Genomic DNA, 56,860 nt, shown 5'->3' on the forward strand with positions numbered 1-56,860 from the left:
TTATGGCCGCTTCGACCTCGACCTGAACGACCGGATTGATTTTGGACGGCTTGCAGCGTGAGGCGGCTGATCGGCCTATAACATTTGGGTACACCCCAGAGTGATAGGGCCGAGTGACACCATTCGTCTGTCACAAAAGGGTGGGTTTGCGCTCAATGTGACGATACACTGCAAGAGCCACCCTAATGTGACGGATTTTGCACTTGGCTCGTTGCGTGGCGACAACTACGATGGCCGGTTGAGCGGCAACTATGATGGCCGGTAGGATCGGTTGTCTGGGCTGATCGTAGGGAGGGGCGTAGCCCCGACCGGAGAGCGGACCAGACAACCGGTGGCGATCTTTTTCCCCTTCTTTCGGGGGGGCTGATCGGGGCTGTGGCGGGCGGTGGTATCGGAACACTCATCGAACAACGAGCGATGGGTTTGCGATGCCGGGCCACCACATTTCCGATCAGCAGGTATTTCTCTTCATGACCCATCGTCGCCAACACACCCAGGCCGTCGCGGCTGCCAAGGCCGGTATCAGCGAGCGCAGCGCACGCCGGATCGAGAACGATCCGCAGCTTCCGTCCCAGAAGAAGAAGGAGCGCCACTGGCGCACCCGCGCCGATCCGCTCGAGCCATTCTGGCCACGCGTCGAGGAGTTGCTCCAGATCGACGGTATCATTGCCGTCACGGTCTTCGAGACGCTCCAGGACGAGTTCGGCGAGGATGCTGTTCCCGATGCGATACGACGAACACTTGAACGCCGGATCGCCCGCTGGCGGGCACTGCACGGCGGCGAGAAGGAGATCTTCTTCCCGCAGCATCATGAGCCCGGTCGGCAGGGCCTGTCGGATTTCACGGTATGCGACAGTCTCAAGGTCACCGTTGCCGGCGAGACCCTGGCCTATCGCCTTTACCACTTCCGCTTGGCGGCGAGTGGCTGGGAGCATGCGGCTGTCGTGCTGGGCGGGGAGAGCTTTGCCGCCCTTTCGGAGCACCTGCAGGATGCCTTGTGGAAGCTGGGCGGCGCGCCGGCCGAACACCGCAGCGATTCCCTGTCAGCCGCCTACAAAAACCTCGACGCCGATGCGCAGCGGGATTTTACCCGAAGCTATGACGAGCTGTGCCGTCATTACGGCATGCTCGCTACCCGCAACAACCGCGGCGAGGCGCACGAGAACGGATCGATCGAAGGTCCCCATGCCCATCTCAAGCGACGGCTCGATCAGGCCTTACGCCGGCGGGGAAGCCGCGATTTCGTCAGCATCGAGGCCTGGCGCGAGTTCGTTGAGGCGCAGGTCGCCAGACAGAACCGGCGGCATGCTGCGCACATCGATGCAGAACGCAGGGTACTCAAGGCGCTGCCCGCAAGGCGAACCACCGATTTCGCCATGGTCACCGTCGATGTCACCCGCAACGGCACCGTCGCCATCGATCGGGTTACCTATTCGGTGCCTTCCCGCCTCGTCGGACGGCGCCTCAACGCGCATCTCTTTGACGATCGCATTGAGCTCTTCCTCGGTCCGGACAGGGTAATGTCCACGCCGCGTGTGCGGATCAGCCATCCCCACCGGGGGCACAGCATCGATTTCCGGCACATGATCGGTAACCTGCGCCGCAAGCCTGGTGCGCTGCGCAACCTCGTCTACCGCGAAGCCCTGTTCCCCGATCACGCCTACCGGCGGGCCTGGCAAGCCTTCGATGCCCAACTCGATGGACGGCAGGCCTGCCGCGATGCCGTCGCGCTGCTCGATATCGCCGCCAGGGGCGACTGTGTCGACGTGCTGGCCCGGCGGATCGATGAGGCACTCGACAGAGGGCGCTTGCCCGATGTCGATGCGCTCAGGGACGAGTTCCTGCCAACCGCAAGATCGCAGCGCGATGTCACTATCCCGCCTCCCGATCTGCACAGCTACAACAGCTTGATCGCCAGCGGGGAGGTGTACTGATGACCCGCACCAAGGACCAGGCCGCCGCCGTGCTGCCTACCCTGCTCAAGGCCTTGCGCCTGCCGAGTATCAACCGCAACTGGAAGCGCCTCACCGACACCGCCGATCGCGATGGCTGGCCGGCCGCCAACCTGCTGGCCTCGCTTCTCGAGATCGAGATGGCCGATCGCTCCTCCCGGCGCATCCAGCGCCATCGCGACCAGTCCGGCTTGCCCGCAGGCAAGACCTTCGCCACCTTCGATTTCGACGCAGCCCCCGGCATCCGCAAACCGCACCTCTTGTCCCTCGCCGCCGGTGACGACTGGATCGAGAGCGGCGGCAACCTGCTGCTGTTCGGCCAGAGCGGGACCGGCAAGACGCACGCAGTTGCTGCCATTGGTCATGCCCTCATCGACACGGGGCGGCGCGTCCTGTTCTGCTCCACCACCGACATGGTCCAGAAGCTCCAGTCCGCGCGCCGCGACCTCAGCCTACCCGCCATGCTCGACAAGCTCGACAAGTTCGATCTCATCGTGCTCGACGATCTGTCCTACGTCCGCAAGGACCAGGTCGAGACCAGCGCCTTGTTCGAGCTCATCGCCCACCGCTACGAACGCCACTCGCTCGCCATTACCGCCAACCAGCCATTTTCGGCATGGGACAACGTCTTCCCTGATCCCGCTATGACTGTCGCCGCGATCGACCGCCTCGTGCACCACTCGATCATCATCGAGATGAACGGCGAAAGCTACCGCAAACGTTCCGCCGTCGCCCGTATCAACGCCGGCGATTACGACCCGCCGAATGGCGCCCCGGACCGGCCATCATAATTGTCGCTGGCTTCGCGCTCGGGAGCACCCTTGCTGAGGCAACGGGTAATTGTCGCCAGCGGCAATTACATGCCAACCATCCCATGCGCTTCAGACCCTCGCTTCCGGCCAGCGTCAGCGACAATTACCCAGCGTCGTAATTGTCGCTCGACGGTTGCTCCCCGCAACAGCAAATGGTAGCCAGAATTCACCAACCGGCGCGGCCACCTATCGGCCATCATAATTGACGCCGACCGGACTCCGTAATCGTCGCGCTACAGCTCGTATCGGATATGCCCGCGTCAGCACCACGGACCAGGATCTGGATATCCAGATTGGCCGCCTCAAGAATGCAGGTTGCGAAATTATCCGTTCCGAGACCGGATCGGGGGCCTCGCGGAGCGGGCGCACGGAACTGGAAACGATCATGCAGTTTATGCACACCGGCGACGAGCTGGTCGTGCTGCGGCTCGACCGGCTCGGCCGCTCCACGCGCGATGTCCTGAACCTGGTGCATGAGCTTGATGAAAAGGGAGCTTCGCTGCGCATCCTTGAGCCAGAGGTGACGACGGCGGGCGACATGGGGCGAATGGTCATCACCATACTCGGCATGGTCGCCGATATGGAGCTGAAGTTCATCAAGGATCGTCAGCGCGCCGGGATCGAAGCGGCGCGCGCCGAAGGCGTTTACAAAGGCCGGAAGAAGAACGTCGATGACGATGAAATCCGCCGTCGCCTTGCCGCCGGCGCCAGCAAGGCCCGCGTTGCCCGCGACCTGAAGGTCTCACGAATGACCGTCTATCGGGCGCTCGACATTATTCCGTCACAGACCAAACTGCCGGAAAAGCCGCCCACTGCCAGCATCGCCCTGCATCTGATTATCGAGAACTTCAACAAGCGTGGAAGAGGTAGAAAACCCGCTCGGGAGCGGATTGAGGCGATGCTGGAACGCGACTACGCCATGGTAAAAAACGGCAATTGTGATTACAAACTGACCGTCGCCTATGACCCCGATCCGGATGGCATTTCCCTTGATGAGGAAATCCAAAGCCTCCTCTCCGAGATGTTCAACATCGCAGAGAGCTACAATTGCTCCATGGAAGCCGATATCTACGAGGTCGGTGGTCAGCAACGGTCCTGGTAGAATCAATCAAGCGTTCAGTGTTCGTTCTTCAACCTGGCCAAAATCGCAGCTTCGGGCCGACTGGGCCAACAAGCGTGGAAGAGGTAGAAAACCCGCTCGGGAGCGGATTGAGGCGATGCTGGAACGCGACTACGCCATGGTAAAAAACGGCAATTGTGATTACAAACTGACCGTCGCCTATGACCCCGATCCGGATGGCATTTCCCTTGATGAGGAAATCCAAAGCCTCCTCTCCGAGATGTTCAACATCGCAGAGAGCTACAATTGCTCCATGGAAGCCGATATCTACGAGGTCGGTGGTCAGCAACGGTCCTGGTAGAATCAATCAAGCGTTCAGTGTTCGTTCTTCAACCTGGCCAAAATCGCAGCTTCGGGCCGACTGGGCCAAGATCGCGCTATGATCGCATCTTGCCCTGTCGGATGAATGGAGGGGCGTCTGGGTGGCTCCAGTCCTGCACGTTGCGAAACATCTTTCCTGATGCAATGCACACACCGAAAGAGTAAAAGATGTCTACAACCGGCGCGACAGCCGGATCGGAGAGGATCGATGGCACGGCACGAATATGTGTGTCGGCGGTTTGCCATTGCGGCGTTTCTACTTGCGCCGCTGTGGTATGTCTATGACGCGCTGACTTTTGTCATTCGCTGACAGGTTCCAGAGCTAGGACGGGTCGAGGGCAGGCATGGCCGATCCTGCCCGATCACGATTTGCATTGCCGGGGCTCCTTGCCGACCTGCTCGATGCTGATGTCGTCCCCCTTCACCACAACCGTCGTACCGCCGGTGCCATTGGGTCCGCTGTTATAGGGACCGCCTGGCTTTGCCGCCCGAAATTGACTGATGCCGCCATTGTCCCGCAGATTGATGGTGCGATCGTCGTCGAGAAAATCGATCGATACGATGCTCTTGTCCTTGCAACGGTAGCTGGTCGTCTTCCTGATCGATGGCGGCAGCACGACAGCGGTCGACGTATTGCCGCTTTCATTGGCCGCAGGATCTGGCCCTTTCGTCCTACCGTCACATGCGCAAAGTCCCGCCAACGGCAACAGCAACGCTGCTCTCTGGCACACCAATCTCCTGAACATCCTTGCTCCGATCATGCCATCAGCTTCTTCCGACGGTGAGGCCGCTGCACGGCTTCGCGAGAGTTCGTCCCATGAGGATCGCCAGCCAGCACTCCGTCATCTTCCTCACGGACGACGGGCGTATCGGCCTTGCTCCGACGCAGATGCAGCACCGGGCGTTGCCGCGCATAGCTTGAATCCGTCACGTCAGGCTTCCACGGCTGCGCGTTGTGGTCCACGAGCGCGGCTCCGGCGATGGGATGACCGGTGCTGCCGACCGACATGGGAGGCGACCCGAAAGGCTCTCGGAGGGAGGCGCCGGAGCAGCGGGACATGTCGGTCGGCAGGTGACAGATCGTGGCGGGAAGTAAAGGGCGGTATTCGCGCCACGATCTGTCAAGCGATTGCACCGGGCGCTGGAGAACGAGGCAGCGAACGGGACAAGGTCGTTCCTGCTTATGCTTTCGGCAGTGGCCCGGTGTCCAAAATCGGAACTGGATCGCATGATATGCATCCCTTTGTACAATGGGAGTGAGCGCTCGCTCCGAGTCTTGGATAGGCAAGTCGCTCCTATGGGTCAAGGAGACTCCAACGCACGCCCGTTGTTGGACAGTCAGCGAATTCCGCTTTATGCGGGAGCTCTCACACAGCATCGAGAGAAATGCCCCTGCCGAAGGAAGGTGGATGAAACAGGCTTCAAAAGCAAAAACGCCTGGAGAGGCACCGCGCGAAAGGATCATCACCGCCGCCCGCCGGTTGTTCGGATCGAAGGGCTTCCACGCTACCACGACCGCCGAGCTCGCGGCGGCGGCGTCCGTCAGCATAGGCCAGATCTATCGGCTTTTTTCGTCCAAGAGCGATATCGTCCTCTCCATCGTCGAGGAGAAGGCCTGCGTCCGCGTCGCGGAAATGCACGGAATCTTTGACACCGTCGAGCGCGGCGAGTGCTCGATGTTCGATGCCGTAAAAGCAATCGCTGCGGTCTCGCTGCAGAACAGCGATGGCGACCTGTTCTATGAGATCCTTGCCGAAGCCTGCCGCAATGCCTCGGTCGCCGATCGCATCGAAACCCTGTTCGCCTTCTATCGCGCAGGCGTGCGGCGATTGGCCGGACTCGCGCGACCGGACGTATCGCCCGCCGAGCTCGATGCCTATGTCGACGTCATGATGGCCTGCTTCATCGGTCTCGGTCACCGAACCGCGGCGTCGCATTCGGTGGACATCGAGCAGACCAGCCGGAACACCGCTTGCCTGATGATGCGCGCACTGGGCCTGAGCGAGCAGATTCCAGCCGCCGATCACCAATCCGCAACCTGATCCGATACAGCCGACGACATCAATCATCCGCAGAACGGCGCTCCGCTCAGACCGTGATCAATCCCGCCGGCCAGCCACTGACAGCAGCGCATGCCGTCTGCAACACGACCGCGATGACTGCCTGCGGTCTGCGTCCGACGCGAAGCGCGCGCCGGGCGCGCATGCCAGCCACGGCATGGACAACAGCGACGAAGCCAACCCAGGGAAAGCGCGGGATCGTGGCTTGCGTCGACGACAGCAAGATTCCGCCAGCGCCCGCGAGGCCCATAGATCCAAGAGCGCAGAAATAGAGCAGACGGCCGAGGCTGCCCAAGCCGATCGGCCTGCGCGGAGCCGCGACAACCACGAACGCCCACGCAAGGGTGAACAACAGAGCGACGACCGGCAGGTTGCGATAAGCTTCAAGAACACCGTGCATCGCAGCTATCGATTGCCTCTTCGGGAGCGCGGCTTCGCTCGTCGGCCCACTCCAACACGGCGCCGCGCCGGGCGTATCGATGGCGGACCGAACGACAAGCACGCGCTATTTTTTCGCTTGGCCGTCACAACAGCGCGCCCCGACCCCGGCAGCAGTTTCCGCCGCCCCATGTTCTGTGGCTGCCGCATCGCATGCGCCGAAAATACCGGCGAGCGCGATGTCCCGGATTCCGCGGAGAGCAGGACGCGCCGCGCCCGATTTCGCCTGGAGCGCGATGCCATCACACAAGGCGGTGACATATCGCGCGACCGCCCGACAATCGGTTTCCCTGGCGAACTCGCCTTCATCTCGCGCGCGAGCCAACCTTTGCGCCAGCAATTGCTCGAATTTCCGCCGCCAGCACAGAACATGGACGCGCATTTCCTCATTCTCCCTGGCGCAAGCCATCGCACCTTGCGCGAGAAGAGATCCAGGCGGCGTATCGCCGGCGGTAACCGACCGGATCATGCCATCGATCAAGTCCCGCACGACTTCGGCGACGGTGATTTCGTCCAAGGCCTTGAAGAAAAACCCCGCATACCGTTCGACGAAATGGTCGACCGCCAGACGGAAGAGTTGTTCCTTGCTGCCAAAGACCCTGTAGATACTTGGCTTGGATATGCCCATCGCTGCTTCCAGATCCGCGATGCTGGTCCCCTCATATCCTGTCAGCCAGAATGCCCGCGTGGCGATATCGAGAGCGTCATCCGGATCGAATTGCCGTTGTCGTGCCATTTTTAGTGCTTCTTGTCGGTCGGGGATCAGCCCAGATGGCCACTTGCAGCACAATCATGGACGATCTGGTTGCCCTGCGTTGTCACTCGGCAAGCGGTCGGTCGACTTGGCAGGCCCTTGGGAGTGAGCGCTCGCTCTATTCTTTCTGGATCAGCTTCACGGCGGTGTCAAGCTCCGGCTGACCGTATCGCAAAATGAGATTATCCGCGATCTTCAGCTACCGCAGTGCGGCATTATCTTATAGTATTTTCAGTAATTTATGCAGCCATGCGATGAACCGCGCAAAATCGGTTGCCGTACCGCGCACCTTGACCTATTTGCACCGCAGCATCTGGGAGTGAGCGCTCATTCCTAAATTTCGTCACGGGATTCTCTATGTTGGTTTGCAGATCGGCCAAGGCTTTGATGCCATTCTTGCTTGTCCTGCTGGCCGGTTGCGGCGGCGAAGAGCAACCAAAGGCACCGCCACCAGAAGTGGGCGTCGTCACGCTCAAGAGCGAACCGGCCACATTGACCAGCGAGTTGCCCGGCAGGATCGCAGCCGTCGAAACTGCCGAAGTTCGTCCCCAGATCAGCGGCGTCATTCGCCGGCGCCTTTTCGAGGAGGGCTCGCTCGTTCGCGCGGGTCAGATTCTCTACGAGATCGAAGATGCTCCCTATCGGGCCGCGCTGGGCAGCGCGCGGGGCGGCTTGGCCCGCGCCGAGGCGGCGATCGATGCCACTCGCCTGCAGGCCGAACGCTATCGGGAACTGGTCGGCATCAACGCGGTGAGCCGTCAGGACGCCGACAATGCCGTGGCCTCCGCAAAGCAGGCACGCGCCGACGTCACAGCGCAACGCGCAGCCGTGCAGGCGGCCGAGGTCAATCTCGGCTTCACTCGGATCAGGGCACCGATTTCGGGCCGGATCGGGCGCTCGCTGTTCACACCCGGCGCGCTGGTGCAGGCAGGTCAGGCCGATCCGCTTGCGACGATCCAGCGCACCGGCACGGTCTATGTCGACGTCACGCAATCGGCCTCCGAAATCCTTAATCTACGCGAGGCCATGCGCGCGGGCGGACTGACGCGTGACAATGACAGCGCACGCGTCGAATTGCTCCTTCCCAATGGGAAGACCTATCCGATCGAGGGGCGTTTGCAATTTTCTGAAGTCACGGTCGACCCCTCGACGGGAGCCGTCACGCTGCGGGCCACCTTCCCCAATCCGGACGGAGTGCTGCTGCCCGGCATGTATGTCCGGGCGCGGCTGGTGGACGGCGTCCGCCAAGCAGCGATCCTCGCGCCCCAGCAGGGAATCGCGCGCGATCCGCGCGGCCGGGCCACTGCCCTCGTCGTCAACGCGGGCAACAAGGTCGAGCAGCGGTTCGTCAAGACCGACCGGGCAATCGGCGATCGCTGGGTCATCACGAGCGGCCTCAAGCCGGGCGACCGGCTGATCGTCGACGGCCTGCTGCAGGCCAGGCCGGGGGTCACCGTCACCCCCAAGGCGCCGCAGCCGCGTCGAACCGCGTTAGCTCGTCCGGGCGCCGCATCGAACGACAAGGCGGGGAACTGAGCTATGTCCCGCTATTTCATCGACCGTCCCATCTTCGCATGGGTGATCGCCATCGTGATGATGCTAGCCGGCGTGCTCGCCATTCGCGCTCTGCCCATCGCCCAGTTCCCCGAGATCGCTCCGCCTGCGGTCGAGATTCAGACCCTGTATCCGGGTGCGGATGCCTCGACGCTCGAGAAGACCACGACCACGGTCATCGAGCAGCAGATGAAGGGCATCGACAATCTGCGCTATTTTGCGTCGACCAGCGACTCGGCCGGCAATCTCTCGATCATTCTGACCTTCGAACAGGGCACGAATTCCGACATCGCCCAGGTCCAGGTGCAGAACAAGCTTCAGCAGGCCATGCCGCTCCTGCCACAGGAAGTGCAGCAACAGGGCGTGCGGGTCCAGAAGTCGTCTGCTTCCTTCCTGATGATCGTCGGACTCTATTCACAGGACGGCAGCCATGACCAGGCAGACATCGCCGACTATGTCGCCTCCGAACTGCAGGATCCGATCAGCCGTATCACCGGTGTTGGCGACACGCTCCTTCTGGGCGCGCAATATGCGATGCGGGTCTGGGTCGATCCGGTCAAGCTCGCCAACCTCAACCTCACCTTCAGCGACATCAAGAGCGCGATCCTCAAGCAGAATGCGCAGATTTCGGCCGGTCAGATCGGCAATCTTCCGGCCAAGCCCGGACAGGCGCTCAACGTCACCGTTTCGGCGCAATCGCGGCTCGAGACGCCCGAGCAATTCCGCGATATCCTGCTCAGGACAAATCCGGACGGCTCGACCATCACTCTGAAGGACGTCGCCCGCGTCGAGATCGGAGCCGAGAACTACAGCTTCGACGCGCGCTTCAACGGCAAGCCGGCCTCGGGTCTTGGCATCCGCCTCGCGCCCGGCGCCAATGCGCTCAATACGGTCGAGGCGGTCAAGGCAGAGGTCGCCGAACTGTCGAAGCAATTCCCCGCAGACCTCAAGATCGTCTATCCCTATGACACAACCCCGTTCGTCAGGCTGTCGATCGAGCAGGTCGTCCATACGCTGATCGAAGCCGTCGTCCTCGTCTTCTTCGTCATGTTCCTCTTCCTGCAGAACTGGCGGGCAACGCTCATCCCGACCATCGCCGTGCCCGTGGTGCTGCTCGGCGTCTTTGCCGTCCTCCTGGCGGCGGGCTTCTCGATCAACACGCTCACGCTGTTCGGCATGGTGCTGGCGATCGGCCTGCTCGTCGACGACGCAATCGTCGTCGTCGAGAATGTCGAACGGCTGATCCAGGAGGAAGGGCTGTCGCCCAGGGAAGCCGCGCGCAAATCGATGGACGAGCTCAGTGGCGCGCTCATCGGCATCGGCGTCGTGTTGTCGGCCGTGTTCCTGCCGATGGCTTTCTTCGGCGGATCGACCGGCGTCATCTACCGCCAGTTTTCGATCACCATCGTGACCTCCATGGCGCTCTCGGTGCTGGTCGCACTGATCCTGACGCCGGCCCTGTGTGCGACGATCCTGAAGCCTTCCGCCAGCACCCATCATCATGAGCGCAAGGGCTTCTTCGGTTGGTTCAACCGCACCTTCGACCGCAATGTCGTGCGCTACGGCGAGGGCGTTGCGCGGGTGAACCGCAACTGGAAGCGGTCCATGCTCCTTTATGTGCTTATCGTTGTCGGCATGGGAGCGCTCTTCGCACGGCTGCCCAGCGGTTTCCTTCCCGATGAGGACCAGGGCATTCTCTTTGCCCAGGCCTCGCTTCCGACCGGAGCCACCATGGAGCAGACACTCGGCGCCATGAAGCAGATCGAAGATCATTTTCTCGTCGGCGAGAAGGCCAATGTCTCGACCGTCTTCGCGATCGGCGGCTACGGTTTCAGCGGCCAGGGCCAGAATGTCGGGCTCGCCTTCATTCGCCTGAAGGACTGGGAGGAGCGCCACGGCGCGGACAGCCGTGCCCAAGCCATCGCTGAACGCGCCAACAAGGCGTTTTCGACCATGCGCGCGGGACAGGCGCTCACCTTCGCCCCACCGGCCGTGATCGAGCTCGGCAATGCGACCGGCTTCGATCTGCAGCTTGTCGACGTCGGCCGCATCGGCCACGAGCGGCTTATCGCGGCACGCGACAAGCTGCTCGGACTGGCGGGCCAGGACAAAATGCTGACCCAGGTCCGCCCAAATGGCCTCGAAGATGTACCGCAGCTCAAGGTCAAGGTCGACCAGCCCCGTGCCGGCGCCCTGGGTCTCGATCAGGGGGAGATCAACGACACGCTTTCGACGGCCCTGGGCGGTTCCTATGTGAACGATTTCGTCGACCGAGGCCGCGTGAAGAAGGTGTTCGTCCAGTCCGATGCGGCGTTCCGTGGCAGCCTACAGGACATCGACCGGCTCTATGTACGCGGTGCCTCCGGCACGATGGCGCCCTTCTCCGCCTTCGCCGACAGCAGCTGGTCGTTTGGTCCGGCCCGTCTCGAACGCTATAATGGACGTTCTTCGGTCCAGATCCTCGGTGTGCCGGCACCCGGCTACAGTTCCGGCACCGCCATGGCGCGGATGGAGGAGCTGGGCGAGCAACTGCCCGAAGGGACAGCCTTGCAATGGAACGGCATCTCCTATGAGGAGCGGCTCTCCGGTGGCCAGGCCCCCGCGCTCTACGTGCTCTCGATCCTGATCGTCTTCCTGTCGCTCGCTGCGCTTTATGAAAGCTGGTCGGTGCCGATCGCCGTTATCCTGGTGATTCCACTTGGCGTGATCGGGGCGCTGCTGGCCGCGCTGCTGACTGGGCTCAACAATGACATCTATCTCCAGGTCGGGCTCATCACGACCGTGGGCGTCGCGGCCAAGAACGCGATCCTGATCGTCGAGTTCGCCGAAGAGAAGATGGGCGAGGGAATGGATGCGGGCAAGGCCGCGCTGGAGGCGGCGAAGCTGCGCCTCCGGCCGATCCTGATGACATCGTTCGCATTCATCTTCGGCGTGCTCCCGCTCGCCATCTCGGACGGCGCGGGTGCGGGCGGACAGCATGCGATCGGACGGAGCGTGGTGGGAGGCATGCTGACTGCAACCGTGCTCGCGATCTTCTTCGTGCCGATGTTCTTCCTCGTCGTGAAGAAGCTCTTCCGTCAGGATGCGGCACGCGCGCCGGCACCATCCGGCGGCGGAGATGCCCGCCCCTCCGACCTCGAGCCGCAGGAGGCCTGAGATGCGCGGACGTCGCTTTTTCGCCCTCGCTGCCGCGAGCTGTCTTTCGGCCTGCGACATGGCGCCCAAATATGTTCAGCCCGCTCTGCCTGTGCCGCCCTCCCTACCCGCCGCGGCCGGGACAGAAGCGCAAGGAGCACAAAATCCAGCCGACATGGCGTGGCGAGACTTCTTCACCAGCCCACGGCTGCAACGCCTGGTCCAGCTCGCTCTCGACAATAACCGCGACCTCCGGGTTGCGCTTGCCAATGTCGAGCAGGCCCGCGCGCTCTATCGGGTGCAGCGCGCCGACCTGCTCCCGACCCTCGGCGTGAATGCCAGTGCCACCTATCAGGATCTCCCGGGCGGCGTTCCTGCCACTGGAGGTGCGAGCGGGGGCGCCGCCGCCAGTGGTCGCTCCGACATCTACACGGCCAATGCCGGAGTCTCCGCCTGGGAAATCGATCTGTTCGGCCGCATCCGCAATCTCAACAAGGCCGCGCTCGAGCAATATTTTGCTTCGGTCGAGAACCGCAGCGCCGCGCAGACCGCGTTGGTCGCCGAGGTAGCGACGGCATGGCTGACCTTGGCCACCGACCAGGAGCGACTGCGTATCGCAGAAGGAATGGAAAAGGCTTTCGGACAGACCCTCGATCTGACGAAGGCCCGCTTCGCCAAGGGCATCGCGTCGGAACTGGAAGTGCGCCAGGCCCAGACGAGCTTCGATCAGGCACGGTCGGACATTGCCGAAACCAGGACGCTCATCGCGCAGGATCGCAACGCACTCGACCTTCTCGCCGGCACGACAGTCCGCGAGGAGCTGCTTCCTGAAGGTCTGGGGGCCGTAGAAGCGACGGTCGCGCAGCTTCCCGCCGATCTCCCATCGGAGGTGTTGCTCCGGCGGCCCGACATCGCCGCTGCCGAGCACCAGCTGCGCGCCGCCAATGCCGACATCGGCGCGGCCCGTGCCGCCTTATTCCCGCGTCTGTCGCTGACCGCCGCATTCGGAACGATCAGTTCGGGCCTGTCGAACCTGTTCGGCAAGGGCAGTGATTATTGGTCGGTCGCGCCCTCGGCCTCGCTTCCGATCTTCGATTTCGGGAGGAACGCCGGCAATCTGCGCTATGCCAAGGCAACCCGCGACGCCATGCTTGCCCAATATGAGCGTTCGATACAGCGCGGTTTTCGTGAGGTGGCCGATGCGCTCGCCAGGCGCGGAACGATCGATGCCCAGATGGAGGCGCAATCCTCCTTGCGAACGGCCGCCGCGGGCGCGTATCGGTTGTCTGAAGCACGTTTCCGCTCAGGTGTGGACCCCTTCCTAACGACGCTCGATTCTCAGCGCGCGCTCTATGCGGCCGAGCAAAGCCTGCTTGCCACCCGCCTTGTTCGGGAAACCAATGCCGTGGAGCTCTATCGCGCCCTGGGCGGTGGGTTGAAATAGCCGTGCCCGCCGCCGATGATCGTCGGAGGCGCCGCAGCGAGGCGTTCATTGAAGTGGCCGGAATTGCTTGCGGATCGCACGTTCGAACATGTCAGCCTGATCGCAGCTAATGTCGAGGCAGCGGTTCGCCATCGTCAAAGGTAAGCACGCCGGATTCACGCCCCAATCTATATATGATAATGTCCTTTATCACACACTATCGGGAGCAGATCTTGCGCGCCGTGCATGAGAATATCGAAGGCCCTTTTGCGATCGGAGAGGACTTGGCCGTCTATGGTCTGGTCACGGCCGGCGCAACGCTGCGCAGCGGCGTCAAGCTGATCCTGCACGGCACGATCGCCGGCGACCTCGTGATTGAACCGGGATCACGCGCGATCATCCACGGCACCGTCGCGGGGCGCATCCGCAACGAGGGTGGCCGGGTGGAAGTTTTCGGCATGGTCGACGCCGTCGAGAATCTGTCGCCGGATGCCGCCTCGATCATCGACCCCGCCGCCCATGTCCGCCGTGGGCGAGCAACCGCAAACGGGAGCACCCGCGCATGACCGGGACGGCCGCCGTGACACCCCCACAACGCCGCCCCGTCATCCGGGCCGTCAGCTTCGATGAAGTCGGCGAGGCGATCGGCCGCTTGCTCGCCATCGCCATGCCGTCTACGCGCGCGGCCGAAACCGGCGCGTCGGGCAAGGTCGCGGATTTTTTGCTGGCCTGGTGGAACGGCGACGAGTGCGGGCATTTCTCGATCCTGCACCTTTGCAACGTCGATGCCGTCATTGCCGAGGATATGCTGACGATCATGGCCTATCTGGCGCAGGAGTCGACGACCTACGCCGATGCCTGGGGCTACCGCGACGCGATGCACGACCTTTGGGTGCGCTATCGCGGCGACCCCGCCGAGTGCGTTTAAACGCCTCCGAAGATCCACCGCAAAAAGGGATGCCGGCATGATCGAAAATGAGGACGAGGCTTTTGCCGACAACTACGCCGAGCGCGACCAGGCCAAGGCGCTGCGTGAGCAGGCGCGTGCGGGCGGGCTGCGTTTCGAGGCGTATCTACCCGGCGACATGGCCGATTGGCTGTTGGCGCAGGTCGAGCGGGGCCATTTCGTTGATCCGTCCGAGGCGGTGTTCGCGATCGTCAAGAACTTCATCGACATGGAGCCGCACCGCGATTTGCGCGACGAGCTGCTGCGCCGGATATTGGACGAGTCGGTTGCGCGCGGGCTTGAGGACGTGAAGGCGGGCCGCGTTCGTCCCGCCGATGAGGTGTTTGACGAATTGCGCCGGGAGCTGGCGAAGCCCCGCCCCGAGCCGGCCCGCTGGCAGAAGATCGCACGATGAATCAGCTCGCCCCCCTGCCCTCGCCGGCGCTGGCGCTGCCGGCCTTGATCGCGGCGGCCGACGACGCCACGCGGCTGCGCTTCCTGGAGTTCTTCGCCGTCACCATCCGCAATCCGCATACGCGCCGCGCCTATGCGCGCGCGGCCGGCGACTTCCTGGCTTGGGTAGCGGCGCGCGGCGTTGCCTCTCTCGCCGGCGTGCAACCGCTCCACGTCGCGGCCTGGGTCGAGGCGCTGGGGCGCGAGCTGGCCGCGCCCAGCGTCAAGCAGCAGCTCGCCGGCGTGCGCCACCTGTTCGACTGGCTGGTGACGGGCCATATCGTGCCGGTGAACCCTGCCGGATCGGTGCGCGGGCCGGCGCATAGCCAGCGGCGCGGCAAGACGCCGGTGCTGGCCCCCGACGAGGCGCGGCGGTTGCTCGACAGCATCGACGTGACCACCCACGCGGGCCTGCGCGACCGCGCCCTGATCGGGTTGATGGTCTATAGCTTCGCGCGGATCGGCGCGGCGCTGGCGATGCGGGTCGAGGACGTGTTCATGCAGAATAGGCGGCTATGGGTCCGCCTGCATGAGAAAGGCGGCAAGCGCCATGAAATGCCCTGCCACCACAATCTTGAGGATTATCTGACCGCCTATATCGACGGCTGCGGCTTGCGCGAGGATCGCAAGGGGCCGTTGTTCCGCACGATCGCGCGCGGCACTAAGCGACTAAGCGATACCCCCCTGCCCCAAGCCAATGCGTTCGCGATGGTGCGCCGGCGCGCGGACGCGGCCGAGATCGGCACGGCGATCGGCAATCACTCTTTCCGCGCGACCGGGATCACCACCTATCTGAAAAACGGCGGCACGTTGGAGACGGCCGCGACGATGGCGAACCACAGCTCTACCCGCACGACCCAGCTCTATGACCGCCGGCCCGATGACGTTACGCTGGACGAGGTGGAGCGGGTGTTGATTTAGCCCGCCTTATTCACCAAAAGTGTCCTGAAGGGTTGGCGGGAGTGGCGTAAGCCTCTGATCTGAATTAGGAACTGGGTGTCTAAGCCGAACCTGCCGCAGGGCAGAAAATGCCACGGGCCACACCCGCCATGAACGATGATATCGCAAGCTCATTTGGATTCCCAGCAGTCGGCCGCAAGAAAATCACAGCTGCGTTCGACGGTGGCCGGCTTACCTCGGATGGCGGTGTTCTACTGCTTGCACAGGCCGAGCGCGCGATGGGGATTTGCCAGCGCCTGGCGGCTTGTATTGCCGATCCGCGCGATCCAGCGCGGGTGATCCATCGCCTGGATGACATTCTGCGTGCCCGTGTGTTCGCGATTGCGTGCGGCTATGAGGATGCCGATGATCTCGATGCTCTGCGCGACGATCCAGGCTTCCGCCTGGCGCTCGGCAAGCTGCCGGAATCGGGCGCGGGGCTGGCCAGCCAACCGACGATGAGCCGGTGGGAAAATGCACCGACTACGCGCGAACTGGCCAGCATGATGGCCGCGATGATCGACATCTACTGCGCCAGCTATCCCGCCCCTCCGACAGCGGTCACGCTGGATATCGACGACACGTGCGACGTCGTGCATGGCTATCAACAGCTCTCGTTCTGGAACGGGCATCATGGGGAGCGCTGCTTCCTACCGATCCATATCTACGACACCGCGACCGGCAGGCCGGTGGCCATGCTGCTGCGCACAGGCAAGACGCCTTCTGGAAAGGAGGCGGCGGGGCACATCCGACGCCTGGTGCGTCACCTGCGCCGTAATTGGCCCGATACCCACATCACTATCCGCGGCGACGGGCACTATGGTCGACCCGAGGTCATGGCCTACTGCGATGCGGCCCGCGTCGATTACGTGTTCGGCCTGCCCACCAATTCAGCGCTGCGCGCCGATCCCGCCATTGTTGCGGTCGCCGATGCCTGCGCGGTCAAGCGCGCCCAGCGTCAGTGTCCCGTCCTGCGCAACTATGCCGAGACCCGCTATGGGGCAAAGACCTGGAAGTGCCAGCGTCGCGTCGTTGCACGGATCGAGGCCAGCACGCTGGGCATGGACATCCGCTATGTCGTCACCTCGTTGGCAACAGGATCGGCCGAGCACATCTACGACACGCTCTACTGCGCGCGTGGTCAGGCCGAGAACCTGATCAAGCGCCACAAGTCCCAGCTCGCCAGCGACCGAACCTCGTGCCGCTCGGCCAATGCCAATCAGATGCGCCTGATACTGCACACTGCCGCATACTGGCTGCTATGGCGCATCCAGCAGGCGATGCCCAGGACCGCTGCTCTGGCAAGCGCGGAGTTTACCACCTTGCGCCTGCGGCTGCTCAAGGTCGCTGCGCGCGTCGTAGAAAGTGCTAGCCGCATCCGCATTGCCTTCGCTTCCGCCTGTCCGGATGCCGACCTGTTCCGCGCCCTCGTTCTCCGGCTGAAGCCTGCGCCGACGTAGCCCATGCGGCAGCGCCGCAGAACTCCGAGCCCAGCCCTTCAACCCGAAAAGCCCATCAATCCGAATGCGGTGAAACAAACGCCAGCGATGCCGGTCGTCCGCGCAATACAGCCAGCCGCAGCAAATGCCCAGAGCGGGCCCGAAACCGAGCGTCGTGAATAAGAGAGGTTAGGATGACGGAAATTCCCACAATCGGGGGTTGTCGTGCAGCTCGCCAATCCGGCAGGGTTTCCGTTCTGTCTTGTCTTATGAGTTTTGCGCCTGCTGGGGCATCATGAGATGCCCGATCCGGGGTGGCCACCCCGGATCGGGCGGAAGGGGATGGATCGAAGTCGTCTCGGTCGTGGAGGACCGCCGATTAGTGTGATCACCCCTTTCTTTTCCAACAGGCCTGGACGGAAACCAGGGCTTCGGGCCCGGATGACAAGAATAGGACAGCGGAAAAGATGGACAATTCTCTACCACAAACGGTCGGCATCGACATCTCGAAAGCAACCCTCGACGTGTTTGCCCATCCTGCCGGTGACGAGCGGCAGTTCGCGAATACGGTCAAGGGACACAAGGAACTGGTAGTCTGGCTTGGGCAATGGCAGATTGATCGGATCGCTTATGAGGCGACAGGCGCCTACCACCGTCGGCTTGAGCAGGCGTTGGCGGATCTGCCATGCGTTAAATTGAACCCGGCCCGTGCCCGCCGGTTTGCGCAAGCAGCGGGCACTCTTGCTAAGACGGACAAAATCGACGCGACGATCCTTGCCCGCATGGCAGCGACACTACAGCCTCCGGTCCGCCCAGCGATCACGCCGCGACAAGCGAAGCTGGCCGAACTGATCAGCGCCCGCGACAGCTTGGTCCGCGACAAGATTGCCGTACAGAACCAGGCGAAAAATCTCACAATCCCGCTTCTCAAGCGGCAGCATAAACATCGTCTGGACCAGATCGACCGGCATATCGCGCAAGTCGATGCAGAAATCGCGGTAAGTATCGCAGCCGATCCAGCGTTGACGCGCCGCCATCAAATTATCTCAGTGCCTGACTCAGAAGTTCCTCAAGCGTAGCAATACCTTGCAGTTCTGCGGGTGAGCATGCGGATGGAGGCTATCGTTGTCCATGCCGTGGAGGATGCGATGGTGGTTTCCCAATCTTTGGCGAGGCGGCGGCATCGGCCAAGCCATGCGAAGGTGCGTTCGACGACCCACCGCCGCGGGAGAACCTGGAAGCCCGTCGCCTTGTCCGAACGCTTTATGATCTCGATCGTCCAGGCCCCTGATCCGGCGAGGGCAGTACGGAGCTTGTTGCCGGCATAGCCCCCATCGGCAAAAACATGTCGCAGCCACGGGAAGCGTTTCCGCACGGCCTTGAGGACATCGACGGCACCGTCGCGGTCCTGGATCTCGGCGGTGTGGACGAGGACGAAGATGAGAAAGCCGCAGGTGTCGGTCAGGATATGCCGCTTGCGGCCCTTGATCTTCTTGCCCGCGTCATACCCGCAAGGGCCGCCGCTTTCGGTAGTTTTTACTGACTGGCTGTCGATCACACCGGCGCTCGGCGAGGCTTCGCGCCCTTCGATCTCGCGCAGGTTCATCACCAGCATCGTGTTCATGGCCTCGAGCAAACCGGTGTTGCGCCAAGCGTAGAAATAGCGCTGCACCGTCGAGACCGGCGGAAAGCATTTGGGCAGAAGCCTCCAGGCGCAGCCGCTGGCTGCTATGTAAAGCAAGGCATTCACCACCTCGCGCATGTCTGTCGTCCGACGACGACCTCCGCGCTTGGCCGGCGGGATGAACGGCTCCGCCAAAGACCACTCACGGTCCGTCATATCGCTGGAATAGCGCAATCCTTTCCGGCTATGCTCCTGCCGGGCAATACCAGTCCATGTCATTGATCACTCCATCTCTCGCAGGACGGACTGAATCACAACATACTGGTATTGCTCAACAACTTTCGGGGCGGGCTCTCAAGCATTGCCGGCGTCGGCATACGAACTGCTGACCAGCTCGTCGCCACCATGCCAGAGCTAGGAGCACTCGATCCCAAACAAGCAGCCTCCCTTGAAGGCCTTGCTCCGATAGCTCGTCAATCAGGACAATGGAAAGGGCGTAGCTTCATTCAGGGCGGAAGGGCCAATGTCCGACGTGCGCTTTACATGCCGGCCCTTGTCGCCGCCCGCTACAACCCAGACCTCAAAGCGAAATATCAAAGCCTAATCGAATCCGGAAAGCCCGCGAAGGTTGCCGTGGTCACCTTGATGCGTAAGCTCATAGTGATGGCAAATGCGCTCATCAAAGCCGACCGATTGTGGGTCGATAAACGGGCTTGATCACAACGGAAACTTATCGCGGCGGCGGTGGACCGTGATCGGCATGGAAGGTCAGCGCCGCCAATCGTGTTTCCCGGCAAATCGGTGGATCGACCTTCGCCGGCGCACGACCTCACTTAGCGGTTTCATTGTGCAGCGCGGCAATAAATAGTTCACGGCCATGTAACAATCCTTCCCCAAGGCGTGCAGCAGGAGCTGCCTGACTAGACAGCTCAATCCGAGGGGGCATTATGATTAATATGCGCAGCCGCATGGCAATTGCGGCTTCCAGCTTGGCTTTCGTCGCCTTGAGCACCACCGCTGCCTTCGCGGCCGAACAGGCGCCCAATGCCGCTGTTGCGGACACCGCATTGGACGGTAGCGGCCTCTCCGAAATCGTTGTTACGGCGCAGAAGCGCAAGGAGAACCTTCAGGAAACGCCGATTTCCATCTCGGTGATGCGCAGCGACGATCTGGTCAACCGTCATGTCACCTCTCTGCTTGACCTCGGCGACGGCTCCATCCCTTCGCTCAAAATCGCCCCCTTCTATTCGCGCAACTCGGCGTTGATCGTGAACATCCGCGGCATCGGCGTGCTGTCCGATGGCAACCAACCAGCCCGCGACCAGGGCGTCGGCGTCTATATCGACGGTGTTTATCTGGGCCGCGCTCAAGGTTTGGGCACGGCACTTTTCGACATCGAAAATATCGAGGTGCTGAAGGGGCCGCAGGGCACGTTGTTCGGCCGCAACACTGAAGGCGGCGCCGTAAATATCACGACGAAGAAGCCGACCGGCGAGTTCCATTTCAACGGGACCGGCGGCGCCGGCAACTTTGGCAGCTACAAGGGCGAAGTCCATATCGATCTGCCATCCTTCGCCAATATTGCGCTGAAGATCGACGGCGTTGTCGCCCATCGCGACCCGCTGGTGAAGAACCCGCTTTCCGGGTCGGAGGGCTTCAATCAGTATGACAAGCGCGGCTTTCATATCGAGGCCCTTTGGCGGCCTTCGCCCGACTTTAGCGCTGACTATTCCTTCGATATCTCCAGGGACGAGTCGACCTCGCAATATCTGAACCTGATCGAGGCGGGGACAAACATCCAGGCTGCGGCCGCCACAGTCCAGCCCGACCGCGTGCGCACTGCCAATGTCGGCGTGCCGCAGCAGCCCAGCGTCGGCAAGGTCCATGGCCATCGTCTGACGCTAGAATGGCAGGCGGTTCCGGAAATCACCCTGAAGTCGATCAGCTCGTACCGCAAGCTGAGCCAGAGCCAGTTCGACAACGGTTCGGCCGCGACATCCATGTCGACCACTCCCGCCGTGCTTGCCACCAAGGGCTTCACCGGCTTCCAGTTCGCCCGCAACAGTCTCGCCCTGTTCGACCAGGACCAGTGGAGCCAGGAAATCCAAGCGATCGGCGACATCGGCCGCGTGAAGTTCGTCGCCGGCGCGCTCTACTATCGCGAGCATGTTTCGGACAATGCGCAGGCATTCAACACCAATACCTTCACCGACGCGGCCGGGTCGACCTATACGGCCGCTTTCATCGATCCCGCGACTGCACAGATCGACCGCGCCAGCCATGTTACGACGAAGAGCATTGGCGCTTTCGGCCAGGCGACTTGGACGCCCGACATCTGGAACGATGCTATCCACATCACAGGCGGCCTGCGCTGGACCAAGGATAGCAAACATGGTCAGCTGACGATCGTGAACCCCAGCCCCAACGGGCTGAATGACGGTGTGCCTGTCGACCGCAACGGCGTGCGCGGGCCGATCGGACTGGACGCTAGTTGGTCGCGCGTCGACCCTATGGTCAACCTGGCGATCGACCTCAGCCGCGACGTTCACGTCTACGGCAAGTGGTCGACGGGCTACAAGTCGGGCGGCGCTAACTCGCGCTCGCAAGATTATGATCCGTTCAATCCGGAGTCGGTGTCGATCTTCGAAATCGGCGCGAAGACCGAATTCTTCGACAATCACGCCCGTTTCAACATCGCGGCCTATGCCGGCGACTACAAGAATATCCAGGTCGATTTCAGCCGTCCCTACGAAATCGGCGGCGTTCGCACCACACGCACGACGCTCTCGACGATCAATGCGCCGGGCAAGGGCGGCCTGCATGGCGTGGAGGCGGAACTGACGGTCAACCCGTTGCAGGGGCTGACGCTCTCGGCCTCTTATGCCTACCAATATGTCCGCATCCCGGCGGCGGTGAACCCCTATCCGAACGCCGCCGGCGAGATCAGCACTCTCGCGGGCTCTGTTGCAAAAATCGTGAAGCTTGAGCATGCTTGGCGGAGATTGGACGGACGGAACGATGACGGATTTCAAGTGGCGCCATTTCCAGGGTGATGTGATCCTGTGGGCGGTGCGCTGGTATTGTCGCTATCCGATCAGCTATCGCGACCTTGAGGAAATGCTGGCGGAACGCGGCATTTCGGTCGACCATACGACGATCTATCGCTGGGTCCAGTGCTACGCCCCGGAGATGGAGAAGCGGCTGCGCTGGTTCTGGCGGCGTGGCTTTGATCCGAGCTGGCGCCTGGATGAAACCTACGTCAAGGTGCGGGGCAAGTGGACCTACCTGTACCGGGCAGTCGACAAGCGGGGCGACACGATCGATTTCTACCTGTCGCCGACCCGCAGCGCCAAGGCAGCGAAGCGGTTCCTGGGCAAGGCCCTGCGAGGCCTGAAGCACTGGGAAAAGCCTGCCACGCTCAATACCGACAAAGCGCCGAGCTATGGTGCAGCGATCACCGAATTGAAGCGCGAAGGAAAGCTGGACCGGGAGACGGCCCACCGGCAGGTGAAGTATCTCAATAACGTGATCGAGGCCGATCACGGAAAGCTCAAGATACTGATCAAGCCGGTGCGCGGTTTCAAATCGATCCCCACGGCCTATGCCACGATCAAGGGATTCGAAGTCATGCGAGCCCTGCGCAAAGGACAGGCTCGCCCCTGGTGCCTGCAGCCCGGCATCAGGGGCGAGGTGCGCCTTGTGGAGAGAGCTTTTGGCATTGGGCCCTCGGCGCTGACGGAGGCCATGGGCATGCTCAACCACCATTTCGCAGCAGCCGCCTGATCGGCGCAGAGCGACAGCCTACCTCTGACTGCCGCCAATCTTTGCAACAGAGCCGAAAATCTGCCTGACCTGTCCTTACGCGTCAAGTCAGGGCAGGATAGACACCGGATTCGGCCCCCAAGAGGTCAGGATGGAACTTCGCTCCGAAGCAGCAAACCATGAGGAAGTGCGGCGAGTCGCGTTTCCAAGCGCCCGGACCCGCGCAAACGGCAGCGCGGACGCCGAAGAAAGTCCCTGACGAACGCTATGGCGAGCGAATCACTCCAGCAGGAAGCTGTCCCCCATACGGTCAGGAAGGCCCCAGCAGGTCAGGTTGCATCCCCCGATCGGTCAGGGAAGCGCCCCCGGAAGGGCAGGCAAAATCCCCCGTCCGGTCAGGATAAGCTTGCTCAAACCCGCAGAAATGCTGTGCTTTCGGCCTCCTGAATCTGAATCCTTTTGAATCGGAAAAGCTTCCGCTGCGAGCAGCGGCGTTTTGATTCTTTTTATTTTGAGAAAGAGATCGGCGTCGCGCCTGATGCAATCGTTCAATCCCCCCGCCTGGAGGGATACGCGAAGTTAGCCGCCTACGATAGGCTGCCGGCCAAATGACCTTGCGCATGGAGGGTGCATGATCAACTTCGCCAAGTTCGAGATCATCGGCCGGATCGGGGAAATCGACGCGCGGCCGAAAGTCACCCTGCTGTCGGTCTGCGCGAATTATCGCCGCAAGGGTGACGATAACGAATGGCAGGAAGACAGCCACTGGAACCGCGTGAGCGTCTTCAGCGAAGGCCAGCGAAAACATATCGCCGACCGGGCTCAAGTCGGGGATCTCGTGCGCATAGCCGGACGGCTCAAGGACAACTCCTATGAACGCGACGGCGCGACGCACTACACAACCGATCGCATCGTCGAGGAATTCGGGATCCTGGCACCCAAAGGCATGCCGGGGTGAAATATCGGGGAGGGGAGGGCGCAATCAGCAGCGGCGCTCCACCACTTCCGAGGATTAGTCGATGCCCATAGCTGCTCCCCATCGCGCCAAAGCCATTGTCGAAGCCCTGGGTGGGATCTGGCGCGGTACGCGCGGCGAATGCCGGTGCCCGGCACATAACGATCATGGTCCCAGCCTGTCGGTACGCCTGGGCGAGCGGGCGATCCTGTTCCACTGCTTTGCCGGCTGCGACACGCGCGATGTTCTGGCTGCTTTGCGCCGGCGCAAACTTCACGATGCGGAGCCGCTCACAATGCCGCGCCCGAAGGCGGCCGCGGACCATCGCGCTCTTGCACTTCGCCTATGGAAGGCGAGCCAGCCCATCGCCGGATCTCCAGCGGCCGATTATCTGGCGGCGCGCGGTCTGCCGCCTCCCTATCCGCGTTGCCTGCGCTACAACCCGCGCACCATCGTCGGGGCCGGTGAGCGCCGCCGGTTCTTTCCGGCGATGATCGCCGCGGTCGAGAATGATCTGGGGGTTGTCGCCGTCCAGCGGACCTGCCTCGATCTCGCCGACATCCTGCACAAACCCATGCCAAAGCCGAAGATTGCCCTTGGCCTTCTCGGCGACGCGGCCATTCGTCTGGCGCCGGCCGGCGAGGAGCTTGGCCTTGCCGAAGGCATCGAGGACGCCCTTTCAGCAATGGCCTGGTTCGGAACGCCCACCTGGGCGCTGGGCGGGGTCGAACGCCTTGGGCTTGTCGCCATCCCCGAACGGGTCAAGCGTATCATCGTCTATGGCGATCGCGGTGCCGCCGCTGCCGCCATGCTCAAAAAAGCCCGCCCCCATCTCACAGCCAATGGACGCGAACTGGTGCTCCGGCTGCCGGAACGGCACGCGGACTGGAATGATGCTTGGCGTGTCCGCCGGGCCGCCGAGGCGGCCTGAAAGGGGAGGGAGCCTTCCGGCTGATGACCTGGCGCTGATGCCAGGTGTCAGACCTGGAGATGCCCCATGGCCACACACCCCCTCGCGCTCACGCTGCCGCTCGATGATCCCGCCCGTACCGCTGCTCAAGGCATAGCCGACCGGCTGTCCGAAGGATGTCCGGTTGCACGTAACGACCTCCTTGCCGAAATGACCTCCGCTTTCGGTGGCTCGAGCGCCGATGGCCTGTGGTCATTGCGCGACGCCTACGATGTGCTCGAACTCGCGCAGGTCCTCCATCTGAAGAACGCGACGCTCCCGGCAGATGCGAATGCGCGGCTCGCCCAGCTGATCGCTATGACGGCGGCGCTTCCCACGCAAAGCGTGCGTAGCGAAACGCAGATCGCGTTCCAGCAATTCTCGACACCGGCGCCGATCGGCTTCCTTGCCGCCAAGGCAGCCGCGATCACGGCACACGATATCGTGCTCGAGCCCTCGGCCGGGACCGGCCTCCTGGCCGTACACGCCCATCTCGCCGGCGCGCGCCTCCTTCTCAATGATATCGATGCCTGGCGCACGCGTTTGCTGCGTCACGCCTTTCCCGAAGGCAGGCTGAGCACGCATGATGGCGAACTGATCGACGATATGCTCGATCCGCAACTGGTGCCGAGCGTCGTGCTCCTCAATCCGCCCTTCTCGCGAAGCCAGGGGCGCGCGCGCGATCGCCATGCCGCGCTTCGCCATTTGCGCTCCGCGCTGTTGCGGCTTGCTCCAGGCGGGCGCTGCGCCGTTATTCTCCCCGACCGCATCGAGACGGAGGACGCGGATTGGCTGCACGCCACTGCGGGCGCGCATGCCCGGCTGCATCTCGACCTGCCGCCCGATGCCTATGCCAAGCACGGCACCGGCCAGGCAGTCCAGCTCATACTCCTCGAAAAGGACGGGGCAGGGGGCTCGGTCCCGCGCCAGACCTGCACGACGCTCGGCGCTGCGCTTGCGGCCATCGATGCGATGGCGACCCCATGCGCGCCGCAGCCGCAGCCGATCTCCCGCCCCAGCGGATTGTTCCGGGGCCTCACGCGGCGGACCCGCCCCGTCTGCTCGCGTGCGGCGGTGACCCTGCCCACGACCCGCGCGGTCGCCTATCACCGTCTCGACGCGCCCGCACCCGCGGGCGAACCGCAAGGGATTTACCTGCCCTATCGGCCGAGCCGTCTGCTGATTGCCGATGCTCGTGAGCACCCAAGCGCGCTGGTCGAATCGCAGGCAATGGGATCGATTGCCGCACCCCCGGTCGCTTATGAACCCGTGCTGCCGGCCAGGATCCTGGACGACGGCCTGCTCTCGGACGCGCAGCTCGAAACGCTGATCTACGCTGGCGCGGCGTTCGAGCGCGATCTTCCCGGGCGGTTCATATCCAGCGAGGAGGGTCTTTCGCTGTCGCCGGCAGAGGCCGGTAACGCCTATCGGACCGGCTTTTTCCTTGGCGATGGCACGGGCGCCGGCAAGGGGCGGCAGGTGGCAGGCGTCATCCTCGACCAGTGGTTGCGTGGCAACCGCCGCCACCTCTGGATATCCAAGAGCGAGACGCTGGTCGAAGACGCTCGCCGGGACTGGTCGGCGCTTGGCGGCTTGCCGCTCGACATCCAGCATCTCAACCAGTGGAAGCTCGGCACCCCGATCGCGCTGGGCGATGGGATCCTCTTCCTGACCTATGCCACCCTGCGCTCCAACCGCGGCGACAGGGGCACGCGGCTGCGCCAGCTGATCGAATGGATGGGTGAGGATTTCAGCGGCGTCATCGTTTTCGACGAGGCGCATGAAATGGCCGGGGTGGCCGGCGGCGAGGGCCGGTTCGGCGCCACGAAAGGGTCCGAGCAGGGCATTGCCGGCGTCCGCCTGCAAAATCTCGCTCCGCGCGCCCGGATTCTCTACGCCTCGGCGACGGGCGCCTCGGATGTCAACAATCTTGCCTATGCGACACGCCTCGGATTGTGGGGACCGCAGACGGCCTTCGCCGACCGGCGGGCCTTCGTGGAATCCCTGCGCCGAGGCGGCATCGCGGCGATGGAGTTGATCGCCCGCGACCTCAAAGCGCAGGGCCTCTATGCCGCGCGGGCGCTCAGCTTCGCCGGCGTCGAATATGACATCCTCGAGCATCGGCTCAGCGAAGAACAGATCGCCGTCTACAATGCCTATGCCGATGCCTGGGCGATCATTCACAACAATCTGCAGGCCGCGCTCGCCGCCACGCGCGTCACCGACGGCTTCAGCGGTGCCACCTATAATAGCGGCGCGAAGGCCGCGGCATTGTCGATCTTCGAATCGACCAAGCAACGCTTCTTCGGCCAGATCCTGCTGTCGATGAAGCTGCCCTCGCTGATCCCGGCGATCGCCGCCGATCTCGCGCGCGGCGACTGCGCCGTCGTCCAGCTCGTGTCGACCTCGGAAGCGATGCTCGATCGTGCCCTTGCCGACCTGTCCCCCGAGGAGCGCGCCTGGCTCGATATCGAGCTGTCCCCGCGCGAATTCCTGGTCGATTATCTGACCGCGGCCTTTCCCGTGCGCCAGATGCGCACCTATACCGACGATAGCGGCACGGTGCGCTCGGAACCGATGATCGACGAGGCCGGGCAGCCCGTGCTGTGCCGGGAAGCGATGGCCATGCGCGACCAGCTCCTCGAGCAACTCTGTGCGCTGCCGGTCGTCGGCTCGGCGCTCGATCACATAATCGGGCATTTCGGGACGGAGGCTGTGGCCGAGGTGACGGGCCGCAGCCGGCGGATCGTCGTCGATGCCGACGGCCGTCAGCGGATCGAACGGCGCAGCGCGCGCACGAACCTCGCGGAGACCGACATCTTCATGCGCGGCGAAAAGCGCATCCTGATCTTCTCCGACGCCGGCGGCACGGGGCGGAGTTACCACGCCAGCCTCGACGCGCCCAATCAGAGCCGCCGCATTCACTATCTCCTCGAGCCCGGTTGGCGCGCGGACGCGGCGATCCAGGGGCTGGGCCGCACGCACCGCACCCACCAAGCCTGCCCGCCCTTGTTTCGGCCCGTTTCCACCGATTGCCGTGGCGAACGGCGGTTCATCTCGACCATCGCCCGGCGCCTCGACAGCCTGGGCGCGCTGACCCGTGGCCAACGCCAGACCGGCGGGCAGGGACTTTTCGACCCCCGCGACAATCTGGAGTCCGACTTCGCGCGGGAATCGCTCGACCAGTGGTTTCGCCTGCTGTTCCAGGCAAAACTCCAATCGGTCCACTTCGATCAGTTCCAGGCGCTCACCGGTTTGAACCTGGCCGGGGAGGGCGGGGGGCTCACCGAGACCTTGCCCACGATCCAGCGGTGGTTGAACCGCATCCTGGCGCTGCGCATCGACCTGCAGAACGCGATCTTCGACGAATATCTCGGCTTGATCGAAGCACGGGTGGAAAAGGCACGCGAGGCCGGCACCCTCGATCTTGGCGTCGAAACGATCGCGGCCGACCGTATTTCGATCCTCGACCGGACGGTGATCCGGCGCGATCCCGTGAGCGGCGCCGAAACCGAGATCCTGCGTATCGAAACCGAGGAGCGATATCGGCCGCTGACCCTGGAGCGAGCGCATTGGCTTCTGGCCGACCCGGAAGCGCGCGGGTTGATCAACCCGCGTTCCGGCAAGGCCGCCATTTGCCGGCCGACCTTCTCGCTGACGGACGAAGAGGGGCGGACCGTGCGCCGCTATGAGCTGGTGCGGCCGACGCGCACCGAACGGCACCGGCAGGACCTCTTCGCCGAAACCCATTGGACCGACGTGGACCGGGCGAGCTTCGACGAAGCCTGGCAGGCCGAATGCGACGCAATGGCGGCGCAGACGCGCACGCAGATCATCTATCTGGTCACTGGCCTGCTGCTTCCGGTGTGGGGCAAGCTGCCCGACGATCATGTCCAGGTCTGGCGGCTGACGAGCGATGACGGCCAGTCGCTTCTCGGGCGTCTTATTCCGGCGCCGCTGGTTGAGCGGATTGCCAGCGCATTCGGCATCGCGGCCCATGTCGAGATCGACCTCGGCGCGCGGGTCGAGCACGTCCGCACCTCGGGCGAGATCATGCCGATCGGAGCGCTGCGGCTGAAGCGCGCCTTGGTCGCCGGCGATCAACGCCTCGAATTGCTGGACTGGAAGCCCGAGGCGCTGCCGCATCTCAAGGCGGCGGGCTGCTTCACCGAGATCATCCAGCACCGCACGCGGCTGTTCGTTCCCCCGAGCCGCGCCCTCGAGATCCTCGCCAGGATCACGGACTGACCCGCGGCCGCGCCAAGCGACCGAAGAGAGGGGAGGGGGCCTTCGGCCGGGTGGGCCTGAGTGGCTCAAGCCGGCCGACGAGGTCGGCGCAACCCTCGAAGGAGACAACCGATGATCCAGTCCGTGAAGGTCAAGAACCTCTCGCTCTCGAAGGACAATGTCCGCAAATCCAATCGCGATGCCGACCTCGACAGCCTCGCCGACAATATCGCCGCGCATGGCCTGTTGCAGAATCTCGTGGTCACGCCGCTCAAGAAGGCAGGACATTTCACCGTCAAGGCGGGTGGCCGCCGCTTGCGGGCGCTCCAGCGGCTGATCGATTCAGGTCGGCTTGCCGGGGACCATGAGGTTCAGGTGCTGGTGCTCGAGGATGATGCTGGATCGGCCGAAGCGAGCCTTGCCGAGAATTTCCACCGCGTCGCGATGAACCCGGCGGATGAGTGCTCGGCTTTCAAGCACTTCCTCGACAAGGGCGCGAGTGCCGAGGATGTGGCGAAACGTTTCGGCGTCACGACCCGCTTCGTTGAGCAGCGGGTACGGCTTGCCGAACTGGCTCCTCTCGTATTCGCGGCGCTGGCGGCGGGCGAGATCACGCTGGGGGTCGCCCAGGCTTATGCCGTCACGCCCGACGTCGATCGCCAGGCGCGCGTGTTCGAGAGCATGAGCCGGTCCTATTATGGCGACAATCCCGACAATATCCGCCGTGCGCTCCTCAACGGAACGGTCAAGGCGACCGACGCCAAGGCACGGTTCGTCGGCCGCGAGGCCTATGTCGGCGCGGGCGGCCGGATCGAGCGCGACCTGTTCGGTGAAGATGTGGACGAGAGCTGGATCGACGTGGAGCTCATCGAGCAGCTGGCCGCCCAGAAGCTTGAAGCGGCCGCGGAAGCGCTCGCTGCCGAACAGAAGCTGGCGTTCGTGACGCCGGTTCTCGCGACGCATGTGCCCTATGATACGGAGTGCCAGCTCCACGAATATCATCCGCCGCTGCGCGAATTGAGCGGGGACGAGCAGGAGCGCGTCGATAGTCTCTCGGATGAGGGCGACGCGCTCATCCGCGAACTTGAGACCGAACTCGAGGACGGCACGCCCGAGGCCGAGGCGGCTTCGGCGCGTCTCGCCGACATCGAGCGGGAACTCGATACGATCGAGGCGTCGCGCACGATGGTCGATGATGCGATCAAGGACCAGCTGGGCACCTTCATCTATCTGGCGCCCGATGGCAGTCCGCGGGTGCACAGCCGCATGTTCAGCGAGCGCGCCATCCGGCAGGCGGGCGAGGATGCAGAACCCGAAGCACCGTCCGGCAAGGTCGCGGCCTCCCGGCTCAGCGCGACGCTGGTTGACGAACTCGCGACCCAGCGCCGGCAGATCCTGGCAGCCCATGTCGCCTCGGATGCCGGGTTCGCGCTCGATCTCACGATATTCCTGATGGCGCACCGGACGGTGTTCGCCAGCAGCTATGTCCGGGACCACGCGACGTTGCAGGCCGCCGCCGCGAGCTTCCCGATCGTCAGCTTCCGCGATGAAGGTAGCGCGGCGAGCAATGTCCTGACCGAACAGCGCCAGGCGCTCGATGTGAGCTGGGCAGGCGGGAACACGCTGTCGTCCCGCTTCGATGCCTTCCGGCAACTGGATGAACAGGCGCGCGCCGATTGGCTCGCCCATGTCATGGCGCAGACGCTGGAGCCGACACTCAACGTCGACGATGGCGGGCGCCGCAACGGCTTCCACGATCATCTCGGACGGCTGCTCGACATTGATGTCGCGCAATGGTGGCGGCCCGATGCCCAGAACTTTTTCGGGCGGGTGAAGAAGGACGTCATGCTCGAAGCGCTCGACGAGATCGGCGGGCCGGTGCTGCGCGGCCGATACAAGGACGCCAAGAAGGGTGACCTTGCCAATGCCTGCGCTGCGCTCTGTTCGGGGCAGGGCATCGTCGAGGCCGAAGTCCGGGAAAAGGCGCTCTCCTGGCTGCCCGACGAGATGCGGTTCGGCGCGATCGAAAAGCCCGAAAGCTTCCGGAGCTATTCCGCTTTCCTCAGCGATGAAGACGACAGCGACGGCGGGGCAGGGGAGATCGCCCCCGATGGCGATGCTGGCGACTTCGAACAGGCCGCCTGAGGCGAACGCCTAACGGCGGGCGGCGCTTTCGTGTCGCCCGCCGCCCTTCATCGGCGGCGCTGAGACAGCCGCTCTTTCGCGGAGTATCCACCATGACCCAATCATCGGGCCGGCCCTCGCCGGCCGAGACCATCACGCGCGCCATCATCGACCGGCTCGAGGCCGGTGTGCGTCCCTGGGTACGGCCCTGGCGATCATGCGCCGCGCAAGGGCGCCCGCTGCGCGCCAATGGCGAGCCCTATCGCGGCATGAACACCTTTTGGCTATGGCTGGCCGCCGAGCAGTGCGGCTATCGGTCCCGCTACTGGATGACCTATCGGCAAGCACAAAGCCTCGGCGGGCAGGTCCGTGCCGGTGAGCAGTCGCAATTTGCGATCTTCTACAAAGCCTATTCGAAGAAGGTCGATTCCTACGAACGTCCGGGTGAGCTCGTCGATGAGCAGCGCCGGGTCATGCGGTCCTATGCGGTCTTCAATGCCGATCAGATCGATACACTGCCGGGCGATTTCTATCCCGAAGCCCTCTCCCTCGTCCCGCCGGGCGACCGGCTCGGTCCGCGGGCGGAGCGCTTCGTCGATCGGCTGCCCGCGCGGCTGCGATGCGGCGGCGATCGTGCTTATTATGATCTGCGCGCGGACGTCATCACCATGCCGCCGGTCGAGCAATTCGACACGCGCGCCGCCTGGGCAGCCACCATTGCGCATGAGGCCGGCCACTGGACAGGCCATCCAGCCCGGCTTGCCCGATCGTTCGGGAAGCGCTTCGGCGATCAGGCATATGCGTTCGAGGAGTTGGTCGCCGAACTGACAGCAGCGCTGGTTGGCGCCGATGTGGGTCTCCCAACCACCCATCTCGACGACCACGCGGCTTATATCGGATCCTGGCTCGCCATTTTGCGCAAGGATAATCGCGCATTGCTGACGGCGGCTGCGCGAGCCGAGGAAGCCGCCGGGTTTCTGCTGCGGGCAACCGATCTCGCTTGCGAGGATGATCTGGACGAGCAGGCGGCTGCTTGATCTCGCCATGTCGCCGATTGCACTATATCCATATATCCGCTATCGTGGATATATGGATAACGAATCTGTCATCGTCGCGTTGGGCGCGCTTGCCCAAGCCACGCGCCTCGACGCCTTCCGCCTTCTGGTGCGTCACGAACCCGAAGGCCTTCCCGCCGGCGAGGTCGCCAAGGCGCTGGATGTCCCGCAGAACACGATGTCGGTGCATTTGGCGACCCTGGCGCGTGCCGGCCTGGTCACATCCGAGCGGCGCAGCCGGATCATCAACTACCGCGCCGATCTCGATGCGCTACGCTCCGTGATGCTGTTCCTCGTCAAGGACTGCTGTGGTGGCCGGGCCGAGCTCTGCCATCCACTTGCGGATGAACTGCTTGCCTGTCGTGCTGCCTGAAAGGACATCAACATGACGGATCGCCTGTTGAACGTACTGTTTCTTTGCACGGGCAATTCCGCCCGTTCCATCATGGCCGAGGCGATCCTCAGCCGTGAGGGGCTAGGCCGTTTCAAATCGTTCAGCGCCGGCAGCCAGCCCAAGGGCGAGGTCCATCCGTTCACCATTCATCTCTTGGAGAAGCTGAACTACGACGCAAGCCGGTTCCGCTCGAAGAGCTGGGAAGAGTTTTCCGGCCCCGATGCGCCGTCCTTGGATTTCGTGTTCACCGTTTGCGACAATGCCGCCAATGAGCTTTGCCCGGTTTGGCCGGGGCAGCCGCTGACCGCCAATTGGGGGGTGCCCGATCCGGCCGCTATCGAGGACAGCGAAACGGTGCAGCACGCGGCCTTCTTCGATACTTACAGGATGCTGTTCAATCGCATCTCGCTGTTCACCAACCTGCCGTTCGAAGGCCTCGACAAGATGAGTCTACAGAACCGGCTGAACCGGATCGGCAAGGAACAGGGCCGCGCCGACCTCCCAAGCGAAAAGGCACCCAGCGCATGAGCAATGCCGCAATCGATATCGTCATCTATCACAATCCCGAGTGTGGGACGTCGCGCAACACGCTGGCGATGATCCGCAACGCCGGGATCGAGCCGCATGTGATCGAATATCTCAAGACGCCGCCCAACCGCCCGCGCCTGGTTTCGCTCATCGCCCGCATGGGCATCAGCGCACGCCAGTTGCTCCGCGAGAAGGGCACGCCCTTCGCCGAGCTGGGTCTTGCCGATCCGACGCTCAGCGATGACCAGCTCATTGATGCGATGATCGAACATCCGATCCTCATCAACCGGCCAATCGTTGTGTCGCCGCTCGGCGTGAAACTCTGCCGTCCATCGGAAGAGGTGCTCGATCTTCTCCCGTCCGCCCAGCGCGGGGCTTTCACCAAGGAAGATGGCGAGCAGGTCATCGACGCCGCCGGCAAGAGGATCGGGGCGTGAACGCGACCGTTGCGGCACGACCCAAGCCGGCGATCAACAGCTTCGAACGCTATTTGAGCGTCTGGGTGGCGCTCTGCATCGCTGTCGGCATCGCGCTCGGCTATTCGCTGCCGAATCTGTTCGCAGCCATCGCATCGGCTGAGATCGCGCGCGTGAACCTGGTCGTGGCTGTGCTGATCTGGCTGATGATCGTCCCCATGCTGCTCAAGATCGACCTCGGCGCGTTGGGGTCGGTTCGTCAACACTGGAAGGGCGTCGGCGTCACCCTCTTCATCAACTGGGCGGTGAAGCCCTTTTCAATGGCGCTGCTCGGCACGCTGTTCCTGGGATGGCTCTTCCGGCCGCTGCTGCCGCAGGGCGAGATCAACGCCTATATCGCCGGGCTCATCCTGCTCGCCGCCGCCCCCTGCACGGCGATGGTGTTCGTCTGGTCGAACCTGTGCGACGGCGAGCCGACCTATACGCTGAGCCAGGTGGCGCTCAACGACGTGATCATGGTCTTCGCCTTCGCACCGCTGGTCGGACTGCTGCTCGGGGTCGCCTCGATCACAGTGCCCTGGGACACGCTGCTCATCTCGGTCCTGCTCTATATCGTCGTGCCCGTCATCGTCGCGCAGATCATTCGTCGGGCGTTGCTATCGTCAGGCGGGCAGCCGGCGCTCGATCGGCTGCTGGCAACGCTTGGGCCGGTGTCGCTGGTTGCGCTGCTGACGACGCTCGTCCTCCTGTTCGGCTTCCAGGGCCCGGCGATCCTGGCTCATCCGCTGGTCATCGCACTGATTGCCATTCCCATCCTCATCCAGGTCTACTTCAATGCGGGCCTGGCCTATTGGCTCAGCCGGCGCTTCGGCGTGGCCTGGTGCGTCGCCGCTCCGGCCGCGCTGATCGGCGCGTCCAATTTCTTCGAGCTCGCGGTTGCAGCCGCGATCAGCCTGTTCGGCCTCAATTCCGGGGCCGCGCTCGCGACCGTGGTGGGCGTGCTGGTCGAGGTGCCGGTAATGCTGTCTGTCGTCAGCATCGTCAAGAAGACGCGGCCCTGGTACGAGCAACGCGTTCCTGCATGATCGCTACACTGCTGGATTCCAGGTCGCTTTCCGACCTGATGGCGGAGCTGAGCGCGGCGGGTCTGCCTGCCAGTGATCTCGCCGAGGCGGGACGCCGCTTCTTTCGGTTCGAGGATGATGTTGGCCTTGTCGGCTATGGCGGGATCGAAGGCGACGGCTCCGACCGCCTGCTGCGCTCGCTGGTCGTGAAGGCCGATCGGCGCGGATGCGGATTGGGCGGTGCCATTCTCACGGCAGTCGAACGCGCTGCAGCTGATGAGGGCGCGACTAGCCTGTACCTGCTCACCACGACCGCCGAGCCTTTCTTTCGCCGTCACGGCTATGAAACAGCCGAACGGACCGACGTTCCTGCCGTCATCGCGCAATCGGCCGAGTTCCGATCGCTATGCCCGGCGAGCGCCGCCCTTTTGTACAAATGGATTGCCTGATGTCGCGTCTTCGTATCCTTCCCGAACCCGATCACATGCCCGCGCTGGACCGTGCAATGATCCGGCCCGATCTCGCCGCCGGGCTCGGCGCGCTTGAGCCGAAACCTCGCATCCTCCTCCTCTACGGCTCGCTGCGCGAGCGGTCGTTCAGTCGCTTCGCGGTCGAGGAAGCGGCCCGGCTGCTCATCCTCTTCGGCGCCGAAGTGCGGATCTTCGATCCGGCCGATCTCCCGCTCCCCGACCAGATCAAGGACGATGATCACCCGGCGGTGCATGAGCTTCGCGAGCATGCGCTTTGGTCCGAGGGCATGGTCTGGTGCAGTCCCGAACGGCACGGCCAGATCACCGGCATCATGAAAGCGCAGATCGACCATTTGCCGCTCGAATTCGGCGGCATGCGTCCGACCCAGGGCCGGACCCTGGCCGTCATGCAGGTTTCGGGCGGATCGCAGTCGTTCAACGCGGTCAACACGTTGCGGCTGCTCGGGCGGTGGATGCGCATGTTCACCATCCCCAACCAGTCGAGCATTGCTATGGCGTTCAAGGAGTTCGACGAGGACGGCCGTCTCAGTGCCTCAAGCTATTATGACCGGATCGTCGACGTCATGGAGGAGCTGGTGCGCTTCACGGTGCTGACACGTCGCCATGCCGATCAACTCGTGGACCGCTATTCGGAACGCAAGGCGGCAGCCGCCAAGCGCGACGCGGCCCAAGATCTGGCCTCACGGTCGAAGGCCTGACGGCCGGGCTCTTCCGATGCGACGCGCTTTCATGCCGTCCTGTGCGTATCGGGAGATCGGGTTGCGGGTGCCCTTCTTAAGGTCCTCTGCGTCATGAATGCCTGACGCGACAGCGCCTTCGCGCCTTTCGCCAGAGGATGCGGCACATGGGCCATCGCGCTGGCGGCGGCAACCCGAACGCTCCGGCCGTGTTGGCGCGCCGAGGCGCGCCTGCCCGCACCACCCGGACCTTATCGGGTTCCCCTTGGGCGTTGCCCGGCGGTGCCGCCGCCGCTTTTTCGATGGCCCGGAGGGTGCGCATCCGGCGGGAAGGCCGCCGGCCCTGCGACACGGAAAGGCAATCCCTCATGACCAGCTCCCTTTCAGCAGTGCTCCAAGCACTCGAACTCGGCCATCTCGACCTGATGGGCGACCAACGCTCGATGGAAGCGCCGCCGCCGGCCGAAGCGCTCGAACAGACCGTCAGCGCCATCTGGAGCGATCTCTTCGCGCTCTTCCCCTTCACCGCGCTCGAACGCGACATCGAGGATCTGGGCTGGGGCTTCGTCAATCTCTTCCACCGCGCGGCCGCCAAGAAGCATCAGCTGATCGACCGCCTGACCGACGAGATCCGGCTCCTGCTCGCCGAGCAGGACGGATCGGAGATCGCGACCGCTGATCTCGAGGACAAGATCGATCTCGCCCGCAAGGTCGAGCAGTCCGCCCAGGCCTATGAGGGGATGCGCGACACCGCGGCGCGCCACTATCTGCATGAGACCGGCCGCTCCTGGGTGCCCGCGACCGGCAACCGCATCTCGCTCGGCACGACCGCTGCGATCGTCGATGGCCGGGCCTATTTGCAGGCGCGGCGCGAGCGGGTGCGCGATGCCAATATGGTCCATGGCACGCCCGTGGTCTTCGCCGGCGGGCGCCTTCGCTTCGCCAGCGACGACGAGGCCAAGCAGTTTGCCGACAATCTGCTGCGGACCCTCAAGGCCGTGCGCGAACGTGTGGGCGACATGTATCTCGTCCATGGCGGCGACATGAAGGGCATCGAGCGTCTTGCAGCATCCTGGGCCGAGCAGAACGGCATCCAGCAGCTGCGGTTCGGCCTTGATCGCAAGCTTGGCGATCGTGCCGGCTTCCGGCGCAACGAGCAGATGCTCTCGGTCAAGCCGCGCTACGTCATTGCCTTCCAGGGCAACGGCGTCACCGAAAGGCTGGTGGTCGAGGCCAAGGCGCGCGGCATCCATGTCGTCGATCGCCGCGGACCGCTCGGAACGCCGCCGGCGGCTTTATCTCGCGGCTGACCGCCGTGCCGGCCGCTTCGGCGGCCGGCTTTTCTCAATCTCGCGGATTCCGGTGCCGGAGGGGAGGGGGCGGGGCGGATGCGTCCCTTGTTCCCTTCGGAGGTTCCGCATCATGTTCATGCCCGATCGCGCCAGTGCGTGCGCGCTCCTTGCCTTCCGCGCCGCGCATGGCCGCCACTGGAAGGCGAAGCTGCTGTCCTTATGGTCGACAGGCCGCGATGTGGACGAAGCCGATGGCGCTTACTTACGGCATCTTCGCAACCAGGCCGGTCCCTCCTGGCTCCGCCAGCTGACGCCGCGCCGCTGGCGCGCGATCGAAAGATTGGCGGCGCCCGGCGATCCGGTGCTTGCAGCCGTGTTTCTCGATCGAGCGCGCGAATTTCATCGCGGCGCGCAGATTGGCGCGCCTATTGCGCTTGCGCCGGCACTGCACTTGCTCGCGATCTCCTGCGAACTGGGTTTGAAGGCGCATCTTTTGGGTCATGGCTGGACGGACGATGCGCTGGCCCGCGATATCCGTCATGACCTTGTCCGCGCCCTCGACGAGGCGCGGCAGCTAGGCCTGCCGGCGCCCGGTCGTCCGCTGGCCGATTTCATCAAGAGCCTCGGCCCGGCCTATGCCGTGCATCGGATCGACGCGCTGGTGGCAGGTGGCTATGCCTGCGACATCGGCGCCGTGCTTTGCGAGACCGGGCAGCTCCTCGATGCCGTGGCGGCCTGCCTGAGGCCAGCCACGCCAGGCGCCGCCACCTTGCGTACCTCCTCTTCCCCCTCCGCGTGATCGTGCAACGGACGTCGTGTCGAGCCCGCGAGTGGCCATGCGAAGGATCTACAATCCCGTCCTGCGGCTCAAGGGACGGGCAGATAAGGCACGGGCGTAAGGTCCGCGAGATGCCGGACCGGCGTGCTCGGCAAAGCCGGCAATATCGGCGGTTTCGCTGGGTGGGCTCCGGTCATGGCCCAAGCGACGCACCGTCCTTCTCCTCATCTGACCCCTAAGCCGGCCGTCCGGCCCATCCAACCCGCAAGCCATCGGGCCGAGTTGCCGTGTGCCACGGCTGCCCGCACCACCCCTTGTCTCGGGGTTCCCCGGCGCTGCGCTGCCGGTGGATGGGCCGTCCTGTCCGCCTTGGCCGGGGATCAGTCGAAGGGACGGTCCCTTGGACCCACATCGAAGGAACTCAGGCCATGCAGAACCTCGTCATCCTCGCCGGCAATGTCGGTGGCACGCCGGAAACCCGCACCACCCAGGGCGGCACCCGCATTACCCATTTCAGCCTCGCCACCTCGCGCCCGAAGCGCGACAGCAACGGCAAGATCCTGCGCGACGACAACAATCGCCGCCTCGAGGACACCGAATGGCACCGGATCACCTGCTTCAACGGCGTCGGCAAGACGGTCGAGCAATATGTCGACAAGGGTATGAAGGTCATGGTCCGGGGCCGTATCCACTACACCCGCTGGACCGACAGCGAGAATATCGAACGCTACGGCGTCGAGATCATCGCCGACGAGGTGACCTTCCTCACCCGCGCCAAGTCCAACGAGAATAGCGGCGGCGGCAACGAGCCCGAAGACGATGAAATCCCCTTCTGAGCTCGGACAGGGCGGCCCGGCGGCATCGCCGCCGGGCCTCTTATCCTGTTCAGGCGCGGCATGGTCCCAAGCGGATCAGCGGGATCGGCATCGCCCCTTGGCATAGCGCTCCCAGCGCAGCACGGTGCCGGTCGCAATCATCGCGCAGCTGAGATCGCCGATGCCGGGCGCGTTGCACCAGGCGCCGGTCCGGTTGCCCTTGGCTTCGCCGGTCGAGACGCAGCGCATGGTGGGGCCAGCCACGCGAATATGCCCGGTGGATGTCTGGCCGCGCGGTCCGCCAAGCAGGCGCACCAACGCATCGCGGGCGGCCGGGCCACTTGCTCTCGGACAGGGCTGGCCGGGGCGGCAGCTGTTGTCGATCTCGCGCGCGGCAATGCCGGCGAGCCGCACATGGGCGCCCTCGCGGCACCAGATCGGGCCATCGCCATCCCAGACGCGCGTCGGTGTGCAGGCGAAGGTCTGATCATTGGGGACCACGGCGGCGGCAAGCAGGAGCGGGAACAGCATCCGGCGGGGCTAACCGACAAGCGGCGGCCTGTCATCCGGACCCGTTGGATGGAGCGGCAGGCAGGGCAAGGGGTGGGGCGCGACATCGGCGGGGACCTGGCCTCCTGGCCGGCGGGTTCGCCCGCTCTCAATCGGCGCGATCCTTGGTCCACCCGGTGACCTTTTGCGATCAACCCGCAAGGGGTCCGGTCGCTTCGCTACGGCTTTTTGGGCCTCCAGCCAAAAAAGTGATCGCGGCCACCGGCCGGACACATCGGGCGCCTGTCGAGCGGGACGAACCCGCCGGCGCGCAAAGGAGCCTCGACATGTTCACCGACATCGCAATCGCTCGCCGCCACGCCTTCAGCCTCTCGCGCAGCCTCATGATGGTCACCTTCGTCATCGCGATCGGGCAGCATTACGGGGTTATCACCGCCGAAGACGCCGACGGCAGCGTCGCCATCGTCACCGAATTCGATCCCTTTGCCTGACGGCTCGACCGGGAGCCGCTCGGCTCCCGGTTATTCCCCGCGCTTCGCTCGCGGCTTGCGCCGAAGACGAGAACCGATTGTTCAGATGCCGCGACTATGCTGCGATAATGACGATTGAGGCTGCGATAGCGAATGCCGGCGATGATGCCCTGTGGGCGCGCGTCACCCAGGAGGTGAACGCCTGGCGCGGTGCCTGTCTGCAATGCTTCGCCGCGGTGGAGGTGGCCGTTACCGAGACTTTGCTGCATCTGAGCGCTCAGCCGGGACGAGGACAGTCGGTGAAGCTACGGCATTTGGTCGGGCAACGGCTCGATGACCTTGCTGCACTCGTCAATGAGGGCGGCCCCTTTTCCGTGGAGGGAAAGGGTGTCGCGAGCCTGCTGGCGGAATTTCGGCACCAGGAAGGGCTGCGCACGATGCTCGCCCATGGCCAGGCGAAGCTGACAGTCGAACGGACCAGTCGATGGGCCGCCATCTTTCGTGTGATCGCGATCCGGGCACGGCAGGCTGATCGTTCGACGCTCGTGATCGAAGAGAACGAGGCGGCGGAGAGGCTTCAGCAGCTCCGTAAGGTATCGCAGAAATTGTGTTCTGCACTTGGCAATCTGCGACGGGCGGTTGCCGTCTGAAAGTCGGATTTCTCTGCATCTATGCGCTGAGAATGGCGGCTCCGGCGCGGCCGGACCGGGCTCTAGGCTTCGCCCTGAGCCTTGTGCCAAGTCTCAGCCCATTCGGGTGACGATCCCTGCCGTGACTGCTCGCACTTCTCAACCCTGCGCGCAAACTATGGCCCGGCCGGTCGCGCCGCGCGCTGGAGGGCAGTTGGCCAGGCCCGCACGCAGGTGCTCATCGTGCAGCAATATGTGCCAGGGACGGTCATGGCCCCGCGCCGCGAGATAATAGGCCGCGCCGTCGCAGCCGACCATGCGGCATCGGGCCTGCCGGTCGATGAGGCTGGCGCCTGCTCCATGGAGCCCGATCAGGGCATCGACATCCTCGCGCATCAACGCACCGCAGCGGCGGCATTGCGATCGGACGAGGATCTGGCGCAGCCGCATCGCCTGGAGTGACGCGGTCCAGGCCGGGGCAAGGCGGAAGAGAGTGGCGCTGCTCGTCATGATGGGCGGAGGATAGCGCCGGGCTCTCCGCGGAGCCAGAGAATCAGGACACCGCGATCATCTCTTCGCGATCCCGCCCGCCAAGACCTTCCTCCTGTCGGCTTGCCTGGCCGGCGCGCGCGCCCGCGCAAGCCCGCTTTGCGGGCTTCTCCACTGCCGTTGCGACCCTGCCGGTGCGCGGCCGCGCTCTGCCGCCGGCCCTTGGCACGCCTGTCGGAAGGCCCCGGCGGGCGGGGCCGGACAGATCAGGAGCGTTCTCATGTCCCAATCCTCCCCGAATGCGATGAGCCAGGCCGAGCGGATCGCCCGCGTCGCCGAACTCAATGACGCGCTTCGCCGGTCCATCCATAGCCCGGGCCGCAACCAGATCGTGATGACTGCGGGCGTTGCGGCGCTGATCGGCGACGTCGCCCTGTTCCGCGGCTTTCGCCGCCGCGCGGAGATCCTCCGGATCGTGCGCGACTATGACAGCTTCACGCCCGACAACGATCCGATCGACGAGCATGATTTCGGCCGCTTCGAGTTCGAGGATGCGATCCTCTACTGGAAGATCGACTATTACGATCTCGAGCTCGCCTATGGCTCGCCGGATGCCGCGAACCCCGAGGTCACGACGCGCGTGCTCACTATCCTGCTGGCCGACGAATATTGATCCGGCGCAGCCATCCCCCCGACCGGGGGGATGGCCCGCATAGTCTGCTTGAGCAGACTATGCGGGCAACGGACGCCGCATCCGCAAATGCGGGAGGGGAGGGCGCGGGTCCGAGATGTCGCGCGATTGCGCGTGGCCGGCGCCAGTGGCGCCGTTCGCTTGCCCGTTCACTGGCTCCAAGGAGACTTATCATGGCCGCATATTTCGCCGCGCATCCCGATCACGCGTTTCTCTTCGCGTTCGGCTGCTTCGCCCTCACCGTCTATCTGTTCCGCTATGCCGGTCCCGGCATTGGGGGTGGCGGCGACTGGTCCTCGCGCGATCATTATGAGCGCAACCTGCGCGATGGTCCTGACGACTATTGCTGAGGTGCCGCGGTCATGAAGACGATCGTCGTCAGCCTGCTCAAGGGCGGGGTCGGCAAGACCTTCCTCGCCAGTCATCTCGCCTGGTATCTTGCTGAACCGCCTGAGCGCCGCGTCGCCTTCGTCGATCTCGACCCGCAGGGCAGCTCGACGCGGCGCCTGGGCGCCGAGCGGCAAGGCGGATTTTCCGCCGACCTGTTCGATCCTGCCGCTGCCCTGTGCGCCGACGGGCAGGCCGGGCTAACCGTGCTCGGTGCCGATCCCCGTCTCCAGATGGTCAAGGCGGCGCAGGATGTGCGCGACTTCATCGGCCGCTTCCCGGCGCTCCGCCCGCATTTCGACTATTGCGTTATCGATACCGGTCCCAAGTGGGACGAGCTCACCTTGAGCGCGATGGCGGTCGCCGATGCCGTGATCGCGCCGGTGCAGGTTGCCGAGGATTCGGTCGAATGCGCCAAGATGCTGCTGACCGCGCTGCGCAAGGCCGAGGCCGCGCGCGCCGGCCGCAAGATCGCTTTCCTCGGGCTCCTCCCCTCGATGGTCAATCCGTTCGACCGGCGCGAGATGGAGAATGCGGTGAAGCTGGCGCATGCGGTCGGCGAGAAGCTCATGTTCCCGGCCTTCATCAAGGCGCGGCCGACCTACAAGCATGCCGCGGAAAATCATCGTCCGGTATGGCAGGAGACCGGCAGCGGCGCCAAGGCGGCGGCCGAGGAGATCCGCGCGGTGCTCGCCGAGATCGAGGGGCGCATGACAAGCCAGGAGGTCGCGGCCGCCTGATGGGCAAGTTCGACGAGCGCATCGAGGAGTTCGGACTTCTTGTCGGCGACCATGAACGGGCGCGCCGGGTCGAGGATATCGAACTTGCGCGCATCCTGCCCGACCCCGGCAATCCCCGGCGCAGCTTCGACGATGACGCGCTCGCCGAGCTGGCCGCCTCGATCGCGTCGCGCGGCGTGCTGCAGCCGATCACGGTTACGCCGCCCGACGCGAACGGCATGCACCGGATACGTCTGGGCGAGCGCCGCTTCCGCGCATCGCAGCTGGCGGGCCTTGCCACGATCCCCGCGATCGTCGTGCCGGTCGGCGAGGGAGTGCAACTGCTGGCCGACCAGATCGTCGAGAACGACCAGCGCGCCAATCTGTCGTCGGTCGAGCTCGCCCATGCGATCGCCCGGATGCTGAAGGGCGGGATGAACCAGGTCGAGATCGCGGCGGCACTCGGCCGATCCAAGCAGTTCGTCTCGCTCTATGCCGCCTATGGCGACATGCCGGCCTATCTCAAGGCGGCCCTGCCGTTTGCGCCTATTCGCCTTCTCTATGATCTGCACCGGACGGCGAGGGACTACCCTGCCGAGGTCGAGGCCTATGTCGCCAGCTGGGGCGACGCCGGCGCAACGCTCGCCGCAGGATCGCGCTTCATCGCCGAACTCAAGCAGACGCACCCGGCGCCGGTCCCTCCGCGGGCGCCTGTGGCACAGCCATTGGCCCCCACCGACCGCGATCCGGTTCGATCGGGCCTCACGGACAAACCCTCCGCGCCGATCCGATCTCCTAGACTACCGGTCTTGGTCGACGGCTTCCCTGCGTGGCTCCCGCTGGCGCCTTTGGTCACGGTGATTTTCGAGGATGGCCGCGAGCGTGAAGTCGCTGCCTCGTCGATCGGTCCGACCGGCGAGAGAAGCGAGGCCTTGCCAACAACTGACCCGCCTCCTCCGCGTTCGTAGTTTATCTTGCACGATGGTTTGGGCCGTACCCTTCGGGGTGCGGCCCTTTTCGTGTCGATGGGCGGGGGCAGCGCCGAAGGCGCCGCCCCTTGCTGCGGACGATCGGTGTTCGAGAGGGGTTCGCTGGCCGAAGAACAATAGTCTGCCCAAGCAGACTATAAGATGAGTTGAGTAAAGGTAAGGGCCGGATAGGCTTGGCGCCGGGGATGTATGACAATAGCGTTGGGGACATGCCCGTCCTCACCTTTCGGCTCGACGATGATGTCGCCCAGCGTTTCGCCGCGCTCGCGGCGGTATCGGGCGGCCGCTCGGCGCTGCTGCGCCGCTTGATCGGTGACGCCTTGGCCATGGAGGCGGGGGAGGGGCATCAGGCGCCGCGCGCCCGCCAGCGCGCAACCTGCCGGGTCGAGGTTCGGCTGATCCCGGAAGAGATCGCCGCGCTCGACCGCGCGGCGGATGTGCTGGGGATGAAGCGTACCGACTGGATCACCACGTTGCTGGCGCGGCGCTTGCGCGCAAACGCGCCCTTGCCGCGCGAGGAGCGGGCGGCCGTCGCGCAGGCGTGGCGCGAGCTCAATCGGATCGGGATCAACCTCAACCAGGCGACCCGCGCGCTCAACGCCTCGGTGATGGTCGAATCCGGCCTCGACGTCGCGCGGGAAGCGGCCAGGGTCGCAAGCTTTAGGTCCGAGATCGTCGATGCGCTCGCCGGTCTCGGGGCCGCGCTCAAGGGCGATCTTCGCTACTGGGACATGGCCGATGCGTGAGGAGGAGGGGGTTCTCCCGCTTCCCAGCCTGATGGAGGCCTGGCGGCCGCCGGCAGGCGGCAAGCGGACCCTGCGCGGCGCCTATGTTCGGATCAAACCGGGCGGAAGCGGGGGCGGGGCCGCCCGGCCGATGTCGATGGGCCAGGCCGAGGCGCGCGCCAAGCTCGAGCGGATCGTGCGCAAGGCGCCCGAGGTGATGGTGAAGGTCTCCGGCAAGCAATATGGCGCTCATCATGTCGCCGAGCATTTCGGCTATGTGGCGCGCCACGGGAAGCTCGCCGTCCGATCGAGCGAGGGCGAGATTATCACCGAGCCGGATCGGCTCAAGGCGATCGCTCAGGACTGGGCGATGCTCGACGAGGCCATGAACGAACATGGCCGGGAACGGCCGACGTCGATGTCGCTGGTGCTGTCGATGCCCGGGGGATCGACCGACGCCGAGACGCTCCATGATGCGGCGCAGGCATTCGCGCGAATCCTGTTCGAGGGGAACCATGCCTATATGCTGGCGCTCCATACCGACACCGATCATCCCCACGTCCATCTGACGGTGGCGACCGAAGGGGCGGACGGAACCCGCTTCAATCCGCGCAAGGCGGATCTCCATCATATGCGTGAGACCTTCGCGCATGAGCTGCGCGCGCGCGGTGTCGCGGCGGAAGCGACACCCCGGCGGGCGCGCGGTCATGTCCAGAAGCGCGTGCGGTCAGCCGCGCTCCATCTCGATGCCCGGCTTGGGGCCGAGGGGCGCAGGCTCAATCTCGCGCAGCTCAACGAACTGCGGGCGCAAAGCTTCGTGCGTGCGGCCGACCAGGAGCGCCGGCCGGAAGATGTCATGGCGCTGGCGCGCCAGAAGCAGATCCGCGGCGCCTATGCCAAGGCCGCCGTCGCGCTCGCCGCCACCGGAAAACCGGAAGATCGGGCCTTGGGGCAGGAAATCGCCGGCTTTCTGGCGGCGATGCCGCCGGCGGTGTCGCGGCGGCTCGCGCGCGCACGGGAGATACTGCAATCCGAACGGCCGCCGCAGGAGCGCCGAAACGAGCCGGAGGGCGTTTCGCCGCCCACAGGTGCGGACGAGGGGCGGCCACCGCCTCACCGGGATCGGGAACGATGATGGCCGGCGCTCCCGCGGGCGGCTTGCCTACCTTGCCTGTGTGGCCTTGGCATCCTATCTGGATGCGATGCCAAAATATCTTGGAAAATAGCGAATTTAGGCGCTGATACGCGCTTCTAGCTTGTTAGAAAAAAGCGTGCTATTATCTAACAGATAGGAGCACAGCCAGTGTCTGCGGTAGCCGATCGGATCATGAAGCGCGTGCGCGGCAAGGGCCGCGGCTGGGTGTTCACGCCCAAGAGCTTCGTCGACTTCGGGACGCGTGGGTCGGTCGACATGGCGCTGTCGCGCCTCGTGACCGCCGGCGACATCCGGCGCATCGGCCGGGGTCTTTATGACTATCCGCGCCAGCATGACAAGCTCGGTGCGCTCAGTCCCGATCCCGCCAATGTCGCCAAGGCCCTCTCGACGCAGAGCGGGGACAAGCTCGCACCGTCGGGCGCGGCGGCGGCGAACAGGCTCGGGCTATCGACCCAGGTTCCCGCCCGGGCCAGCTATGCCACGACCGGCCGCACCCGGGTCAGGCAAGCGGGCGGGCGCAGCCTGACGCTCAAGCACAGCCGCGCACCGGTGCTCGACAATGCGCCGGACTCGGTCAACGCGGTCGTGCAGGCGCTCGCGCATCTGGGGAAGGACAATATCGATAGCGACAAGATCCGGCACTTCGCCGCCCGCCTCGATGATCGCGACATGCGGATGCTCGCCCAGGCCAGGGCCGAGATGCCCGGATGGATGGGCGACGTCGTCTTAAAGATCGGCGCCGCCCGCAATGGATGAGTTCGCACGCAGACCAGCCGAGGATCGGCGCGCCTTTATCGATGAAGCGGCGGCGCGGCGGGATCTGACGCCGATCATCATCGAGAAGGATTTCTGGGTCTGCTGGACGCTACGCCGCCTCGTCATGTGTCCCGACCTCGCCGGTCACATGACCTTCAAGGGCGGGACCTCGCTGTCGAAAGCCTATGGGATCATCGCGCGCTTCTCCGAAGATATCGACCTCACCATCAGCCGCGCGGCGCCGCTGCTCAGCGAAGTCGCCTCGCCGATGGACAGCGACATTACCGGCAAGGAGCGCGAGCGCCGGACCAAGGCGCTCAAGGCGGCGGCACAGGCTTATGTCGCCACGGTCGCCATGCCGATCCTGGCGCGCGAAATCGAAGTCGCTCTCGGCACGGCCGAGGGCTGGAGCCTGGCGCTCGATCCCGACGACAAGGACCAGCAGACGCTGCTCTTCGTCTATCCGCGCACCTCGGGTTACGGGCTCGCCTATGGCGAGAATTACGGCGGCGCGGATGAAAGCGGTTACATCAAGCCGCGCATCAAGCTGGAATTTGGCGCCCGCGGCGACACGGAACCGTTCGCGCTTCGACCGATCTTGCCCTATCTGGCCGAAGACTTTCCCGAGGAACTGCCGGATCCGGTGACCGAGGTGCCGACGCTGGCCGTTGCGCGGACCTTCTGGGAAAAGGTCACGATCCTTCATGCGCTCCATCATAACGGCAAGCTGCGCGAGGGCATGTCGCGCCATTATTATGACGTGCTGATGCTCGACCAGGCGGGCATCACGAACGAGGCGATGGGGCGGATCGATCTGCTCGAGCAGGTCGTGCACAACAAGAGCCTGATGTTCGCGGACAGGTCGGCCTCCTATGACACCGCCGTGGTTGGAACGCTGCGCCTGTCGCCCGATGGCGCGACTTGGGAGAAGCTTGAGCGGGACTATGGCGCGATGTCGGAGATGTTCATGGCCGCGCCGCCGAAATTCGAGGCGTTGATGAAGGGTCTGGCGGCGATCGAGGGGACGATCAACGGGCGTTGATGCCGGAGACCGCGAATGAGCAAGTAATCTAAGTATTTGAAATAGAACGATAAAAGACTGATAATATATCTTATGTTAAATTGCCGGAGTCTGAGCCTCAGTAGTGGGGTGCCCACGTTCGACGGCTGCCAGCTTTCACCAGCCTGAGATCAATTCTCGCGCGTCGCTTTTGCCATTGCGATAGCAGCTTCAAACCGCTTCCTCGTAGGCTCCCGCAATCGAGCCAAGCTGAAAGTCCGTGCAAAATGGGCAAGGACATCGGCTTCCGCTTTGCCTCTTCGGACAAGAGGCAAAGCTAGGCTCGCGAGTTCAATGAGAGGAATGTCTCGGTGAGATCGCCAATCTGATCGGGCCGGTCGATACGCAACCAACTGGCCAGTATCCATCGTTTCGTGGAACACCACGTTCCGGCCATCTTCTTGCACCGATGAATGACGATCGGAAATTGCCTGTGTAACGATATCCTGAATAATCCGGCCTGCCCGCTCCTTTTTGTGAGCGCGGGCGATCCTTTCAATCAGGATGTCTTCATACATTGGCGCCTCGGCCTGAAGTGTGGCGTCGATCAGCCTTTCAAGTCTTGGCTTATACTCTGGCTGATAGATCTGTTCGACCTCTTCCAATGGAACAACCAGAGAGGCGATTTGGTATTCGGTGCCGATTTCGATTGCAGGAGGCGAATAACTTTTCTCGCCATCCTCGGGGCTGGAGGGGCGGACCACGGCGGCTTTGTCGACGGGCCCTGCCATATCGTCATCAGACAGGACATGCAGGCCGCGCCCTGCGCTCTTGACCAAGCCCTTTGAATGAAGCGAATTTCCACGAGAAGGGGAAAGGGCATTGTTTACCAGTTCTTCCCACTTTTCCTCGCCCGGGCGAAAGTTGGCGGGTGCCCGATCTGCGTCGGACAGAGCCAAGACGTCCACCAGCGCCTTCTTTAACTCACCATTGGACCAAACGCGTTTATCAGACATCAGATTGAGAATGGCGTTCTGAACCTGTGACTCGGTGACACGCGTCAAGTTCACATTGGAATCGGGCGCTTCGGCGACGCTGAGGACATCCGTTTTTTGAGCTGGCTCCGGCCAAGCATCAGCGGTTGCACCGCCATCAGCCGGTGATTGCTCTGCCGCAGGTGTAGACTCGGTGTCATCAGGCGAAGGAAGCCGCCAACTACGCAATTCCGTATGACGGCTTATCCATTCTTCGCCATCGTTGACCGGTTCAATTCCTCGCGCGGCCAGAAATGCGGCAACTTCATCAACTACGACCTGCCGATTGCGAACGAAACGCGAGGCAAAACAACGCCAGATCGTCCAACCGGCACGCTCAAGGATACGCTGGCGCATCATGTCATCCGGCCATTTGTCGGGCCCGTGGTAGCGATCCCCGTCGCATTCGATGGCAATGCGCTGGTCGTTGTCACCCTCGACCACGAGATCGATTCTGAAGTTTCCGACACGGACCTGAGTGTTGACCCGGAAGCCGCGTTCACAAAGCAAGTCGAACATTTCTCGCTCGAAGTCGGATTCGCACCGATCGCGCCGATCCTTCAGGTCGGAAGTTTCGGCTGGGTAGGGGCATCGAAAATGTTCCAGGAGGGATCGACGCAGTTGATCGCTCGTGCGCAGCTGATCCAGCTCAACCGAGCGAACAAGGTAGGTTCGATCTCGAGCCCGTGACAAGGCGACGTTGAAGCGCTGCTCATATCGATTGCCCGAAAGCGGGCTATCCTCCCGCTGCGCCACCAACGAGACGAACATGACGTCCCGTTCATCACCCTGGAAAGCGGTCGGATCACCAACCCGAATTGTGTGGCGCTCCATCACCTCAGTTCCGAGGCGCTGTTCGATCTCCTTATAAATGTGCGCGGCCTGGTTCTGACCCAGCAATGTGGTGACGCCGATCGTTCGCTTCGACATCCTTTCGTCTTCCGCGATCGCCGCGATCTCGGAGACGATGAATTCCGCCTCGGGAACATTCACGTCTCCCTTGCGGAAGCCGTCCTCCACAAAAACGTCAATCAAAGGCGGATCCAGGCGTTCGGACGCCATCGGCAACCGCAGCGGCGTCAGCCGATGGCCGTAGAACTGGCCCTTTGAGAATTCGATGATCGGAGCGACGCAGCGGAAATGCTCCGTCAACATTATGGCGCCGCCGGCGAAAACGACCTTGCCGAGGTCGTATAGGGACTGCTCTTCCCGCAAGCAGGAACGATAATCCGCCACTTGGGCCGCGAGGTGCCTGCTGGCGAGCTCATCAGCGCGGGCCTGATCGCGCCCAACGAGCTCGGGGCTTACCTGCTTGTCATCGCCCACGATGAGGATTTTCTGTGCGCGTAACAATGCCGGAAGAGCTGCCACGGTTGATTGTGACGCTTCATCCACGATGACGACGTCAAACAGACCAAGATCGGCCGGCAAGGACTCCGACACCCGGTAGTGTGGCATGATCCAACAAGGCAGAGCCCCCTTGGCGCGATCGGATGCAGCTCGTGCCTCCCGACGATATCGCCCTGCCCGTTTGCCGGTGCCTTTGCCGATCCTGCGAACCGCATCCGCATAGGCCGCCAAAGCAGCCTTCACGCCGTCGGTAGCCTTCCGGCTTAGCTCGAGCCAGGTCCGCAATTCGATCGAACGTTCGTAGGCGCCCTTAAGCAGGGCCTCCTTTTCGGCTCTCTCAGTGCCAAGTTCCTGCAAACGGGCATGACGATCAATGCGTGCAAGCCAAGTGCTAAGTCGCCTGAGCTTCCAGCGTTTGACCCAATCACCCGGGGTGAGGCTATCCTCCATGCCTTCGACCGGTTCGGAACGGAGCGTCTCTGCCCAACGAGAGCCGCCCGATGCCGAAATGGCTGTGCAAACGGTCTGAATCGTTTCGAACGCCTCTGAAAGACCTTCGATGTGAGCAAGCCTGAGGGTCAGGTCTTGCCATTCCGAATGGAAGGCCTCGTTAGAGACATCCGGGTTGCCCAAAGCGCGCACTGCATAGTCCTGCAACTCGCGGGCAATGTCGCCACCAGCCGATGCTAGGGAAGCGATCAATCTGGAGCGTATGGCTTCGGCGCTCTCGAGCCGGTATTTCAACCGGTGCGTCTCGACCACTTCACACAGCTTGCCGGCGGACGGGCTACCCTCTGATACTGACAGAGCCCAGCCGGCAATGATCTCCCGCGCCCGGCCATCGACAAGCTGCTGTTGGGAGACAAGCGCGCCGACGGTCTCGAGGTGTTGTTGTTGTGCGCGCATGCGCTTGGCAATCGCGATGCCATCCTGATCGATCTGGTCGCCCACGCCCAGCAAAACGAGATGGTTCCAGGCTTGGCGAAGCTTGCGCGAGCGTTTGATACCGTCGATGAACCGTTGAATCTCGAGCCATTCGTCCGCGTTTCGCGGCGCCTCGCCAAGCAACGTAACCTGCGCCAGCTTTGCCTTGACCTTCCCGGCGAAGAGACCACCCACAAAACCTAATGCCGCCTTGCCTTCGCAAAGCCTCTGCAAGGCCTCAAGCAGCTTTTCATCGTCGAGCGCGTCATCTGGCACATTGATGGGCCGGGTTAGGAAGTGGCTCCCTTCTAAGATAAGGTGGTCGATGTCTGGCTGGAGACGAGCAATCGCCGCCAACATCTCTTGGTCCTCGCCGCTCCTAGCGTCGCGAATGGCGTCCGCCGTCCACGTATATGGTGCTGAGGCCACTTTCGTATCCAGGACGCCAAGCTCATCCAGCTCATGCGCCAGGCCGGCCAATTGAGCTTCGGCTTCCGCTTCCGATATTCGAAGGTTCGGCAATGTACCTGCGGCGATCTGTCGGCGCAATTCTTCGGCCCGCGAGAGATCGCGGTGAACGGGCAGCAGGCCGTCAATGGAAGGCAGGCTGGCCAATTCCGGGATGGGAACGCCCAGATAGCCGATGTCCTGTCCAACCTTCCGTCGCGCCTGCCTGAGCGCCACGATGTCGCTATCGTCGAAACGGGGAGCGTTTTCTGGATCGGCATCAACATCATCCGGCAACCAATTTGCCAGTTCAGGTTCGACCACTACCATCCGTGCAGCCCGCACGGGTTCGATCGTTTCTCCGTCCAGCACGACGGGTGACACTGCCGTTCGTCCGATCGCATCGACTTCATTATCAATTCGGGCGAGGCTGCGGTGCAGGTTGTCGATCTGATGATCGAGGTCAGATATCTGTCGTTCAAGCTCGTGGCGGCGCAGCCGCTGGAGCTTCTCGGCAATGATGTCGACCGATTCCTGAAACTGCTTCAGGCCGTCGCGGTCGCTGTCGAGTAGGCTCACCGCAAGCGGTCGCACCGCCTCAGGCAGCTTGTCGCGCAGGACACGCAACGCGGGTGCCTTTTGTGAGGTGACAAGCACCCGCTTGCCCAGCGCAAGGTAATGGCTGATGATGTTGGCGATCGTGTGCGTCTTGCCGGTGCCCGGCGGCCCCTGGACCACAACGCCCGGACGCACTTCGAGCCGTTGCACCACCTCGACCTGCTCGCGATTGAACGGTTTGGGGAAGAACAGATCCCTACCCGAGCCGTCTGATGAGGTGACGCCGGGAATGGTCGATATACCACGGAACTGCGGGTATTCGGGTTCTTCGATCGTATCGGACGGCTCGACCAATAGGGCGGCAACGGCGGCAGGTAGATTGGGGGCCTCCGCGCCGTCCAGTAGGGCCGCCCGGAAGCGCCGGAGATCTTCCATCAGCTGCGTCGCGCGCCGTTCGCGCTGAAAGAAGGCGAACGCGGTGCTGACCTGTAAATGCGTCTCGACTGAGGGTATCCGCCGCGCCCCGGCCGGATTAGCATCCGGCACATATATGCCATCTGGATCGAACAGGGCCGAGGCCTGGCGCAACACGGGCTCGAAGCTCTCGGGTGCGAAGGGCGAGAGCGCTACCTCGTCCAGTGCCGCCAGGAATCTTTCCGAGGCCGTGCGCCATTGGTCCAGCGCGTGCAGGCCCATCCGGTCGAGCGGATCAATCTCAAGGCCTGGATCTGCCTCAAGGCGTGGACGCGCTTCGATGCAATGGGTTTGCTCATCGAGTGAGAGCTCCAAGGTCATCGACAGCAGAGGGTAACGCAAACGCTGGCCGTTGCGGATCAGCGTTGCAAAGCCAATGCCGCATACCAGTTCGAGCGGAACGTCGCTGACACCTTCCAACTGCTGGCGCAGCATATAAAGGGCGTTGTACAGCTTGATGGTTTCGCGGCGGGGCTTTTCGCGTTCTGCCCATATTCTCCATGCCCCTTCTAGCCAGGTATGGAAGGCCGCCTCAACACTGTCTCGACGCTCATAATCGGACAAGGCGATGTGTTGCGGCGCTTCTTCCGCGTCAAGCAATTCGAGCTCGACAAGGCCGGCTGTGGCGATTTCCACCTTGAGTGACGGTATCGCTGCTACATCGTCGCGCAGGGATAGCCAGAGCGCCAGTTCCTGGTTCGGTGGCGCTGGCGGCGCGATCTTGGCGAGCCGTTCAACGCGCAACCAGACGGGATCATCCCCAGACCCCTGATCGAGCGACACGCCAGGCAGTCCGGCAACCTCATCTTCCGTCGCGACAAAGCCGCGATGACTGCGATAATCGAGTTCGACCTTCAGTCGATCGCGCTCGGTGGCCTCCACATAGTCGATCAGGCTTATCAAACGAGCATGCGCGGCCGTCAGCTCCGGTCCTTTCGCTGCGCGGGTGGCCATCACTTCATTTCCAACTTGCAAATCATCTTGCTCTTCTGACGAGAAGTCCTGAAAATTCTGCATATGGGAGTCGATGCGCTCGACAATTGAGCGCGCCAAGGGGTGACGGAAGCTGTGCAGTTCGCCTCTTATGAGGCCCAGACGCTCGTGATCATCGTAATGGAAATCGACAAGGTCTTCGATGGCGCGAAGATTGTCTTCAATTGCCATGGCGGCAGGCAGCCCCAAAGCCTGCATGGCAGCTATGATATCAAATCCGTTCATGGCGTCGCAGGCCCTTCCGGATTGAACCGGAAAAAGCAGGCGTGGATATCAATTACCCGCATCGAGTGTAGGTTTGTGATAATTGAAAGCCCCCCAACAAGATACCGTTATCGATTTCCAATCGTGTTCATTTGCCGTAACGTGCCACAATGTCGTGTATTTGGTTAAGATTGAAGGCGACATCCCAAGACCACTCGCCAAACCCACCGCTCGAATTTACCGCTTGAACCCACTCATCCAAGGCCTCTCGTTTGGCCTTATTCTGCTCGCTATCCGTTCCCTTGATCTCCAAGGCGAGCGTCTTTCCATTCGCCAGCCGGACGATGAAATCGGGAATGTATCGGCGGCGGGATCCCTGCCAGAGATAGTGTATCTGAAAACCAAGGTGATCGTTCTTGGCATAGGCAATTACGTCGTCGCGGCTTTCAAATACGTTTGCGGCATACTGCTCCCAAGCGGAGTCCCCTACGACATGGCTGATGTGTGACTTGCCAGTCGGCATGTTTGGCTTGGTCGTGTACCACGCGCGCATCTGGCCGGTGCTGCCAATGGGGTTCTCTTCATCGAATACCGGCGTCAACGCCGTGGTGTTCTGCTCGGTCACGAACCGGAGCACGTGCCGCACGATCAGGTCGATATTGAGCGCGATCAAAATGCGGCGGCGAACCGCATCGCTATGGAATAGCGACGGGATATCGATCTTGTCAGAGCGTAGGAAGGTTTCGACCAGCCGAATAAGCTGGAAGACGAGGTACTCCTCGTTGCCCTGGAAGTTAGTCTTGAGCTCGGCAAACGCCTTGCGCGCCGCCACGAATGTCAGCCGCTGAACACGGAACTCCTCCGGCAGAAGTGACAAATCGATGGCCGTTACCTTGCTCATGTCGGCTGCCCCGCCGAGCGCGGGAGCGATCTCGGCGCTAATGACGGTGGCAACCGGATCGAGCATCAACGGCTCGACCTTGGCCCAATCGACGGTGAGTTCCGGTTTCACGACGGACTCGATGCGAAGCACGTTCGGCCAACGCAGTTCCAAAGAAGCCCGGTCGGGCACCACGTCAATCTGAGTGCTGGGCTTGGGCGGCGGCGGGGCTTCCCCGCCCTCTCCCGGCTCGTAGATCGAAAGCGGCACGCCGAACACGTTCACATATTCAGGAAGGAACAGCCCGTCATCGTCCTTGTCATAACCGACACGCCGTAGGCCGCGGCCGATGACCTGTTCGCACAGCAGCTGTGATGTAAAGGCGCGCAGGCCCATGATGTGGGTGACATTCTTCGCGTCCCACCCCTCGGACAGCATGGCTACCGAAATGACCTTCTGGAGATTTTGGCCAGCACCGCCGCGCTTGCCGACATTATCAACGATCTCCCGCAGCAATTCTTCTTTCTTCATTCCCCGAAGCTGCTCCTTCCGTGTCTCCGGGATGGCAGCTTCGTCGATCACTTGCTCTAGCCGGGCCTCGTAGCCCTTGTCGGCCCCGGCAGTTTCCCCGACCTCGGCCTTCTCCATGACGCGGGAGTCCACCCGCAAGGTCTTGCCAGGGGCCTGAAGCTCCGGCCAGTGGCAATCGCCCTGATTGAAGAATTGCTCGATGCGCGCAGCCGTTTCGGTCCGGTTGCACACAGTGAGCATGACGGGCGGGGAATGGTGCTTGCTGTCCGCCCACTGCTTGGCTGTCGCGCGCCAGTCGGCACCAAGGATCGTATAGGCGTCCTTGACCAGCTTCGGCAGCGCCTCATGAGGTTCGGCCTTACGGTTCAGATCCTCTGCGACCGCCGGATCGCGATAGATGTGGTAGAGCTTGGAGCGCAACGTCTTGGCATCGGGCATAGCATCGTCCCGCACCACGACACGCGGCGTTTTCACCAGCCCCGCTTCAATCGCATCGTTAAGGCCAAAGTCGGAAACGATCCAATCGAATAGCGCGGTGTCGGTGCTGGCCTTGCCGGTCGGCGCGAAGGGCGTGGCGGACAGGTCGAAGCACCGCTGAATGCGGCGGGTCTTGTGCAGGCGGTCCAGCCCCTCGATCCAGCGAGTGGCCTCGTCAAGATCGATCCCGGCCTCTTCCGCCTGCTTCTTGCTGATCTTCACCTCAGCTGGCTTGCGATAGGCGTGGTGTGCCTCGTCATTGATGACGACGATATCCTTGAAGGCAGCGAGTTTGCCCAGGACGCGGCGGGTAAATGCCTCGTCGGTCTCTGCGCCCTTCTTGACGACCGAGCGTTTGGGTTCGGTGGCTGGCATTAGCGTGTGCCAGTTTTCGATCAGGACTTCGGCCTGATTCAGCTTTTGGCGCAGCGCTTCGGACGGGCACAGATTGAACTCGTCGTAGTAGCTGCCGGCGCTGGGGATCAGCACTTGGAGTCGCCCCTTCACCGTTAGCAGGCCGTTGACGAAGTCGGCGGTGGCTGATTCAGTGCGGCAGTGGGATTGTCTGGCGGGTTAGCGGCGATGGCGATGGGGCGTGATAGCGAGGTCCAGTCCGATTTGATCGTGACGTGGGCGGAGATACCGCGTTCACCGGGGCATGTTTTCTACGACAAGCTCCAGAAGCTGCTGGCCGAGGCGGGCTTCGATGGCTTTGTCGAGAAGACGTGCAAGCCCTATTATGCGCCGCGGATGGGAGCCCCGTCGCTGCCGCCGGGCCGCTATTTCCGCATGCTGCTGATCGGCTATTTCGAGGGCATCGACAGCGAACGCGGGATTGTCTGGCGCTGTTCGGATTCGCTGTCGCTGCGGGAGTTCCTGCGACTGTCGAGCCGCGACAAGGTCCCTGATCATAGCTGGTTGTCGAAGACGCGGAGCCGCCTGCCGCACGAGGTACATGACCAGATCTTCGGCTGGGTACTGGCCCTCGTCGCCGGGCACGATCTGGTGAAAGGCGAGCGGATCGGCGTCGATGGCTCGACCATGGAGGCGAACGCCGCGCTGCGTACCATCGTGCGGCGTGACAATGGCGAGACCTACCGCGAGATGCTGGTGCGCATGGCGCAAGAGAGCGGCATCGACACGCCGACGATCGACGACCTTGTCCGGCTCGATCGCAAACGCAAGGGCAAGAAGCTGTCGAATGCGGACTGGGCGAGCAAGACCGATCCCGACGCGAAGGTCGCGCGGATGAAGAACGGCTCGACGCGTCTGGCCTACAAGCCCGAACACGCGGTCGATCTCGACACGGGTGTTATCGTGGCAGCGCCGATCCACCCGGCCGACAAGGGCGACACGACAACGCTCGACGCCACGCTGGAGACGGCAGCACGCAACCTCGCCGACATTGGCCTGGCGCCGACGTCCGGGGATCCCTGCGATCTTGTGACCGATAAAGGCTATCATTCGCGCGAGCTCCTCAAGGGTCTCGACGGCGACATCTGGAAGACGCGCATCGCCGAGCCGGCACCGCCGAATGGATATCTGCGCTGGCACGGCGACGAGGCTGCCCAGAAGGCCGTCTACGCCAATCGGTCTCGCCTGAAATCCGCCGTCGGACGCAAGGCGATGCGCAAGCGTGGTGAGATGGTCGAGCGTAGCTTTGCCCACGTCCTGGATCGCGGCGGCATGCGCCGCGCGTGGCTGCGCGGGCGCGAGAATGTTCACAAGCGTTATTTGATCCACGTCGCCGGGTTCAATCTTGGCATTCTCATGCGCGCCCTGTTCGGTTGCGGCACTCCGAGGGGCGCCAGGGGCGCATCCAAGGCATTCTTGTTCGTAGTTCAGACCGATGTTGCGCTCGTCATCGCCCTCGTCGCCGAGTTCGACGGAGAAAGGGCCATGCTCCTCATCGTTTTTACCCCTGAAGGCGCTGACAGACCCGGCTGAAAACCGACTTCGTCACCGCGCTG

At 63.4% G+C, this 56,860-nt stretch carries 53 protein-coding genes; 42 read left to right on the forward strand and 11 right to left on the reverse strand.

Annotated features, from left to right (window positions below; genetic code table 11):
• The first annotated feature begins 428 nt into the window (after positions 1 to 428).
• From istA to M529_RS48840, 4 genes are all read left to right on the forward strand, one after another.
• Positions 429 to 1,934 (forward strand): IS21 family transposase, encoded by a 1,506-nt coding sequence (istA, locus tag M529_RS46380; RefSeq protein WP_009823667.1) that lies wholly within the window; start codon positions 429 to 431, stop codon positions 1,932 to 1,934.
• A complete protein-coding gene (gene istB / locus M529_RS46385; protein WP_009823666.1) occupies positions 1,934 to 2,743 on the forward strand; it encodes an IS21-like element helper ATPase IstB in 810 nt (269 codons plus the stop codon). Before istA ends, istB begins: the two co-directional genes overlap by 1 nt.
• Before the next feature lie 223 nt (positions 2,744 to 2,966).
• Entirely contained in the window at positions 2,967 to 3,866 is a 900-nt protein-coding gene (locus M529_RS46390) for a recombinase family protein (protein WP_021317603.1), read from the forward strand.
• Positions 3,867 to 3,981: 115 nt separating this feature from the next.
• Positions 3,982 to 4,185 (forward strand): hypothetical protein, encoded by a 204-nt coding sequence (locus M529_RS48840; protein WP_021320009.1) that lies wholly within the window; start codon positions 3,982 to 3,984, stop codon positions 4,183 to 4,185.
• A 382-nt stretch (positions 4,186 to 4,567) separates the two neighbouring features.
• On the opposite strand, the gene M529_RS49870 is transcribed toward M529_RS48840, so the two are convergent.
• Together M529_RS49870 and M529_RS46400 are read right to left on the reverse strand one after the other, a co-directional pair.
• Positions 4,568 to 4,822 (reverse strand): hypothetical protein, encoded by a 255-nt coding sequence (locus M529_RS49870; RefSeq protein WP_021320010.1) that lies wholly within the window; start codon positions 4,820 to 4,822, stop codon positions 4,568 to 4,570.
• A gap of 140 nt (positions 4,823 to 4,962) precedes the next feature.
• A complete protein-coding gene (locus M529_RS46400; protein ID WP_021320011.1) occupies positions 4,963 to 5,214 on the reverse strand; it encodes a hypothetical protein in 252 nt (83 codons plus the stop codon).
• 247 nt (positions 5,215 to 5,461) lie between these two features.
• Between M529_RS46400 and M529_RS0125270 the strand changes: the two genes are divergently transcribed.
• The gene (locus M529_RS0125270) at positions 5,462 to 6,247 is read left to right on the forward strand and encodes a TetR/AcrR family transcriptional regulator (protein WP_161626387.1); all 786 of its coding nucleotides are present in this window, start codon (positions 5,462 to 5,464) and stop codon (positions 6,245 to 6,247) included.
• 46 nt (positions 6,248 to 6,293) lie between these two features.
• On the opposite strand, the gene M529_RS46405 is transcribed toward M529_RS0125270, so the two are convergent.
• The gene (locus tag M529_RS46405; protein ID WP_021320013.1) at positions 6,294 to 6,665 is read right to left on the reverse strand and encodes a hypothetical protein; all 372 of its coding nucleotides are present in this window, start codon (positions 6,663 to 6,665) and stop codon (positions 6,294 to 6,296) included.
• A 105-nt stretch (positions 6,666 to 6,770) separates the two neighbouring features.
• Positions 6,771 to 7,439, reverse strand: a complete 669-nt coding sequence (locus M529_RS46410) for a TetR/AcrR family transcriptional regulator (protein WP_021320014.1) — start codon at positions 7,437 to 7,439, stop codon at positions 6,771 to 6,773.
• Positions 7,440 to 7,814: 375 nt separating this feature from the next.
• Here M529_RS46410 and M529_RS46415 point away from each other — a divergent pair, with 375 nt between their 5' ends.
• The 9 genes from M529_RS46415 to M529_RS46455 all read left to right on the forward strand — a co-directional run bounded on the left by M529_RS46415 (position 7,815) and on the right by M529_RS46455 (position 18,425).
• On the forward strand, positions 7,815 to 8,993 hold the full coding sequence (locus tag M529_RS46415; protein ID WP_051184118.1) for an efflux RND transporter periplasmic adaptor subunit: 1,179 nt from the start codon (positions 7,815 to 7,817) through the stop codon (positions 8,991 to 8,993).
• Between the two features lie 3 nt (positions 8,994 to 8,996).
• Complete coding sequence (locus M529_RS46420) at positions 8,997 to 12,167, forward strand: efflux RND transporter permease subunit (protein ID WP_021320016.1); 3,171 nt, start codon at positions 8,997 to 8,999, stop codon at positions 12,165 to 12,167.
• A 1-nt stretch (position 12,168) separates the two neighbouring features.
• Complete coding sequence (locus tag M529_RS46425) at positions 12,169 to 13,590, forward strand: efflux transporter outer membrane subunit (protein ID WP_031295751.1); 1,422 nt, start codon at positions 12,169 to 12,171, stop codon at positions 13,588 to 13,590.
• Positions 13,591 to 13,802: 212 nt separating this feature from the next.
• A complete protein-coding gene (locus M529_RS46430; RefSeq protein WP_031295753.1) occupies positions 13,803 to 14,135 on the forward strand; it encodes a hypothetical protein in 333 nt (110 codons plus the stop codon).
• Complete coding sequence (locus M529_RS46435; RefSeq protein WP_021320019.1) at positions 14,132 to 14,497, forward strand: DUF7673 family protein; 366 nt, start codon at positions 14,132 to 14,134, stop codon at positions 14,495 to 14,497. Before M529_RS46430 ends, M529_RS46435 begins: the two co-directional genes overlap by 4 nt.
• 37 nt (positions 14,498 to 14,534) lie before the next feature.
• A complete protein-coding gene (locus M529_RS46440) occupies positions 14,535 to 14,930 on the forward strand; it encodes a CopG family transcriptional regulator (protein ID WP_021320020.1) in 396 nt (131 codons plus the stop codon).
• Positions 14,927 to 15,889: a tyrosine-type recombinase/integrase gene (locus M529_RS46445; RefSeq protein WP_021320021.1), complete on the forward strand. Its 963-nt coding sequence runs from the start codon at positions 14,927 to 14,929 to the stop codon at positions 15,887 to 15,889. The genes M529_RS46440 and M529_RS46445 overlap by 4 nt, the downstream gene beginning before the upstream one ends.
• A 128-nt stretch (positions 15,890 to 16,017) precedes the next feature.
• Complete coding sequence (locus tag M529_RS46450) at positions 16,018 to 17,367, forward strand: IS1380-like element ISSp1 family transposase (protein ID WP_013039775.1); 1,350 nt, start codon at positions 16,018 to 16,020, stop codon at positions 17,365 to 17,367.
• 446 nt (positions 17,368 to 17,813) lie between these two features.
• A complete protein-coding gene (locus M529_RS46455; protein ID WP_021320022.1) occupies positions 17,814 to 18,425 on the forward strand; it encodes an IS110 family transposase in 612 nt (203 codons plus the stop codon).
• Here the strand turns inward: M529_RS46455 and M529_RS46460 are convergent.
• Positions 18,416 to 19,249, reverse strand: coding sequence for an IS5 family transposase (locus M529_RS46460; RefSeq protein ID WP_040601366.1), 834 nt, complete (start codon positions 19,247 to 19,249; stop codon positions 18,416 to 18,418). The genes M529_RS46455 and M529_RS46460 overlap by 10 nt on opposite strands.
• A gap of 48 nt (positions 19,250 to 19,297) precedes the next feature.
• Between M529_RS46460 and M529_RS0125275 the strand changes: the two genes are divergently transcribed.
• The gene (locus M529_RS0125275; protein ID WP_236617753.1) at positions 19,298 to 19,687 is read left to right on the forward strand and encodes a transposase; all 390 of its coding nucleotides are present in this window, start codon (positions 19,298 to 19,300) and stop codon (positions 19,685 to 19,687) included.
• Between the two features lie 112 nt (positions 19,688 to 19,799).
• On the opposite strand, the gene M529_RS49945 is transcribed toward M529_RS0125275, so the two are convergent.
• Entirely contained in the window at positions 19,800 to 19,982 is a 183-nt protein-coding gene (locus M529_RS49945) for a hypothetical protein (RefSeq protein ID WP_162471683.1), read from the reverse strand.
• On the opposite strand from M529_RS49945, the gene M529_RS46465 reads away from it, so the two are divergent.
• Together M529_RS46465 and M529_RS46470 are read left to right on the forward strand one after the other, a co-directional pair.
• Positions 19,975 to 22,023 (forward strand): TonB-dependent receptor, encoded by a 2,049-nt coding sequence (locus M529_RS46465; RefSeq protein WP_236617754.1) that lies wholly within the window; start codon positions 19,975 to 19,977, stop codon positions 22,021 to 22,023. The genes M529_RS49945 and M529_RS46465 overlap by 8 nt on opposite strands.
• The gene (locus M529_RS46470; RefSeq protein ID WP_001389365.1) at positions 21,989 to 22,753 is read left to right on the forward strand and encodes an IS6-like element IS6100 family transposase; all 765 of its coding nucleotides are present in this window, start codon (positions 21,989 to 21,991) and stop codon (positions 22,751 to 22,753) included. Before M529_RS46465 ends, M529_RS46470 begins: the two co-directional genes overlap by 35 nt.
• Before the next feature lie 330 nt (positions 22,754 to 23,083).
• On the opposite strand, the gene M529_RS48845 is transcribed toward M529_RS46470, so the two are convergent.
• On the reverse strand, positions 23,084 to 23,284 hold the full coding sequence (locus M529_RS48845) for a hypothetical protein (RefSeq protein WP_013041755.1): 201 nt from the start codon (positions 23,282 to 23,284) through the stop codon (positions 23,084 to 23,086).
• 79 nt (positions 23,285 to 23,363) lie between these two features.
• Here M529_RS48845 and M529_RS46475 point away from each other — a divergent pair, with 79 nt between their 5' ends.
• The 14 genes from M529_RS46475 to M529_RS46535 all read left to right on the forward strand — a co-directional run bounded on the left by M529_RS46475 (position 23,364) and on the right by M529_RS46535 (position 38,518).
• The gene (locus tag M529_RS46475) at positions 23,364 to 23,690 is read left to right on the forward strand and encodes a single-stranded DNA-binding protein (RefSeq protein ID WP_007688082.1); all 327 of its coding nucleotides are present in this window, start codon (positions 23,364 to 23,366) and stop codon (positions 23,688 to 23,690) included.
• Positions 23,691 to 23,751: 61 nt separating this feature from the next.
• A complete protein-coding gene (locus M529_RS46480; protein WP_007688081.1) occupies positions 23,752 to 24,618 on the forward strand; it encodes a DUF7146 domain-containing protein in 867 nt (288 codons plus the stop codon).
• Positions 24,619 to 24,684: 66 nt separating this feature from the next.
• Positions 24,685 to 28,884 carry a strawberry notch-like NTP hydrolase domain-containing protein gene (locus M529_RS46485; protein WP_013041753.1) on the forward strand — a complete coding sequence of 1,400 codons (4,200 nt, stop codon included), beginning with the start codon at positions 24,685 to 24,687 and terminating at the stop codon, positions 28,882 to 28,884.
• A 111-nt stretch (positions 28,885 to 28,995) separates the two neighbouring features.
• On the forward strand, positions 28,996 to 31,008 hold the full coding sequence (locus tag M529_RS46490; RefSeq protein ID WP_007688079.1) for a ParB/RepB/Spo0J family partition protein: 2,013 nt from the start codon (positions 28,996 to 28,998) through the stop codon (positions 31,006 to 31,008).
• A gap of 92 nt (positions 31,009 to 31,100) precedes the next feature.
• Positions 31,101 to 32,024 carry an ArdC family protein gene (locus M529_RS46495; protein ID WP_007688077.1) on the forward strand — a complete coding sequence of 308 codons (924 nt, stop codon included), beginning with the start codon at positions 31,101 to 31,103 and terminating at the stop codon, positions 32,022 to 32,024.
• Between the two features lie 52 nt (positions 32,025 to 32,076).
• Positions 32,077 to 32,415, forward strand: a complete 339-nt coding sequence (locus M529_RS46500) for an ArsR/SmtB family transcription factor (protein WP_013849891.1) — start codon at positions 32,077 to 32,079, stop codon at positions 32,413 to 32,415.
• A 12-nt stretch (positions 32,416 to 32,427) separates the two neighbouring features.
• On the forward strand, positions 32,428 to 32,964 hold the full coding sequence (locus tag M529_RS46505; protein WP_007688074.1) for an arsenate reductase ArsC: 537 nt from the start codon (positions 32,428 to 32,430) through the stop codon (positions 32,962 to 32,964).
• Complete coding sequence (gene arsC / locus M529_RS46510; RefSeq protein ID WP_007688073.1) at positions 32,961 to 33,401, forward strand: arsenate reductase (glutaredoxin); 441 nt, start codon at positions 32,961 to 32,963, stop codon at positions 33,399 to 33,401. The genes M529_RS46505 and arsC overlap by 4 nt, the downstream gene beginning before the upstream one ends.
• Positions 33,398 to 34,465 (forward strand): ACR3 family arsenite efflux transporter, encoded by a 1,068-nt coding sequence (gene arsB, locus M529_RS46515; RefSeq protein ID WP_007688072.1) that lies wholly within the window; start codon positions 33,398 to 33,400, stop codon positions 34,463 to 34,465. Before arsC ends, arsB begins: the two co-directional genes overlap by 4 nt.
• The gene (gene arsN2, locus M529_RS46520) at positions 34,462 to 34,893 is read left to right on the forward strand and encodes an arsenic resistance N-acetyltransferase ArsN2 (protein WP_007688071.1); all 432 of its coding nucleotides are present in this window, start codon (positions 34,462 to 34,464) and stop codon (positions 34,891 to 34,893) included. Before arsB ends, arsN2 begins: the two co-directional genes overlap by 4 nt.
• Positions 34,893 to 35,633 (forward strand): arsenical resistance protein ArsH, encoded by a 741-nt coding sequence (gene arsH / locus M529_RS46525; RefSeq protein WP_007688070.1) that lies wholly within the window; start codon positions 34,893 to 34,895, stop codon positions 35,631 to 35,633. Before arsN2 ends, arsH begins: the two co-directional genes overlap by 1 nt.
• 347 nt (positions 35,634 to 35,980) lie before the next feature.
• Entirely contained in the window at positions 35,981 to 36,922 is a 942-nt protein-coding gene (locus M529_RS46530) for a DUF2493 domain-containing protein (protein ID WP_007688069.1), read from the forward strand.
• A 112-nt stretch (positions 36,923 to 37,034) separates the two neighbouring features.
• Complete coding sequence (locus M529_RS0125280) at positions 37,035 to 37,703, forward strand: hypothetical protein (protein WP_007688068.1); 669 nt, start codon at positions 37,035 to 37,037, stop codon at positions 37,701 to 37,703.
• 407 nt (positions 37,704 to 38,110) lie between these two features.
• A complete protein-coding gene (locus M529_RS46535; RefSeq protein ID WP_007688067.1) occupies positions 38,111 to 38,518 on the forward strand; it encodes a single-stranded DNA-binding protein in 408 nt (135 codons plus the stop codon).
• A 75-nt stretch (positions 38,519 to 38,593) separates the two neighbouring features.
• On the opposite strand, the gene M529_RS46540 is transcribed toward M529_RS46535, so the two are convergent.
• Positions 38,594 to 39,028, reverse strand: a complete 435-nt coding sequence (locus tag M529_RS46540; protein WP_007688066.1) for a thermonuclease family protein — start codon at positions 39,026 to 39,028, stop codon at positions 38,594 to 38,596.
• Positions 39,029 to 39,255: 227 nt separating this feature from the next.
• On the opposite strand from M529_RS46540, the gene M529_RS46545 reads away from it, so the two are divergent.
• Positions 39,256 to 39,498: a hypothetical protein gene (locus tag M529_RS46545; protein WP_009823947.1), complete on the forward strand. Its 243-nt coding sequence runs from the start codon at positions 39,256 to 39,258 to the stop codon at positions 39,496 to 39,498.
• A 107-nt stretch (positions 39,499 to 39,605) separates the two neighbouring features.
• Positions 39,606 to 40,127 (forward strand): hypothetical protein, encoded by a 522-nt coding sequence (locus tag M529_RS46550; protein WP_031295760.1) that lies wholly within the window; start codon positions 39,606 to 39,608, stop codon positions 40,125 to 40,127.
• 138 nt (positions 40,128 to 40,265) lie between these two features.
• On the opposite strand, the gene M529_RS50090 is transcribed toward M529_RS46550, so the two are convergent.
• A complete protein-coding gene (locus M529_RS50090; protein ID WP_066564291.1) occupies positions 40,266 to 40,616 on the reverse strand; it encodes a hypothetical protein in 351 nt (116 codons plus the stop codon).
• A gap of 259 nt (positions 40,617 to 40,875) precedes the next feature.
• On the opposite strand from M529_RS50090, the gene M529_RS46560 reads away from it, so the two are divergent.
• From M529_RS46560 to M529_RS46590, 8 genes are all read left to right on the forward strand, one after another.
• On the forward strand, positions 40,876 to 41,268 hold the full coding sequence (locus M529_RS46560; RefSeq protein ID WP_007688057.1) for a DUF3768 domain-containing protein: 393 nt from the start codon (positions 40,876 to 40,878) through the stop codon (positions 41,266 to 41,268).
• Positions 41,269 to 41,459: 191 nt separating this feature from the next.
• Positions 41,460 to 41,636: a hypothetical protein gene (locus M529_RS50045; protein WP_007688055.1), complete on the forward strand. Its 177-nt coding sequence runs from the start codon at positions 41,460 to 41,462 to the stop codon at positions 41,634 to 41,636.
• A gap of 12 nt (positions 41,637 to 41,648) precedes the next feature.
• The gene (locus M529_RS46565; protein WP_007688046.1) at positions 41,649 to 42,413 is read left to right on the forward strand and encodes a ParA family protein; all 765 of its coding nucleotides are present in this window, start codon (positions 41,649 to 41,651) and stop codon (positions 42,411 to 42,413) included.
• Entirely contained in the window at positions 42,413 to 43,360 is a 948-nt protein-coding gene (locus M529_RS46570; RefSeq protein WP_007688045.1) for a ParB/RepB/Spo0J family partition protein, read from the forward strand. Before M529_RS46565 ends, M529_RS46570 begins: the two co-directional genes overlap by 1 nt.
• 230 nt (positions 43,361 to 43,590) lie before the next feature.
• Complete coding sequence (locus tag M529_RS46575) at positions 43,591 to 44,127, forward strand: plasmid mobilization protein (RefSeq protein ID WP_031295761.1); 537 nt, start codon at positions 43,591 to 43,593, stop codon at positions 44,125 to 44,127.
• Positions 44,120 to 45,241: a relaxase/mobilization nuclease domain-containing protein gene (locus M529_RS46580; protein ID WP_031295762.1), complete on the forward strand. Its 1,122-nt coding sequence runs from the start codon at positions 44,120 to 44,122 to the stop codon at positions 45,239 to 45,241. The genes M529_RS46575 and M529_RS46580 overlap by 8 nt, the downstream gene beginning before the upstream one ends.
• 168 nt (positions 45,242 to 45,409) lie before the next feature.
• Complete coding sequence (locus tag M529_RS46585) at positions 45,410 to 46,018, forward strand: DUF6088 family protein (RefSeq protein WP_007688042.1); 609 nt, start codon at positions 45,410 to 45,412, stop codon at positions 46,016 to 46,018.
• Entirely contained in the window at positions 46,011 to 47,060 is a 1,050-nt protein-coding gene (locus M529_RS46590; protein WP_007688041.1) for a nucleotidyl transferase AbiEii/AbiGii toxin family protein, read from the forward strand. The genes M529_RS46585 and M529_RS46590 overlap by 8 nt, the downstream gene beginning before the upstream one ends.
• A 149-nt stretch (positions 47,061 to 47,209) precedes the next feature.
• Here the strand turns inward: M529_RS46590 and M529_RS0125285 are convergent, their stop codons facing one another.
• On the reverse strand, positions 47,210 to 53,023 hold the full coding sequence (locus tag M529_RS0125285; protein WP_021320029.1) for a DUF3320 domain-containing protein: 5,814 nt from the start codon (positions 53,021 to 53,023) through the stop codon (positions 47,210 to 47,212).
• A gap of 127 nt (positions 53,024 to 53,150) precedes the next feature.
• Complete coding sequence (locus M529_RS46595) at positions 53,151 to 55,379, reverse strand: BPTD_3080 family restriction endonuclease (RefSeq protein WP_021320030.1); 2,229 nt, start codon at positions 55,377 to 55,379, stop codon at positions 53,151 to 53,153.
• A gap of 93 nt (positions 55,380 to 55,472) precedes the next feature.
• Here M529_RS46595 and M529_RS46600 point away from each other — a divergent pair, with 93 nt between their 5' ends.
• Entirely contained in the window at positions 55,473 to 56,837 is a 1,365-nt protein-coding gene (locus M529_RS46600) for a transposase (RefSeq protein ID WP_013039168.1), read from the forward strand.
• The last annotated feature ends 23 nt before the right edge of the window (positions 56,838 to 56,860 follow it).

This window comes from Sphingobium ummariense RL-3 (genome assembly GCF_000447205.1).
GTDB classification, from domain to species: Bacteria; Pseudomonadota; Alphaproteobacteria; order Sphingomonadales; family Sphingomonadaceae; genus Sphingobium; species Sphingobium ummariense.

What these genes read in the sequence shown, in the direction of transcription:
- M529_RS46455 (WP_021320022.1), top strand. Translation starts at nt 17,814, where the DNA reads ATGGACAATTCTCTACCACAAACGGTCGGCATCGACATCTCGAAAGCA.
- M529_RS46565 (WP_007688046.1), top strand. Translation starts at nt 41,649, where the DNA reads ATGAAGACGATCGTCGTCAGCCTGCTCAAGGGCGGGGTCGGCAAGACC.
- M529_RS46435 (WP_021320019.1), top strand. Translation starts at nt 14,132, where the DNA reads ATGACCGGGACGGCCGCCGTGACACCCCCACAACGCCGCCCCGTCATC.
- M529_RS46590 (WP_007688041.1), top strand. Translation starts at nt 46,011, where the DNA reads ATGGATGAGTTCGCACGCAGACCAGCCGAGGATCGGCGCGCCTTTATC.
- M529_RS46550 (WP_031295760.1), top strand. Translation starts at nt 39,606, where the DNA reads ATGACGATTGAGGCTGCGATAGCGAATGCCGGCGATGATGCCCTGTGG.
- M529_RS46600 (WP_013039168.1), top strand. Translation starts at nt 55,473, where the DNA reads ATGGCGATGGGGCGTGATAGCGAGGTCCAGTCCGATTTGATCGTGACG.
- arsH (WP_007688070.1), top strand. Translation starts at nt 34,893, where the DNA reads ATGTCGCGTCTTCGTATCCTTCCCGAACCCGATCACATGCCCGCGCTG.
- arsC (WP_007688073.1), top strand. Translation starts at nt 32,961, where the DNA reads ATGAGCAATGCCGCAATCGATATCGTCATCTATCACAATCCCGAGTGT.
- M529_RS46530 (WP_007688069.1), top strand. Translation starts at nt 35,981, where the DNA reads ATGACCAGCTCCCTTTCAGCAGTGCTCCAAGCACTCGAACTCGGCCAT.
- M529_RS46570 (WP_007688045.1), top strand. Translation starts at nt 42,413, where the DNA reads ATGGGCAAGTTCGACGAGCGCATCGAGGAGTTCGGACTTCTTGTCGGC.
- M529_RS46475 (WP_007688082.1), top strand. Translation starts at nt 23,364, where the DNA reads ATGATCAACTTCGCCAAGTTCGAGATCATCGGCCGGATCGGGGAAATC.
- M529_RS46445 (WP_021320021.1), top strand. Translation starts at nt 14,927, where the DNA reads ATGAATCAGCTCGCCCCCCTGCCCTCGCCGGCGCTGGCGCTGCCGGCC.
- M529_RS46400 (WP_021320011.1), bottom strand. Translation starts at nt 5,214, where the DNA reads ATGTCGGTCGGCAGCACCGGTCATCCCATCGCCGGAGCCGCGCTCGTG.
- M529_RS0125280 (WP_007688068.1), top strand. Translation starts at nt 37,035, where the DNA reads ATGTTCATGCCCGATCGCGCCAGTGCGTGCGCGCTCCTTGCCTTCCGC.
- M529_RS46410 (WP_021320014.1), bottom strand. Translation starts at nt 7,439, where the DNA reads ATGGCACGACAACGGCAATTCGATCCGGATGACGCTCTCGATATCGCC.
- M529_RS46560 (WP_007688057.1), top strand. Translation starts at nt 40,876, where the DNA reads ATGTCCCAATCCTCCCCGAATGCGATGAGCCAGGCCGAGCGGATCGCC.
- M529_RS46535 (WP_007688067.1), top strand. Translation starts at nt 38,111, where the DNA reads ATGCAGAACCTCGTCATCCTCGCCGGCAATGTCGGTGGCACGCCGGAA.
- istA (WP_009823667.1), top strand. Translation starts at nt 429, where the DNA reads ATGCCGGGCCACCACATTTCCGATCAGCAGGTATTTCTCTTCATGACC.
- M529_RS46440 (WP_021320020.1), top strand. Translation starts at nt 14,535, where the DNA reads ATGATCGAAAATGAGGACGAGGCTTTTGCCGACAACTACGCCGAGCGC.
- M529_RS46580 (WP_031295762.1), top strand. Translation starts at nt 44,120, where the DNA reads ATGCGTGAGGAGGAGGGGGTTCTCCCGCTTCCCAGCCTGATGGAGGCC.
- M529_RS46460 (WP_040601366.1), bottom strand. Translation starts at nt 19,249, where the DNA reads ATGACATGGACTGGTATTGCCCGGCAGGAGCATAGCCGGAAAGGATTG.
- M529_RS46420 (WP_021320016.1), top strand. Translation starts at nt 8,997, where the DNA reads ATGTCCCGCTATTTCATCGACCGTCCCATCTTCGCATGGGTGATCGCC.
- M529_RS50045 (WP_007688055.1), top strand. Translation starts at nt 41,460, where the DNA reads ATGGCCGCATATTTCGCCGCGCATCCCGATCACGCGTTTCTCTTCGCG.
- M529_RS46405 (WP_021320013.1), bottom strand. Translation starts at nt 6,665, where the DNA reads ATGCACGGTGTTCTTGAAGCTTATCGCAACCTGCCGGTCGTCGCTCTG.
- M529_RS46575 (WP_031295761.1), top strand. Translation starts at nt 43,591, where the DNA reads ATGCCCGTCCTCACCTTTCGGCTCGACGATGATGTCGCCCAGCGTTTC.
- M529_RS48840 (WP_021320009.1), top strand. Translation starts at nt 3,982, where the DNA reads ATGCTGGAACGCGACTACGCCATGGTAAAAAACGGCAATTGTGATTAC.
- M529_RS46500 (WP_013849891.1), top strand. Translation starts at nt 32,077, where the DNA reads ATGGATAACGAATCTGTCATCGTCGCGTTGGGCGCGCTTGCCCAAGCC.
- M529_RS50090 (WP_066564291.1), bottom strand. Translation starts at nt 40,616, where the DNA reads ATGACGAGCAGCGCCACTCTCTTCCGCCTTGCCCCGGCCTGGACCGCG.
- M529_RS46485 (WP_013041753.1), top strand. Translation starts at nt 24,685, where the DNA reads ATGGCCACACACCCCCTCGCGCTCACGCTGCCGCTCGATGATCCCGCC.
- M529_RS46540 (WP_007688066.1), bottom strand. Translation starts at nt 39,028, where the DNA reads ATGCTGTTCCCGCTCCTGCTTGCCGCCGCCGTGGTCCCCAATGATCAG.
- M529_RS46495 (WP_007688077.1), top strand. Translation starts at nt 31,101, where the DNA reads ATGACCCAATCATCGGGCCGGCCCTCGCCGGCCGAGACCATCACGCGC.
- M529_RS46480 (WP_007688081.1), top strand. Translation starts at nt 23,752, where the DNA reads ATGCCCATAGCTGCTCCCCATCGCGCCAAAGCCATTGTCGAAGCCCTG.
- M529_RS46415 (WP_051184118.1), top strand. Translation starts at nt 7,815, where the DNA reads ATGTTGGTTTGCAGATCGGCCAAGGCTTTGATGCCATTCTTGCTTGTC.
- M529_RS46470 (WP_001389365.1), top strand. Translation starts at nt 21,989, where the DNA reads ATGACGGATTTCAAGTGGCGCCATTTCCAGGGTGATGTGATCCTGTGG.
- M529_RS46450 (WP_013039775.1), top strand. Translation starts at nt 16,018, where the DNA reads ATGAACGATGATATCGCAAGCTCATTTGGATTCCCAGCAGTCGGCCGC.
- M529_RS46505 (WP_007688074.1), top strand. Translation starts at nt 32,428, where the DNA reads ATGACGGATCGCCTGTTGAACGTACTGTTTCTTTGCACGGGCAATTCC.
- istB (WP_009823666.1), top strand. Translation starts at nt 1,934, where the DNA reads ATGACCCGCACCAAGGACCAGGCCGCCGCCGTGCTGCCTACCCTGCTC.
- M529_RS0125285 (WP_021320029.1), bottom strand. Translation starts at nt 53,023, where the DNA reads ATGAACGGATTTGATATCATAGCTGCCATGCAGGCTTTGGGGCTGCCT.
- arsN2 (WP_007688071.1), top strand. Translation starts at nt 34,462, where the DNA reads ATGATCGCTACACTGCTGGATTCCAGGTCGCTTTCCGACCTGATGGCG.
- M529_RS46490 (WP_007688079.1), top strand. Translation starts at nt 28,996, where the DNA reads ATGATCCAGTCCGTGAAGGTCAAGAACCTCTCGCTCTCGAAGGACAAT.
- M529_RS46425 (WP_031295751.1), top strand. Translation starts at nt 12,169, where the DNA reads ATGCGCGGACGTCGCTTTTTCGCCCTCGCTGCCGCGAGCTGTCTTTCG.